Raw genomic sequence first — 57,671 nt, 5'->3', positions numbered from 1 at the left:
GTAGTCGAGCGTGTCCACGTAGAAGTACGCGGAGGTGTCCGCGGCCCGCTTCTCCGCCGCCGCGACCACCTCGTCAGCGGTGCCGCCCGCTTCCGCGGTCTCCGCGGCCGCCAGGACGGTGAAGCCGAGCGCCATCGCGACCATGCCGGTGTCCACGACGCGGACCGGGACCGGGGCCTCCTTCGCGGCGACCAGCGCCGCGTCGTAGGTGCCGGAGAAGTCGGCGGAGAGGTGGAGCGAGACGATCGCTTCCGCGCCGGAGGCGGCGGCGGCCTCGTAGGCGGCGGTGAATTCGAGGGGGCCGGGGCGGGAGGTGGTGACCGGGCGGCGGCGCTGGAGGGCGCGGGCGACGGCGGGGGCGGAGATTTCGGTGCCCTCTTCGAGGGCCTCGTCGCCGATCACCACGGTGAGGGGAACGATGGTGATCTGGTGGCGGATCAGGGCGTCACGGCCGAGGTAGGCCGTGGAGTCCGTGACGATGGCGACGTGCGGGGGCATGTCCGGGAGATTACCCGGGGTGCGCGTCGGGGCGACAGCTTGGCCCGTGGCGGGGCGCCTCATTGCCGGCGGGGCTGGTCCTCAAACGCCGGACGGGCTGGATTTGGTGGACGCCGGCGTCCACCGACCCGCACGTCCTCAAACGCCGGACGGGCTGAGAACGCCCGACACCAACCTCCACCCACCCGCACGTCCTCAAACGCCGGACGGGCTTGGATGGGGCGGACAGGCCCGGGATTCGCCGGACCGGCCGGGTTTCGTTGAAGGTCCCCCCGGAGGGGCTATTCGCCGGGGGAAGGGAGTTTGGGGGGCTGGGTCGGGGTCCAGTGGCGGAGGGCGGCGGACTCGATGGCGATCTGGTCGGTCAGGGAGGCCAGGTCGTCCGTCGTGGCGTGGTGGGCGCGGTCCTGGGCGGCCCAGCGCAGCGAGTCCGCGGAGTGGGTGACGTGGTGGACGCGGGTGGTGAGTTCCGGCAGGCGGGCGGCGATGCGGGACTTGTCGGGCTCGCGTTCGAGCAGTTTGAGCTCGCCGTCGAGGGCGCGGGCGTGGTCGTTGAGGCGGGCCAGCAGGGAGGCGGCCTCGGCGAGTGCGGCGTCCTCCGGGTGGCGTTCGCCGAGGGCCGCGAAGGTCGCGTCGATGGCGGTGCGCAGGTCGATCCGCAGTTGGGCCACGTCGCCGCCGACGCCGGGCGTGGTGTAGCGGCGGGCCTTGAGCTGGGTGTCCTCGACGACCCTGCGGGCCTGTGCGGTGCCGCGGGCCACGCGGCGCTTGAGCGCGCGGGTGGTGCGGACCGTCGCGACGGTGGCCAGCGCCAGGAAGATCAGCAGGAACAGGAGGACGACTATGCCGACGGTTTCCACGAGCGGCTCCTCCTGAGAGTCCTCAGCACGACGCGCTGCTTCCTCCACGGTAACCGCAAGGGGCAGGCCGGTGGAATCCGGTGGATCCCCCGGCCTGCCCCTTAGGGGGTGCGCCCCGGGGGGCGCACCCTCACACCACGATGTTGACCAGCTTCGGCGCGCGCACGATCACCTTGCGCACCGTCGCGCCCGCCAGCGCGGCGACGACCGCGGGGTCGGACAGTGCCAGGGTCTCCAGTTCGGCCTCGGGGATGGTCGGCGGGACCTCCAGCCGGGCCTTGACCTTGCCCTTGATCTGGACGACGCAGGTCACCGCGGGGTCCTGGGCCAGGTCGGGGTCGGCGACGGGGAAGTCGGCGTGGGTCAGCGAGGCGCCGTGGCCCAGCTTGGACCACAGTTCCTCGGCGACGTGCGGGGCCAGCGGGGCGATCAGCAGCACCAGCTGCTCGGCGACGGACCGCGGCACCGGGCGGCCGGACTTCGTCAGGTGGTTGTTCAGCTCGGTGATCTTGGCGATGGCGGTGTTGAAGCGCAGCTCCGCCATGTCGCCCGTGACGCCGTCGATGGCCTTGTGCAGGGCGCGCAGCGTCTCCTCGTCGGGCTCGGTGTCGGAGACGGTGACCTCGCCGGTGGTCTCGTCCACGACGTTGCGCCACAGCCGCTGCAGCAGCCGGTACTGGCCGACGACGGCCCGGGTGTCCCAGGGCCGGGAGACGTCCAGCGGTCCCATGGCCATCTCGTACAGCCGCAGCGTGTCGGCCCCGTACTCGGCGCAGATCTCGTCGGGGGTCACCGCGTTCTTCAGCGACTTGCCCATCTTGCCCAGCAGCCGGGAGACCTGCTCGCCCGCGTACCAGTAGGCGCCGTCCCGCTCCTCGACCTCGGCGGCGGGGACGGCGATGCGGCGTGCGTCGCGGTAGACGTACGCCTGGATCATGCCCTGGTTGTACAGCTTGTGGAACGGCTCGAAGGAGGAGACGTGGCCCAGGTCGTACAGCACCTTGTGCCAGAAGCGGGCGTACAGCAGGTGCAGGACGGCGTGCTCGGCACCGCCGACGTACAGGTCGACGCCGCCGGCGGGCTGCCCGTCGCGCGGGCCCATCCAGTACGACTCGACGTCCGGGTCGACCAGCCGCTCGCTGTTGTGGGGGTCCAGGTAGCGCAGCTCGTACCAGCAGGAGCCTGCCCAGTTGGGCATGGTGTTGGTCTCGCGGCGGTACGTGCGGGGGCCGTCGCCCAGGTCCAGCTCGACGGTGACCCAGTCGGCGTTGCGGGACAGCGGGGTCTCGGGCGAGGTGTCGGCGTCGTCCGGGTCGAAGGTGCGCGGGCTGTAGTCGTCGACCTCGGGCAGCTCGACGGGCAGCATCGAGTCGGGCAGGTCGTGCGGGACGCCGTCCTCGTCGTAGACGATCGGGAAGGGCTCGCCCCAGTAGCGCTGGCGGCTGAACAGCCAGTCGCGCAGGCGGTAGTTGACGGTGCCGGCGCCGATGCCGCGCTCGGCCAGCCAGGTGGTGACCGCGGCCTTGGCCTCGGCCACGCCCAGGCCGTCCAGGGAGATGCCGGCGCCTGCCGAGTTGACGATCCTGGCGTCGTACGAGGCGAAGGCGTCGTCCCAGGTGGCGGGGTCGGTGCCGCGGCCGTCGGTGGGTTCGACCACGCAGCGCATGGGCAGTTCGAAGGCGCGGGCGAAGGCGAAGTCGCGGGAGTCGTGGGCGGGGACGGCCATGATGGCGCCGGTGCCGTAGCCCATCAGGACGTAGTCGGCGACGAAGACCGGGACGGGGTCGCCGCTGACCGGGTTGACGGCGAAGGCGCCGGTGAAGACGCCGGTCTTGTCCTTGGCCTCCGCCTGCCTCTCGACGTCGGACTTCGAGGCGGCCTGCTTGCGGTAGGCGGCGACCGCGTCGGCGGGCGTGGCGTGGCCGCCGGTCCACACGTCGTGCGTGCCCTCGGGCCAGGCGGCGGGCACGATGGCGTCGACCAGCTCGTGCTCGGGTGCCAGCACCATGTAGGTCGCCCCGAACAGGGTGTCCTGGCGGGTGGTGAAGATGGTGATCGCGGCGTCATCGGCGGCCGGGGCGCCGGCGCGGTGCACGGGGAAGTCGACGCGGGCGCCCTCGCTGCGGCCGATCCAGTTGCGCTGCTGCAGCTTGATCGCCTCGGGCCAGTCCAGCGCGTCCAGATCGGACAGCAGCCGGTCCGCGTAGGCGGTGATCCGCATCATCCACTGCCGCAGGTTGGCCTTGAAGACGGGGAAGTTGCCGCGCTCGGAGCGGCCGTCGGCGGTGACCTCCTCGTTGGCCAGTACGGTGCCCAGGCCGGGGCACCAGTTGACCGGCGACTGGGCGGCGTACGCCAGCCGGTGGGTGCCCAGCACGTCGGACTGCTCGGCGGCGGTCAGGTCGGCCCAGGGGCGCCCGTCGGGGGTGGCGCGGGTGCCGTCGGCGAACTGTGCGACCAGGTCCGCGATCGGGCGGGCGCGGTCGGCGGCCGCGTCGTACCAGGAGTTGTAGATCTGCAGGAAGATCCACTGCGTCCAGCGGTAGTACTCGGGGTCGATGGTGGCGAAGGAGCGGCGGCGGTCGTGGCCCAGGCCCAGCCTGCGCAGCTGCGCCTGCATGGTGACCATGTTGGCCTCGGTCGAGACCCGCGGATGCGTGCCGGTCTGCACGGCGTACTGCTCGGCGGGCAGGCCGAAGGCGTCGAAGCCCAGGGTGTGCAGCACGTTGTGCCCGGTCATGCGCTGGAAGCGGGCGTAGACGTCGGTGGCGATGTAGCCCAGCGGGTGGCCTACGTGCAGTCCCGCACCCGAGGGGTACGGGAACATGTCCATGATGAACTTCTTGGGCTTCGCGGCCAGCTCGGGGTCGGAGTCCAGGTCGCCGCTGGGGTTCGCCGCGGCGAAGGTGCCGTCGGCCTCCCAGCGGTCCTGCCAGCGGCTCTCGATGTCGGCGGCCAGCTGTGCGGTGTAGCGGTGCGGCGCAGCCGTCTCGGCGGCCGGGGTGGTGTCGCTCATCGTCCTCGGTACTCCATCGATGTCATGACGGCTGCTGCGGCCCGTCTCTGCCTGTGGTCCTGCCTGCGGCACAAACAAAAAAGCCCCTCACGCAGGAGGGGTGCCGCACCGACGTGGTTCGTTGTCAGCGCGGCTCGCTAAGCAGGAGGCTCGTGGCTCGCATGCCGCCAGGTTACCGCAGCGGGTACGGCCCCCGCACCGGTGACGGTGCGGGGGCCGCGGTACTCACCCGGAGCTAGTGCGCGCGCTTGGGCGGCAGCGACGAGGTGACGTAGCCCTTGGCGGGCGTGCCCACCCCGGTGACGTCGTCGTAGCCGACCGTGGCGTGCAGCGACGCGTCAGCGCCGAGCGTCCGCAGGGACACGATGGTGCCCTCCGAGTCGTCGAACGCGTTCGCGTAGTCCACCCGGACCACGGCGAGGCCCTGGCCCTGACCCAGCGGGTGGTCGGTGACGTCGTGGTAGACCGACGTCCCGTACTTGTTGTAGATGAGCGGGTTGGCGAAGCCGATCGCGATGCCGTGCCTGGCCTCCTGGGAGAGGGCCTGGACGCCGGCGATCACCGGTGCGGCCAGCGACGTGCCGCCGATGCGGTACGTGCTGTACTGGAGCGACCCGTCCGGGTAGGACTGGGTCTGGCCGACCAGGAAGCCGGTGTTCGGGTCGGCGACCGCCGCGATGTCGGGCTGGACACGCTGCTTGACGGTGCCGCCGTTGGCGAGCGCCAGCGAGTCGGGGACCACACCGCGCTGGTAGAACGGCTGGTCGTAGAGCTTGCTGGTGCCGCCGCCCGCGCCGGAGGTGTACGGGCCGGGGAAGCCGGTCCAGGTCTTTCCGTCGGCGGACAGCGGGGCGCGCTCGGTGCCCCAGCCGGTCTCCCACTGGTACTTGTCGTTCTTGCCGACCGCCAGCGAGGTACCGCCGACGGAGGTGGCCCAGGGGGAGTTTCCGGGGGTGTCGGCCTGCTTCACACCGGTGGACGCGACATTGTCGCCCGCGTCACCGGAGGAGAAGTAGAAGCCGATGCCCTCGACAGCGCCCTGCTGGAACACCTGGTCGTAGGCCGCCGCGATGTCCGGCGTCTCGTTGGCCTCGACGTCGCCCCAGGAGTTGGAGACGATGTCGGCCAGGTGGTTGTCGACGACCTTGTTCAGCGCGTCGAGCAGGTCGTTGTCGAAGCAGGAGGCGCCGCCGACGTAGACGATGTCCGCGTCGGGGGCGACCGCGTGCACCGCCTCGACGTCGAGGGTCTCCTCGCCGTACCAGCCGCCCGCGTCGCAATCCTCTGTGCTGTTGTAGTCGGCCGGCAGGACCTGCGTGAGCTGGCCCTTCTTGTACTTCTGGCCGCCGGTGTCCTTGGCGTAGCGGGCGGCGTCCTGCGCGATGTACGGCGACGCGTAGGCGTCGGTGATGGCCACCCGCACGCCCTTGCCGGTGTACTTGCCCGCGCCGTACGCGGCACGCAGCTGGTCACCGGTGTAGCCCTGGATCGCGTACGGCGCCTTGCCGCCGTAGGCGTCCGGAAGCTTCTTGTCGGTCTTGGAGCCGTAGTACGTGGAGAACGGCCCGGCGTTCTTGAAGACCGCGTCCGGCGGCGGCAGCGCGTCGTCGTGGCTGGACTTCTTGGGTGCCGTGTCCAGGCCGGTGACGGTGAGCACCGCGCCGTCCAGGGAGGCGGGGGCGGTGGCGTTGCCGGTCGGGGCGCGGTAGGTGTGGCCCGACTTGCTGTAGTTGTGCAGCTGGGTGCCGAAGGCCTTCTCCGCCGCGGCCACGTCCCCGCTGACGGTGAGGTAGTGCAGGTTCGCACCGGTCACCTTCAGGCCCGAGGACTGCAGCCAGGCGGTGACCTCGGCCACCTGCGCCTTGGTCGCGCCGTACGCCTTCTGCGTCTGGGCGGCCGTCAGGTAGTGGCCGTAGTCCGCCGAGTTCGGGTCCGACACGGACTTCGCGTAGGCCGCGAGACCCTTGGCGTCCCGGCCGGCCAGGTAGACCCTGACGGTCACCTTGGACGAGTCGGCCGTGGCGCCCTTGTCCGCCTGGGCGGTTGCCCACTGCGGCTTGGTGCCGGACAGGAGCTGGCGTCCTGCGTTCGGGTCGGCCGACGCGGACTGGGTGCCAAGCGCGAGCGCGCTGGCGACCAGCGGCAGCGCCGCGGCAGCCGCGAGTCCCATGCGCGTCCTTCTGCGCTCAAATCTCATGTAACCCCCATGCGAAGCGAGTTGTCGCGTTAGTCGCGTTGGTCACGCGTTGCGGTGTCGCCGCTATGCGTACACGCCGTACCGCAAAGCGATACTCTTTCGCCGATCGGTCCATGTCAGGGCCATGAAAACACCAAGAGCAGGTCAAGGAACCATTCCCTCCATACGGCCTAGCCTGCCCGGCGAATCGACGCTATCAGCGGGGAAGTTGCCCCGACAGGGGGCGTGACCCCGTCCCGACCGGGCATTTCCTTTAGTCGCTTGACAGTTCGTCGGCTCCGTATCACCATTCATGTGTCACGACATACATGTCACGACACACGAATGAAGGAGAGAGGCATCCCATGAACGCGGCACGTAACGGCGGCCCCATGCGGCAGGCGGAACTGCTGCGCTACCTCGTGCTGGCCGCGCAGCGCGAGGGCAACAGGCAGCTCACCCTCAAGCTCGCCGGGATCGGCCTGACACCGGCTCAGTCCGAGGCGCTGCGCATCCTCGCCGACCACGGCCCGCTCGCCCTCACCGGCCTCGGCGACATGCTCGTCTGCGACAGCGGCACCAACCCCAGCCGGCTCGCCGACCGCCTCGTCACCGCCGGCCTCGTCGAACGCGGCAGCGCTCCCGACGACCGCCGCCGGATCACCCTCGCGCTGACCGCGGCGGGCCGCTCCGCGAACGACGAGGTGCGGCGGATCGAGGACGACTTCTACGACACCCTCGACGCCGCGGGTGAGCAGATCGACGTATCCGCCGCGATCGAACTGCTCCGGCGCGTCTGCGCCGGATCGCCCGCCGCCCGCGCACTGCAGAACCGCATCGACGCCCAGGGCGCATAGGCCCTGCCCGCCCACCACCCGAAAGGCACTCCCATGACCAGCACCGCCACCGGCACCCGTACCGTCCCCGCCACCCGCGCCCAGGTCCTCGCCCTGCTGCTCGACCCGCAGCGGCTGCCCGACTGGAATCCGGCGTTCCTGTCCATGTCCGGCCCCCGGCAGGCCGCCCTGGGCCAGGACTACGAGCTGCGGACACTGCCCAACCTGCGCGGCACCTTCCGCTACACCCTGATCGCCCAGGACCGCGTCCACATGGAGTGGACCGTCCCCGGCATGAGCGAACGGTGCGAGTGGACGCTGCACGAGACCGGCGCAGGCACCCGGGTCGGCCACGCGGTGACCAGGTCGGGACCGCTCGCCGCCGTCCTGCGCCACGCGCTGGCGACGCTGCCGGGGCTGCGCCTCGACCGGCTCGCCGAGACCGTCCCTTCGGCGACCGCCGCACTGACGGGCGTCTAGGGTCGGCCGCCTGGGCCACCGCGCTACGGAAGGACGGCCGAGCCGATGACTTTCCGCGACCTCCACCACGAAGGCGACCTGCCGCTGCTGCTGCCGAACGCCTGGGACGTCGCCTCGGCGCTCGCCTTCGCCGACGCCGGCTTCCCCGCCGTCGGCACCACGAGCTTCGGCATCGCGGCGGCGGCGGGCGAGCCGGACGGCGGGCGAGCAGGCAAGGACGGGACCCGCACGCTCGCCCGCCGGCTGTCCCGCCTCCCCGTGTACATCAGCGCCGACATCGAGGACGGCTACGCCGAGGACCCCGAGCAGGTCGCCGAATACGCCGCAGGCCTCGGAGTCGACGGCGTCAACCTGGAGGACAGCTCGGCGGGCCGGCTCGTCGACCCGGCGCTGCACGCGGCCAAGGTCGCCGCGGTCAAGCGCCGGGCACCCGGCCTCTTCGTCAACGCCAGGGTCGACACCTACTGGCTCGGCCAGGACGCCGGCGTCGACGCCTCGCTCGCCCGCGCGCTCGCCTACGTCGAGGCGGGCGCCGACGGCATCTTCTTCCCCGGCGCCACCGCACCGGACGACCTGCGCGCCCTGACCGCCCGCACCCCGGTCCCGGTCAACGTCCTGCTCGTCCCGGGCCGCACCCTCGCGGAGCTGGCCGAGCTCGGCGTCCGCAGGGTGAGCACCGGCTCGCTGCCCTACCGCGCCGCCGTCGACGCCGCCGTGGCAGTCGCCGCCGGCTTCCGCGACGGCGGCACACCGCCGCGCGCGACGCCCTACGCGACGATGCAGCGGCGGCTGGCCCGCCACCAGGACGCCAGCGCGGCCCGGGAGGGGGCCTGACCGGCCGTCAGCGGTGCTGCAGCACGTTGACGACCCGCCCGTGCGGGTCCCGTACGAAGAAGCGCCGCACACCCCACTCCTCGTCCTGCAGCGGGTGCACGATCTCCGCGCCGCTCCGCCTGACCGCCTCGTGGACCGCGTCGACGTCGTCCACCTCCACGCTCATGTCGGCGACGACCGGCGCGGTCCTGTCCGCGGCCATGAAACTCACCTGCGCCCCCGGGTTCGCGGGCGACGCGAGCGTCACGATCCACCCGAGGTCCATGGCCTCCTCGAAACCCAGCAGCCCGTAGAAGCCGCGGCTCGCCGCCACATCCTCGGACCGCACGTTGGGCACCACACGGCGAACGCTCACGACCACTCCCGATCGGTACTGTCGACGAACCCGGGCCTGCCGGCCCCGAGCCACCGGCCCACGTACCCGGTAGGCTCCGCCCATGAACTCCGGACCCCACTGACCGACGCGCCGTCCGCCCCGCGGACCACGGTCGTTCACGTCTCCTTCCGACTCCGGAGTCCCCCATGCCACGCCCCGCCAGGGGCGGCGCGTCCTATCGCGCCGTCCTCGCGCTGCCGCGCGCCCGCGCACTGTTCGCCACCGCCACACTCGCCCGGCTGTCCTACGGGCTGCTGTCCCTCCCGATGCTGCTCGCGCTGCGCGACGGCACAGGTTCCTACGCCGTCGCCGGCACCGCCGCCGGCCTGTTCGGCCTGACCTCCGCGGTCCTCGGGCCCTACAGGTCCCGGCTCGTCTCGCGGCGCCCTGCCGCGCTGCCCGTGCTGACCGCCGTCTACGGCACCCTGCTGGGCGGCCTCGCCGCCGGGGCGGCACTCGGCATGAGCGCCGGGCTCGCGGTGGCGCTCGCCGTGCTCGCCGGGGTCTTCCCGCCCCCGGTCGGCCCGCTGATGCGGACCCGCTGGAGCCTGCTGGCCGGCAGCGAAGCCCAGCGGCAGTCCGCGCTCAGCCTGGACGCCGTGACCGAGTCCACCGTCTTCGCCGTCGGGCCCGTACTCGGCGGCCTGCTCATCACCGCCACCTCCCCCGCCCTCTCCCTGGCCGCCGCCGCGGGCCTCGCGATCACCGGCTTCACCGCCTTCGCGAGCGTTCTCGGCACCTCCGCCCCCGAGCCGGCACCCGCGGGCACCGGCACCCGGCTCGGCCCGCCCGCAGCGCCGGGGTTCGCCACCCTCCTGGTGGTGGTCCTCGGCAGCGGCTGCGCGCTGGCCCTCGCCGAGGTCGGGGTCGTCGCCGCCAGGGGCGCGGCCGTCGCGGGCCCGCTGATGGCGCTCTGCGCCACCGGCGGCGCCGTCGGCGGCCTCGTCTACGGCCGCATACGCTGGCGCGCCGCCCCGCACCGGCGGCTGCTCGCCCTCGGCACCCTCGCGGCCGCCTGCTACGCCCTGCCCGCGGTCGCACCGGTGCTGGTCGCAGTCGCCCTCGGCATGCTGCTGGCGGGCAGCTGCTCCGACACCCTGCTGATCACCGCCTACCTCCAGGTCGACACGCTGATCCCGGCCGGCTCGCGCACCGAGGCGAGCGCCTGGATCAACACCGCCTACAACCTGGGCAGCGCGATGGGCTCCGCCGCCGCCGGATTCCTGATCTCCCGGTACGGCGCCGCCCCCGCCTTCCCCGCCGCGGCCGCGGTGCTGGTCGCCGCAACAGCAGCCGGCGCCCTCCTGCACGGACGCCGACCGGCCATGAGCCCGGCCGTGTGACGACGACCCCCGCGGGGGGCGCGGGTGGCGAAGCCGTGGGCGCGACGGGTCCGCGTTCTCCGGGGCCAGATCTCGCCCTCCCGCCGAGGGCCCCCCGGGTACCCCGACCCGACGACCGGCCCGCACGACCCCACAGGGGTGCGGGTGGCGGAGCCCCCGCCACGCAAGGCGAAGCCGAGCAAAAAGGAGAGAGCGGGACCTGTCCGCGTTTTTTGCGGACAGGTCCCGCTCTCTCGCTCGTGGAGATCCTGACCTCTTACTTGAACCTGACCCCCGAGGTCAACGCCCTACGAGCATCGCTGGCCCACCTGTCAGGCCCTGAAGCTCCGACGGACGAGGCAGACCTTGGGATCGGCTAACGGCCATCAGCTTGATCCTTTAGTCTGCCCTCCGCGCCGCTCTGGCACGGCTGTCGATGCCGAACGTGCCAGCAAACGAGCCGGAGTCCGGGCAGGGTGCTTGCCGTGAGCTGCCGTTGTTCCAAGAAGGCCTGGTGTGGCAACAGACAACGCCGCGCCTTGTCGGGCTATGCGGACGGGGTAGCCCAACGCAGCTTCACCAGCTCGGCCAACGGTGGAGAGGCAAGGACTTGCGTCAAGTCCTCTCGTCTGCCAGCAGTGGTCTGCCATCCTGTCGGCAGATGGCGAGACGGACTCCAAGGTGGTGCGATTTTTGATGACCAACTCGATCGCGATTGTCGAAGCTGACTCGAATAAGCGCGGCGATCTCTTCGGACGTCTGATCTGCGATGTATTTCATGCCCTAGGCTATGAGGACTTTCGCCTGAATATCCACAAAGCAGGGCGCGAACTCGACATCAAAGGCCGTCATCGCACCGAAGAGAGAGAACTAATTGCGGAATGCAAGGCAACTAATCGGCCCATCGGAGGCGCCGACCTGAACAAATTTGCAGGAGCAACCCAGGTTGAGTCAGCAAGGAGTGCCACCAAACTTTCACCATACTTTGTATCACTGGGTGGATTCACTGGATCCGCGCTTGCGCAGGAGGAAGAAGTCGGGGATCGATTCACCCTCATCAGTGGGCCTGACATCATCAGGGAGCTGATCAAAGGACGGGTTATTGTCGATAAAGCTCGGGCAGCGTCAGTGACCACGCAGTGTAAGAAACTGCCGACAGGAGCTCGCGTTACAGAAAATACAACCATCGTTGCCCACGAGAGAGGTTGGTTCTGGGCATTTTACTTTGAGTGCGACGGCGAGGCTACTCACTTTACTCTCGTTCATGCTGACGGTCACGGCGTGGCTGACTCTCTCGCCTCACGAGTCAGGGAGTCGGACAGCAATCACGAGAAAATTTTCTCCGGGCTGACCTACGCTTCCTCGGCAGGCACAGAAATCGATGCACAAAGCGAGAAAGAAGCAGTTTCAGCATATCTTGAATATGTTGTTCGCGAATTTGGCAACATCACCCTCGAAGGATTGCCAGCTGATCAAGAAATGGGCTCGCGGACGCTGCGCCTTGAGTCTCTTTACGTACCGCTACACCTCACGCCTATCACGCATCAAGCCTCCGTGTCACGTGAGACCTCCGAGGCTCAATCTGAACATCGGCCGTACAGACGGCAAGCCGAGAAAGTAGAGATTTCGAAAATACTGCGAGATGAGTCTCGTCATGTAGCTATCCTCGCATCACCAGGTAGCGGAAAAAGTACCCTTATGAAGCGGATTGCCGTCTCGTACGCGGATTCGAATCGGCGCTCTGAGGTGGCTGACGCGCTCCCGGACACAGATTTCTTCCCATTGATAGTCAGATGCAGACAACTTCGTTCCAAAGCACGCCAGCCACTGGTCCAAACGCTCGGCTCATTGATGGAGAATGCCGAAAGACCTGACCTCAGTAGCAAATTTGAGTCAGCTGTCCGCGAGCAGCTAAAAACTGGAAATGTCCTTCTTCTGGTGGATGGCTTGGACGAGATTAGCGACCCAGGCGACCGGGTTGCATTCGCCTGCCAATTGCGGACTTTTATCGGCACATATCCTATAGTCCGAGTGATTGTCACATCTCGCGAGCCGGGGTTTCGCGTCGTTGCTGGCGCCATATCCAGCGTTTGCAAGGGCTATCGAATCACAGATTTGACTATCTCAGACATTCGATCTCTGTGTACGTCGTGGCATCACCAGGTAGCTGGAGGCAATGAGGATGACATCCGTAAAACGACTTCTGCCATACTTACAAACTCCAGAGTTCGAGCGCTCGCCGTAAATCCTCTGTTGCTTACTACACTCTTGCTGGTGAAACGCTGGCTGGGTGAAATTCCATCAAAGAGGAGCGTGCTTTACTCAAAGGCAATTGAGGTCCTTCTCATGACCTGGAACACTGAAGGACATGACCCAATTGATCAAGAGGAAGCTGTCCCCCAACTCGCATATGCGGCATTCGCGCTGCTCTCGAATAAATCCCAGACTGCCTCCGCGAAACAGCTGGGTACCCTATTCAACGCTGCTCGGCAAGAAATGCCGGAGATCCTTAGTTACGCGCGCATGCCTGTCTCAAAATTTATCGATCGCGTTGAAGATCGCAGTAGCCTACTGACGCAAAGCGGGAACGTAGTCGAAGACGGTCAGGTGAGATCGCTGTACGAATTCAAACATCTCACGTTTCAAGAGTACTTGGCCGCTCTCGCAGTAGTTGAATCCTGGAATCCTGGACGAGACGAAGGGGACTCACCCCTTGACGTGCTGAGACCTTACCTAGACGACGAATCTTGGACGGAGGTAGTCCCACTCGCAACGGTTATGTCTGGCATCAAACATGCCAAGTCACTGGTGGGGTGTCTGATCTCTGATATCAAAAGTACCGCCGATGACATTCACGAGATCAGTGATGACAGTCGTGACCTTGATGTTGTGGCTGAAAGCCCACTGTACAGCAATCTACTGACTTGCATTTCTGATGGCGCTCCCATTCCCCCTTCAATGTTGCGGGAAGCCCTAGAAACACTCGTGGAACACGGCCCTCAGGAAGAGGGTGAAATCGTTCTGAGTCTGCGGAATTCGAAATTCTACGAAGAGCTCAAAGATGTCGCATGGCAAGGTTTCCTGCGCGGCGAAGTCCAGGAAGACAAATATGCGGGGACAGTCGCGGCAATCGAAACCATCGAAAAAATCGAGACCACGACCGCCGATAAATCTGTCGACCTTATGATCGAGGGCCTGGAGTCCAGTGCTGAGAGTTGTGGCGTCCGGTCAGCATTGGCCGTGATGAACCTCCTGTACGCTATGCAACCCTGGCAACTGGATAACGTACAGGAAGTGAGCGGATCGACTGCCCACTACAGTTCGTCCATTCTTTACGGGGGTGCACCTATGCCGACCCCGCGAATGGTCTCAAGTAAACTCAGGTCTCCTCTTCTAAATTTCTATAAGAGAGCCGAGAGCCGCGTCTCAATTTACTCTGCCACCTGGGCCCTAGTGTGGTCTCAAAATGTGATCGGGTGGAGCAGGAGAGATATAGCTGAATTCACGCCAAAACTAATGAAAAATTGGATGACGTCCAATAACGAAACCGTGCAAGGTTACTCGGCTTGGGCAATATCGAGAATAGCACCTGAAGGCGCAGGGCGTGCTGTGTCCCCTGCATCCATGCCAGCAGGTTTCGAGGATTTTGCAAGAGCACGCTTGAATCTCACCCTCCCGGAAACAAATACAGACACCATGGCGGCTCTCACAGTTTCCTATCTCACAGGGTCACTAGTCACACACGATCAGATTCTAGACTATCTAGAAGCGGTACTAGGCACCACCAGTGAGATAGACCAGAGTTGGCTGAAACGCCTGGAGCGCGCAATCATCGAGCCCGGACTTCCCTGGGATGGAAATCAATTCTAGTCACCATCATGCAAAACTGACCCAAGCTCACGCTCCGGTCCACACGCGTTCGAAGCTCTCCAGGTAGTTCGCGGCGAGCATGTCGGCCACCGTGAAGCGGACGTGGAAGACGGGGGCGGTGGCGGCTGGTTGGCCGTAGACGTGGGGGTTGATCAGCAGGTCATCGTCGGCGCGGTAGATCGAGTTGTACAGCGCCGTGCGGTGGAGGCGGACCTCGACGGCGGCCATCTTGGCCAGCGGGCTGAGTAGGGCAAGGGCGTTGCGGATGCGGGCCGACATGGCGTCGCCGACGCCCTCGGACTCGCCGCGTTCGGCCACCTCGGGACTCTCCGGGTCGCCGAGGAGCAGGCGGACCTTGACGCCCTCCCGTGCCCTGTCGGCGAGGGTGTGCAGGATGCCCGGGTCCTCGATCAGGAACAGCGCGCTGTACGCGAGGATGCCGATCTCCCGTTCGGCGCCTGCGAAGTGGCGGAGCCATGTCTCCCGCGGCACGGCCCAGCGGTGGGGGTAGATCGTCAGGATCTCACCGCCTGGTGGAACGCGCGGGCGTGAGTGCGCTGCGGCGGGCCACAGTTCGCCCTCGGCACGGCCGACGAGGGCGGCGAGCGCGGCGCGGTTGCGCGCGTACGGAAGACGGCCGGCGCACCACTGTTCGACAGTCTTGGGGTCGACGTCGAGTCGGGCCGCGACATCGGCGGAGTCGAGACCGGCGGACATGAGGGCGCGGCGGAGCGCGGCGTTCACGCTTCCCCCTTATTCGGGGTGTGGACGACTTCAGAGTAGCTAAGAAATCCCTAGACGTCCCTCAAGACGTGGTGTCCGCGCCGCCGTATCGCGCCGAATCTCTCGTATGAGACCCCGCGACCGCGCAATCGGCTCGGGGCATGGCCACTGTGTGAGGAGCGACGACGTGCAAGTGCCACACCACCACCCGTTCGGATGGACGGGATCTGAGCAATGACCATGGGCACACCCACAACGCAGGTCGACGAGCCCTCCGCCATCGTCCAGAAGACCTGGCCGCGCAGCGTCCGTTCGGTGACCAGAGCGCGACACCTCCTCGCCCACCAGCTCGACGCTTGGGGCTTGCCCCGCCTCGCTGACGCTGCGGAAGTGGTGGTCTCCGAGCTGGTCACGAACGCCGTCAATCACGCACGCTCGCCCCGCGGGCACCTGATCGGGACGAGCTTCGAGCGCCTTGACGGCGGCGTCCGGATTGAGGTCCACGACGCCAGCGAGCGAAAACCGGAACGCCGGAAAGCTTCGGAGGACGAGGAGTACGGCCGGGGACTGGCCCTCGTGGACGCACTCACCGGCGGCCAATGGGGCGTGAGTGTTCGCGAGGGGCCGGGCAAGGTGGTCTGGGCGGTGTGCGCTGAGGACGGGGAGAGCGGAGCGCATCAGTGACGTCCGGGGAGAAGGGTGCTCCTTCTGGCCACACCACGAAACCGGCGGGGGCGGAAGGCGGCTCGCAGTGCTCGCGCTGCGGTGCTGACCTGGTGTCGTGCGCACGATGCGGGTCGACGTCGTACTGTCCGGCTTGCACTCGACCGCGTCGGCGCAAACGCTCGCCTGTCCTACGTCAGGAACCGGCGGGAGTGACGTGGGCACGGGAGAAAGCCGGCCTGACCAAGAGGGCGCTTGCCCGGCAAGTGGGTATCTCCGAGCAGCTCATGGGAGAGATCGAGTCCGGCTGGCGCAGTGCCACACCCGCCAACCTGGCCAAGATCGCCCAGGCGCTCAAGTGCCCCGTGGTCATTCTGGAGCGCAACCCCCGTGCCACGGACACTCACAGCCTTGGTCCTGCTCAGCACGGCCCGTAGCTCTCTTGATTGGTCACACCCGATGGCTGCCGATTCCGGGTAAGGGCAGTGCATGACCTCCCCCGTACCGGCTGCGGCGCAGTCCCTCGTCGTAACGGTACGGGGTGAACTTCTCCTGCTGGGCTCATCTGCCTGCTCTCAGTACGCCGGCATGCGCGACCATGGGCAGCAACAAATCCCAGGGCCTCGACGAGCAGACCGGCGAGCATCCCGGCAGACGAACGGTGTTGGGCTGACACCCGACGAGGAAGGACGACGAGTGGGCTCGCGCGCGACGCCGTGGGGCGCGTACAAGACCATCACGGACGCCTTGCGCCGCCGCATCACCGGTGGCGAGTTCCCACCAGGCGTGCAACTTCCCAGTGAAGCGACGCTCAGGGCGGAGTACGGGGTCGCCCGCAATACGCTGCGGCGCGCACTCGCCGATCTGGAGCGCGAAGGCTTGCTCGTCACGATGCCCGGACGTGGGCGCCTCGCCTCATCCCGGGCGGACGCTGCACCCCCAGCACCGATCTTCCGGCGGATCTCGACGGATCTCCGCGCCGCGATCGAACGCGGCGAGCTGCGCCAGGGCGACATCCTCCCCAGCGAGGCCGCACTCACAGCACAGTACGAGGTCTCCCGCTGGACAGCCCGGCAGGCCCTCATCGAGCTGGAAGCCGCGGGGCTGATCGAGACGCGTCACGGCAAAGGCAGGTTCGTGAAGTGACGCGTGGCGCCGCTAGCCTCGACTCATGACATCGGTTCCCTGGTCACGACAGCTCGCGGGCGACCTGCTCGCCGAGCCGCTTCCGCGCCGCTGGGCGCACTCCCAAGGCGTCGGTCGCAAGGCCGAGTCGATCGGCCACGTCCTCGGAGCCGATGCCGACCTGCTGATCTGTGCCGCATGGCTGCACGACATCGGGTACGCCCCGTCGCTCGTCAAGACCGGGCTCCACTCCCTCGACGGCGCCCGCTACCTCCGCGACGTGGAGCAGGCCGACCCCCGCGTCTGCGCGCTGGTCGCTTACCACTCCTGCGCCCACATCGAGGCCCGCAACCGTGGTCTTGACGAAGAACTCGCCGCCGAATTCGAGCCTGTTGGCGGTCTGCTCGCCGACGCCCTGATCTACTGCGACATGACGACGACGCCGAACGGTGAGCCGGTGGACGTCGAACAGCGGCTCTCCGAGATCCTGTCGCGTTACGGACCCGGGGCCGTGGTCACCGAGTCCATCACCGAAGCGAGCCCGCACATCGTGGGTTCGGCGCGGCGTATCGAGGCTCTGCTCGTCACGTAGCGGAGCGCTGCGAGCGGATGAGCGTTCCCTGTTCGTCGCGGTTCCAGTGGCGGCCGACGCTGTCGAGGAACTCGATCTCTATCGGCTCCGGCTCCACGTATGAGCGCAGCCACTCGCGCGGCGCCGGGCGTCTTATGGTCTGGCTCGGGGGGACGAGGCCGATGAACTCGGTCTGCGACTCCTCCCCCGGCAAGGCAGGCAGCGGGAGTTCGACCTCGTATATCGGCATCTCGCTCGCGTTGTGGACGTGGAAGGCAAGCTCGCGGGAGCCGTCGTCCCGGCGGTACGCCTCGACCCAGGCGCTGACACGCGCCGCCTGGGAGCGCCGGTCCTCCTCGTCGCGGTCGGCCTCGCGGCGGTGTTCGCGGCGGAGCAGGACGAACCCGGTGCCGAAGGCGCCGACCGTGCCGATGGACGAGAAGACGTCGGCCGCCGTGCTGACCCAGTCGCTACCCAAGTTGGGGCAGCCCTTCCCCTTGGAGGTAGGCGTCGATCCGGTGGCGCATGGAGGCGTCCATCTTCAGGCCCTGGACCTCGTCGCGTGGAACCCACACGACCTCGCGGGATTCGTCGCTCGGAGTCGGTTCACCGCCGACGTACTCAGCAGCGAAGACGATCGAGAACTCCTGCCGTACCTCGTCGTTGCTCGTGTAGTGGATGAGATGGCGGGGGTCGGTATAGATGCCGACCAGTCCGATGACCCGGCAGTGGATCCCGGTCTCTTCGAGCGTCTCCCGTACGGCGGTCTGCGTGATCGATTCGCCGAGGTCCATCGCTCCGCCGGGCACAGCCCAGTTGCCGTTGTCGCTACGGCGGATCATCAGGATCCCCCCCTCGCTGTCGGTCACGACAGCGTTCGCGGACGGGACGAGGCTGTTGGCGGGTGGTGCGCTCGGGTCGTCGAAGTAGTCGATGCGGCTGGGCATGCTGGTCAGGCCTCCAGTTCCCGGGCGCGGTCCCAGACGCGTTCGAAGCTGTCCAGGTAGTTGCTGACCATGCTGCCGCCGGCGACCTTCCGCAGGTGGATCACCGGTGCGTGCGCTGCCGCGAACCCGTAGATGTGGGTGTTGACGAGGAGCTGGTCGTCCGCGCGGTAGATCGAGTTGTAGAGGATCGTGTCGTGAAGCCGGAAGTCGATCCCCTCGACTTGCCGCAGTCGCGCGTACATCACCAGGGCGTTCCGGATCTTCGCGGCCATGGCGTCGTCAAGTCCCTCGTCGGCGCCGCGCTGGGCGACGACCGGGCTCTCGGGGTCACCGAGGAGTATCCGCACGCGGACACCCGCGTCGGCCTTGGCGCGGAACACCTGATGAGTTCCCGCGTCCTCCGAGAGGAACAGACCGCTGTAGACCAGGACGCCGATCTCGCGTTCCGCCGTCTCGAACATGCGCCGCCACAGGTCGGACGGCACCGCCCAGCGGTGCGGGTAGACAGTGAGGATCTCACTCTCGGAAGCGCCGGCGACCTGGTCGGGAGACAGTGCGTCCGGCCACAAGTAGGTCTCGTCTAGGCCGAGTTGCGCGGCGACGGCGTACCGGTGCCGCCGGTAGGGCGTCCGGTTGGTCGTCACCCAGCGCTCAACGGTCTTGGGATCCACGTCGATCGCGTTCGCCAACTCGTCAAGCGTGAGACCGCGTTCCAGCAACGCGGCCCGAAGGCGCTCATTCTGCATGCATCGACCCCAAGACGTCACGAGACGGCTCCACGATAGGCGGGACGTCTCGCACACGTCCAGTCATGTAGTGATGACGTACCGCGCACCAAGCGCACTCTCAGTGAGGTCGACACCGATCCGGCGTCGAGACCACCGGCAGAGCCGCGCCGCCCGGAAATCCCAGCCTTGACACGTCGTCACTCGCTGGGCATCGTAAATCTGCACATGTTCAACATGTTCAGATTCTGGGCAGTGCGCTCCCCCGAGAAGGGAGTTGTCACCGTGACCGCAGACCCGAACCACGACGAGGAAGCCCGATGCCATTGCGGGGCCTTACTCACCGAACACAGGCACACCCGGAAGGGCGGCGCAGGGCGGTGCCGCAAGTGCCGTGCCCGCAATCGCCGGTAGCGGAGCGAGCAGGCGCGGCGGCGGATCGCCGCACGGCAGATGCGGGGTACTGAAGGTGCTGGTCACCGTCTCGGCCGCCGTCCTGCTGGGCGCTCTGGTGTGGCTCCTGTGAAGGTACGCGAACGTGCGCACCTGGCACGTGGCCGTGTGCGCCCTGTTCGGCTTCTACCTCGCGTCCTCGTCGTCCGGTCCGCACATCGCCGGCACCATGCGGGCGCTCGCGCAATCGATCTCCACGCTCCACCTGTAGAGAGGAGAAGAGCCTTGCCATCGAAGGCTGAGACGGCCGTGCCGCGCGACGCGTGGGTCATGGCCGGGATGGCCACGGCCGCAGCATCCGCGGCCGTGGCCAGCTTCACCGGACTGCGCGGGCTCGCGCTGGACACCGGGTGGCCGCCACGGCTCGCGTGGTTGCTGCCTGTCACCCTCGACGCGTACGCGATGACCTCGGCGTGTGTCTGGCTCGCCGCCACGACCCGCGCCGGGCGGCCCGGCGGTTCGCACGGGCCAACGCGGTCGGCGCGATCGGGGCGAGCATCGCCGGCAACGCGGTTTACCACGCCGTGGTGGTCGGTCTGATCACGGTCTCGTGGCCGATCGTCGTCCTCGTCGGCTCCGTCCCGGCGGCCGTCCTCGGACTCACCGCGCACCTTCACGCGGTACGGACCACGCCCGGGGAGGAGTCCGGCCCCGACGACGTGGCGGTACGCACCTCCGCCCCCGACCAGGACGGAACCGGGGACAGTCCCACCGCCCAGCGCCGTGCCGCACCTCGCCGCGGCCCGCATGGACGAAGCCATGGGCGAGGCAGCCACCATCACCGCCGACATGCACAAGCGGCTCACCGACGAGCTGAAGCGGCTCGACAAGCAGGAGGACCGCTTTCTCGACCTCGTCGGTGACGACGACTGGCCGCAGGAGAAGATCGCCGCGCGCCTCCGCGCCATCCGCGACGAGCGCACTCGGCTCGCCCGACAGCTCGACGACACCGACCGTCCCGACCTCGACACGGGCCGTGACACCCTTGCCTACCTGATCGGCCTGCTCGCCGACCCGCAGGAGCTTTATCGCCAAGCAGGCAAGCGCGCCCGCCAGGTGCTGAACCAGGCCTTCTTCCGGCGCCTCTACCTCGACGCGGACGACGACGGCCCCTACGTCGCCTCCGATGAGCTCACGGCCGCCGTCGCGCCCCTCGTCGACGTGGCCCGCCAGCCAGCTCCCGCAGCCCTGCACAACGAGAACGGCGCCACCCAGGTGGGTGACGCCGTGACGTCTGCGGACCTTCTTCGAACCGCCCTCCGTCGAGGAGGTTCGAGTAAGACCGCGGTTGTGGAGCTACGGGGAATTGAACCCCGGACCTCTTGCATGCCATGCAAGCGCTCTACCAACTGAGCTACAGCCCCGCGATGGTGCCGGGATGCCCGGCGACCTGGGGTTACTTTACACGCTGGACGGGTGGCGACGGCAAATCGTTTGCGGCGCCGCCGGGGGGCCACGGTAGGAACGGCACATGCGCCCACGACCTGGAGAAGTACTGCACTTCTCGGAAGATCCGACGATCACCTTCTTCCGTCCGCATGTCGCCGCCACCGCCCGGCAGCCCGAGGCGTACGTCTGGGCCGTGGACGGGGCGCGCGCCCCTGACTACTGGTTCCCACGGCAGTGCCCGCGGGTCATGGCGTGGGCGGTGCCCGGCGCGTCGGCGGCCGACCGGGAGCGGATCCTGGGGCCGGGCGGCGGCGATCGCGTCCACGCGATCGAGTACGGCTGGGTCGAGCGGTTCCTGGGCGTCGAACTGTTCGCGTACCGCCTTCCCGCCGCCGCCTTCCGGCCGTTCGGCGGACCGGCGCCGCACGCGTATGTGTCGACCGCGCCCGTCGAACCGCTCGGCCCCGCAGAGCCGGTCGGCGACCTCCTGGAGCTGCACGCGGACGCCGGCATCCAGTTGCGCGTCCTCGACCGCCTCCAGGTCTTCTGGGACGCGGTCAGGGCCGGCTCGCTGGGCTTCAGCGGCATCCGGCTGGGGAACGCGGCACCGGCACGCTGAGCGCGGGACACGGGGCGCGGTCCCCGGCGGAGTTAATGAAGTGTCAACAATCGGGGCCGGGTTGGCGGGTTACGGTGACAACTGCCGAGTGGACGAGAGAGGTGGAGACCGCTGTGACCACCGCGTTCGACCCCATGACGCTGGGCGGCATCCGGTTGCGCAACCGGATCGCCATGGCGCCGATGACACGCAGCCGGGCGTACGGTCCCGGGCTGAGCCCGACCGAGAGCACCGCGCTCTACTACGCCCAGCGGGCCTCGGCGGGACTGATCATCACCGAGGGCACTCAGCCGTCGGTGGTGGGGCAGGGCTATCCGGACACACCCGGGCTGCACAGCGCCGAGCAGCTGGCCGGGTGGCGGCGGGTGACGGACGCGGTGCACGCGGCGGGCGGCCGGATCTTCGTCCAGCTGATGCACACCGGGCGCATCGGCCACCGCTCGCTGCTGCCCGACGGGCTGCGGCCGGTGAGCGCGTCCGCGATACGGCCCCAGGGCAGCGTCTACACCGCTGAGGGTGCGCGCGAGTTCGAGGAGCCGCAGGAGCTGACCGAGGAGGGCATCCTGCGGACCGTCGAGGACCACGCGGCCGCCGCGCGCCTCGCGGTCGCCGCCGGTTTCGACGGGGTCGAGGTGCACGCCGCCAACGGCTATCTGGCACACCAGTTCCTGGCACCGAACTCCAACCTGCGCACCGACGGCTGGGGCGGCACCCCCGAGCGCCGGGCACGCTTCGCCGTGGAACTGGTCACCGCGGTCGCCGGCGCGATCGGCGCCGAGCGCACCGGCCTGCGCATCTCGCCGGGAAACCCGCTGGGCGACATCGACGAGCCGGACCCCGAACCGGCGTACACGGCACTGCTGCGCGCCCTGGAACCGGTCGGACCCGCCTACCTGCACATCATGGAGACCGGGGAACGCTCGCTGACCCTGGAGCTGCGCAAGCGGTTCGCGGGCGCGCTGATCCTCAACGCCAAGACCACGGGCCGGTCTTCCGGTCCCGAGGAGCTGGCCCTGATCGAGGACGGCACCGCCGACATGATCTCCTTCGGCACCCTCTTCCTCGCCAACCCCGACCTGCCCGAGCGGCTGCGCGCGGGCGGCCCGTTCAACACCGCGCACCGCCCGACGTACTACGGCGGCGATGACCGCGGCTACACCGACTACCCGGCGCTCGGCGCCCCCGGCACGCCGCCCGCCGCACCCGGCGCGTGAGCGGGCCGGGTGCCCGGCCGGGCACCCGGCACCGCGGCACGGCTCAGGCCGTCGCGCGCCGCCTGCCGAGCGCCACGGCCGTGCCCGCCAGGCAGACCGCGGTCAGGGCGACGGCGGTGACGGCGAACGCGTGGGCTGAGGGGTGGACGCCCGGCAGGTCCAGCCGGTTGAGGTAGAGGGTGCCGAGCGCGGCCACGCCGAGCAGCTGGCCGAGCTGCGTCACGGTCGCCAGCAGGCCGCTGGCATCGGCCGCGTCCTGCGGGGCGACCCCGAACAGCGCCAGGGTGAAGGTCGGGCTGAACCCGAGGCCGAGGCCGCAGCCGAGGGTCAGCAGGCAGACGTAGAGCGCCGCACCGCCGTCGCCGCCGCCGCGCAGCGCCAGACCGAGGCCGGCGAAGGAGGCGGCCGAGACCAGCAGGCCGGCGGCCGGCAGCCAGGGCCGCCAGGACAACGGCAGCCGCCGCCAGTTGAGGCCTATGCCGCCGAAGCTCACCGCGGCGACCGCGAAGGTCAGCCCGGTGCGCAGCGCGCTGAAGCCGAGCCCGGACTGGAGGTGCAGGGCGACCGCGAACAGGAAGCCCGCGTTGACCGCCATCGTCGTCATGATCACGATGACCGCCCGCAGCATGCCGGGCGCCCGCAGCACCCGCCCCGACACCAGCGGGGCGCCGCCGCGCCGGGCGAGCCGCGACTCCAGCACCATGAACAGGCAGAACAGCAGCACGCTGAGCCCCAGGCAGACCCAGCCCCACACCGGCCAGCCCTCCTCCTGCCCCAGCACCAGCGGCACGGTGAGCAGCGTGACGGCCGCGGCCAGCACGGTCAGGCCCGGCAGGTCGAGGCCGCGCCGCCGCCCGTCGGCGCCCCGCTCGTCCCTGGGCAGCACCCGCGGTGCGATCACCAGCATCACGGCGCCGATCGGCACGTTGACCAGGAAGACCGGCCGCCACCCGCTGCCGAACAGGTCGGCGCTGACCAGGATGCCGCCCAGCGACTGGCCGAGCGCGGCGCCCGACGACAGCACCGCGGAGTAGATGCTCATCGCCCGGTTCCTGGCCTCACCGCTGAAGGTGAGCTGGAGCAGGCTGAGCACCTGCGGGATCATCAGCGCGGAGCCGGTGCCCTGGGCGAAGCGGAAACCGATCAGCTCACCGGTGTTCTGGGCGAGGCCGCAGGCCAGCGAGGCGGCGGTGAAGAGCGCGAGCCCCGCGATGAACAGCCGCCGGTGGCCCAGCAGGCCGCCGAGCCGCGCCCCGGTGATCAGCAGCACCGCGTACGCGATGGTGTAGCCGGCGATGACCAGTTGCAGCGAGGCGCCCGAGGCGTGCAGGTCGGCGCGCATGGTCGGGGCGGCCACATTGACGATGAAGACGTCGAGCAGGGCCATGAACTGGCCCGTGAGGATGGTGGCCAGCAGCAGGCCCGGTTTGGGCCCCGCCCTGCCGGTCTTCGTGGCGTCCGGATCGCGGGCGGTGTCCTGGCCGCCGGTGGCGGGGTTGCGGGTGGCGGCCTGCGCGGGCGCGCCCTTCATCACGGGAGATGTCATGCGTCGAGCCTGACGGCGCGGCGGTACCGGTAACGAGAGCCCGGTGATCCTGGTACTGCCAGCACCTGGCAGCGGTCACGCCCTTTGGGGAGTATTGCCATGTGTCCCCTTCACCCGTATCGCCCAGAAGCCGGCCCGCTCCCGCCGAGCCCGAAGGGCCCGAAGGGCAGGCGGGTGCCGCACGGCGCAAGGGGGCGGCGCGGCGCACCGAGCTGGCCGCCTTCCTGCGCAGCCGCCGGGCCAGGATCACCCCCGAGGACGTCGGGATGCCGCCCGGCCTGCGCCGCCGCACCCCCGGGCTGCGCCGCGAGGAGGTCGCGCAGCTCGCCGGGGTCGGCGTCACCTGGTACACCTGGCTCGAACAGGGCCGGCCGATCAACGCCAGCGTGCAGGTGCTGGACGCGGTGGCCCGGGTGCTCCAGCTCGACGCGACCGAGCGCGCGCACCTCTACCGGCTGGCCGGCATCCCGTACGTGAGCGAGCCGGTCTCCGACGCGGAGATCGTCGGCGTCGAGACGCAGGGCATCCTGGACGCGCTCGACCCGCTGCCCTCCGCGATCTACAACGCCCGCTACGACGTCCGCGCCACGAACGCCACCTACCGCGCGCTGTGGCCCATGACCTCCGTCGTGGAGCGCTGGGAGCGCAATGTGCTCTACAAGCTGTTCACGGTGCCCGAGTGCTGCCTGACCTTCGCCAACAGGGCGGACGAACTGCCGTGGATGGTGGCCCAGTTGCGCGGGAACTACGGGCGGCACGTCGGTGACCCGGCCTGGGAGTCCTTCATCTCGCTGCTGGTCAAGGAGAGCCCGGCCTTCGCGCAGCTGTGGGCGAGCGGCGACGTGGCGGCGCCGGGCAAGCGGGTGAAGACCTTCCGGCACGAGGGGGTCGGCGTGATCAACCTGACGTCGATGTCGTTCAGCATCGACGGGATGGCCGAGCACCGCCTCGTGGTCCACACACCGGTCACCGAGGAGGACCGGCTGCGTATCGAGCAGCTCAAGCAGGTCGGCGACCCGATCGTCGGCTGCTCCTTCCACGGCCGCCCGCTGTCGGTGGTCATCGCGGAACGCGAGGCCGCCGCGGCGGCCAGGACCTGCGACTCGCACCCGTAGCGGGCGCGGCGGCCCCGGGCCACTCGAGCCCCGGGCCCGCACCGAGCGGGGCGGGCCCGAGGCGAAGCCGAGCAAGAAGGAGAGGGCGGGGCCTGTCCGCGCTTCTTGCGGACAGGCCCCGCCCTCTCATCTGTGGAGCTACGGGGAATTGAACCCCGGACCTCTTGCATGCCATGCAAGCGCTCTACCAACTGAGCTACAGCCCCGCGTCTGCCGGGTCTCCCCTGACGACGTGAAGAAGCATAGCCGGTCGGTGGACCGGAAACGAAATCGCCGTACGGGGCCGGGCCCGGGCGGCCCTCAGGCGTCGTCGCCGAGCACCGGCTCCGGCAGGGTGCCGGCATTGTGCTCGGTCAGCCGCCAGCCGCGCGCGCCCTCGCCGAGCACCGACCAGCAGCAGTTGGACAGCCCGCCCAGCGACTCCCAGGTGAGGGGGTCGAGCCCGAGCAGCCGGCCGATGGTCGTACGGATCGTGCCGCCGTGGCTGACCACGACCAGCACCCCGCCGTCGGCGAGCTCGTCCGCGGCGGCCAGCACCACGGGGGCGGCCCGGTCGGCGACCTCGGTCTCCAGCTCGCCGCCGCCCCTGCGGACCGGCTCGCCGCGTTTCCACGCGGCATACTGCTCGCCGTACTCCGCCAGGATCTCCTGGTGGGTCAGGCCCTGCCAGCGCCCGGCGTACGTCTCCTGCAGGCCCTTGTCGTAGGTGACGGGCAGACCGGTGAGCGCCGCCAGCTCGGCGGCGGTGGCGGCGGCCCTGACCAGGTCGGAGGACACGATGGCGTGGGGCGACAGAGCGGCGAGCAGCCGGGCGGCGCGGCGGGCCTGGGCGACACCGGTCTCGGTCAGCTCGATGTCGGTGTTGCCCTGGAAGCGCTGCTCCAGATTCCAGGCGGTCTGGCCGTGCCGCCACAGCACGATGCGGCGGCCCCGGCCGGCCTTGCGGCCGTCTTTGTCCCCGTTCAGCTGAGGTCCCCGTCCTCGGCCGCCGCGGCGGCGGCGTGCTCCTTGCCCTTGCCCCGGGTGGCGACCGCGTCCTCGGGCAGCGCGATCTCCGGGCAGTCCTTCCACAGCCGCTCCAGAGCGTAGAAGACCCGCTCCTCCGAGTGCTGCACGTGCACGACGATGTCGATGTAGTCGAGCAGCACCCAGCGGCCGTCCCGCTCGCCCTCGCGGCGGACCGGCTTGACGTCCAGCTCCTTGAGCAGCGTCTCCTCGATGGCGTCGACGATGGCCTTGACCTGCCGGTCGTTCGGCGCGGACGCGACCAGGAAGGCGTCGGTGATGGACAGCACGTCGCTGACGTCGTAGGCGATGATGTCGTGCGCGAGCTTGTCGGCGGCGGCCTGTGCGGCGGCGCGGGTCAGCTCGATGGAACGGTCAGTGGCGGTCACAGAAACGGCTTTCCGGTCGGGGGCTGGTCTGCTTCAAGGGTCTCACGACCCTCCGACAGCCCCCGACCGGTTTTCGATCACCTTTGCGCTGTCACTGCTTCGGCGGTGTGTAGTCCTTGCCGAGCGTCACCGCGATGTCGGCGTTGGACGGCACCTTGCCCTTCTTGACCGCGGTCGGCGGCAGGCCGAGCGTGGCGGCGACGTCCTTGGCCGCGGCGAGCCGCGCCGGGTCGGCGTAGAGCACCTGCGAGGCCGTCTTCGTCGCGGACGCCTTGCCGCCCGGGACGTAGGTGTACGTGCCGCCGTTGACGATGGCGGCCTGAGCCATCCCGGCGGTGTCCGACTTCCCGGTCGCGTCGCTGATCACGACACGCGGCTGGGTGGTGCCCGTGGACTGCTTGACGGTGCCGCCGAGCACGTCCTTGACCACGCCGTCGGTGTCCTGGCTGAGCGTGCCGTCCTTCTGCACCGGCAGCAGGGTGGTGCTGTACGCGCCGGTCTTCGCCAGGTTCGCCAGCTGCGCGAGCGACGCGCCGAGCTGCTTGTCGGTCAGCGAGGGGTCGAGGATCTGGCTGAGCGACTGCACGGTCCTGGTCGCGCCCGCGGCGTCGCTCGGCATCTTCTTGAGCACCGCCTGCAGGACCTGGCCGAAGCGGCTGAGCTGCTTGGTCTGCGGTTCGCCCGCGGCCCGGTAGGTGGCGTACGCGACGGCCGCCTGGCCGGTCAGCTCCTGCTGCTTGCCCTGCTGCACCAGCGTCCTGCCGCTGTCCTTGCCGGTGCCCTTCACCGCGGTGTCGGTGTCGATGTAGACGTCGCCGAGCGCGTCGACCAGCAGTTCGAGGTACGGGCTGTCCAGCCGCCAGCTGCCCTTGATGTCGGCGCCGAGCAGGGTGTTCAGCGAGTCCCTCGTCGGGCCGATGCCGTCGCCGACGGACTTGTCCAGGGTCGCCGCGGTGCCGTCGTCCGAGGTGACCGACAGGGAGTTCGGCAGCAGGACGGTGGTGCCGCGGCCCTTGGTGCTGTTGTCGACCAGCAGCGCGGTGTCGCTGGGGCCGCCGTCCACCGGGATCAGGTGCACCACGATGACGTCGCGCTTCTGCGGGCCGCCGGCCGCGGCCTGCGTCGCCTTGGTCTTGCCGAGCCCCGGCAGCTTGCCCGCGTGCCACAGGTAGCCGGTGCCGCCCAGCAGCGCCAGCACCAGCAGCACGACCAGGCCGGCCTTGCGGTTGCGCCCGCGCCGCTTGGCCTCCTCGCGGCGCTCGGTGCGCGACTCGGAGAACTTGAGCCAGTCGATGACCTCCTCCGACTGCTCGGACTCCTCGTCGACGAACGCGAACATCTCGGTCTGGTAGCCGGCCCGCGGGCCCGCCGCCGCACCGCCGCCGCCCGGCGGCTCCTCGGCCTGCACGGGCATCTGCCCGGTCTCGTGGACGGCGTGCTGGCCGGTGTCGTACACGGGCTGCTGACCCGTGTCATAGACCGGCTGCTGACCCGTCTCATAGACCGCATGCTGACCGGTGTCGTACACCGGCTGCTGACCCGTCTCGTACACCGGCTGCTGACCGGTCCCGTAGACCGTGTGCCGGCCGGTGTCGTAAGCCTGCTGCTGCCCGGTGTCGTAGCCGGGCTGCGGGCCGGTGTCGTAGCCCTGCGGCTGCTGCTGCTCGTAGTACGGCTGCTGCGGCTGCTGCGGGATCCAGCCCTGCTGGCCGGGCGGGGGCGGCGCGGCCTGCCGGCCGCCGTAGGCCTGGTACGGGTCCTGGTAACCGGGCTGCTGCGGTACCTGGGGGGCCTGCTGCGCCTGCTGGTGCGGGGGCTGCGGGCGGGGGTTCCCGTACTGGTCGTAGCCGTAGGACTGCTGCTGGTAGTGGGGGTCCTGCGGGTAAGGGTCCCTCTCGTCGTCGGGTCCGCCCTCGGCATATTGCCAACGGGGGTTTGCGTCGTTCACGAGGAACCCCTTCACCTGCTTCGTTTCGCGGCGCCTGCTACCCGGTAGCGTCCCGGTAGAGCGCGCGCTTGTCGATGTAGCGCACGACCCCGTCCGGAACCAAGTACCAGACCGGATCCCCCTTGGCCACCCGCTGGCGGCAGTCCGTCGAGGAGATCGCCAGCGCGGGGACCTCCACGAGCGACACCCCGCCCTCGGGGAAGCCCGGGTCCGACAGCGTATGCCCAGGACGGGTGACCCCGATGAAATGTGCGAGGGAGAACAGCTCCTCCGCGTTCCGCCAGGAGAAGATCTGCGACAGCGCGTCCGCACCGGTGATGAAGAAGAGGTCCGCCGCCGGGTGCTCCGCCCGCAGGTCGCGCAGGGTGTCGATGGTGTACGTGGTGCCCGCGCGGTCGATGTCGCTGCGGCTGACCGAGAAGGTCGGGTTGGACGCGGTGGCGATGACCGTCATCAGGTAGCGGTCCTCGGCCGGCGACACCTGCCGGTCGCTCTTCTGCCAGGGCTGCCCGGTGGGCACGAAGACCACCTCGTCGAGGTGGAAGAGGCTCGCCACCTCGCTCGCGGCCACCAGGTGCCCGTGGTGGATGGGGTCGAAGGTCCCGCCCATCACACCGATTCGGTGCTTGCTGTCGGACATGGCGCGATTCAGTCCCGGTTGAAGCGGGTGACCAGCCACAGCAGGAGCAGCAGCACGCCCAGCGCGCCGAATCCGGTCAGGTACGGGCTGAGGCTGGGGTGGTTGCCGCCTTTGTCCTCTGCGAGGGTGGTCAGGGCGGAGACTGCGAGGGGCGACATGTCAGCGGGACCCTTTGCGAAGTCGGGGACGGGCGAGAAGACTCTGGGCACATCGTACGGGCGGCCCTGCGGGAACTTCGCGCAGGCTCTGCGCGTCCAGACTATGTACCGGTGGGCTACCAGGGGGTTGGGCCAGTATGTCCGAGTCGAACGGATCGAATGACGACCGTGTGAGCACAGAGAAGCTGCCGGGACGCAACCGCAAGCGGTTCCCTGACATCTCCTCACGTGCCTACGAGCATCCCGCGGACCGGTCCGCGCTCGTGGCACTGCGCAAGCTCACCGGCTTCGACACGGTCTTCAAGGCGCTCAGCGGGCTGCTGCCCGAGCGCAGCCTGCGGCTGCTGTTCCTCTCGGACTCGGTCCGGGTCAGCGACGAGCAGTTCGCCCATCTCAACGCGATGCTGCGGGACGCCTGTCACATCCTCGACCTGGAGAAGGTCCCGTCGATGTACGTGACGATGGACCCCCAGCCGAACGCGATGTGCATCGGCATGGACGCGCCGATCATCGTCGTCACCACGGGCCTCGTCGAGCTGCTCGACGAGGAGGAGATGCGCGCGGTCGTCGGCCACGAGGTCGGCCACGCGCTGTCCGGGCACTCGGTCTACCGCACGATACTTCTCTTCCTCACCACCCTGGCGCTGCGCGTGGCCTGGATCCCGCTGGGCAATCTCGCGATCCTCGCGATCATCACCGCACTGCGCGAGTGGTTCCGCAAGTCGGAGCTGTCCGCCGACCGGGCCGGGCTGCTGGTCGGCCAGGACCTCGAGGCCTCGATGCGCGGCCTGATGAAGATCGCCGGCGGCAACCACCTGCACGAGATGAACGTGGCCGCCTTCCTCAAGCAGGCCGACGAGTACGAGGCGGCGGGCGATCTGCGCGACTCGGTGCTCAAGATCCTCAACGTGCTCCCGCGCAGCCACCCGTTCACCACGGTCCGGGCCGCCGAGCTGCGCCGCTGGGCTGCCACCCGCGAGTATCAGCGGCTGATGGACGGGCACTACCCGCGGCGGACCGCCGACAAGGACGCCTCGGTCTCCGACGCCTTCCGGGATTCGGCGAACCACTACGCCGACACGGTGAAGAAGAGCAAGGACCCGCTGATGGGTCTGATCCGCGACATCACCAACGGCGCGGGCGATGTCGGCGGCAGGCTCAGGGACCGCTTCACTGGAGCTGCGACGTCCCAGGCGACCGCGGAGCGGCCTGCGGGGTCAGCAGCGGAGTCCGACTCGACTCCGGACGACGACCAGCCGGAGAGCCCGCTGCCGTAGCCGGGGGCGCCGCCGCCCCGGTGGCGGTGGCCGTCCCGGTCGTCGCGGCCGTCCCCGTGGCGGTGGCCGCCGGTCCCGGCGGCGCGGCGCTCGGGCCGCCGGCCGGGGTGCCGGTCACACCGCTGAGCGGCGCGCACACGGCACCGGGCGGCCTGGCGTGGTCGTAGGGGTCGGCGCTGGTGACCGGGCCGGGAGCGGAGTGCCCGGCCAGTATCGGCTGGAAGTAGCTCTCCACCTCGGCCGAGCAGGCCAGCGGTCCCGCGGCGATGTCGGCCTGCACCACCTCGATGTGGTGCTGCCGCAGCTCCTCGTGGTCGAAGTGGAAGCGCAGCTGCCGCCGTACGGTGAACAGCGAGACGGGGCCGTTGGCGTCGGACGAGCTGCGGATCGCGTAGACGTAGGTGTGGTCGGCGGTGATCTCCAGCCGGTCGTCGCCGGTCTCGGACACCGCCCAGCTGCCGTCCACCCGGATGCCGTCGCCGTCGACCAGCTCCACCCGCACCGTCGGGTCGGGGTCGAAGCGCACCAGCCAGCCGGTGACCTCGTGGACCCCGTCGGGCGCCGGGTCGCTGAGGCTGTTCTCGAACTGGTCGACCTGGCTCGGGTCGAGCAGGTCGAGCACCGGGCGGACGTCGCCGCCGGTGACGGTCTGGAGCTGGAGCGCGGAGTCGTCGAGGAAGTCCACGGCCGTGTCGAAGCCTGCCCTGACCTCACTCTCGGCGTATCCGCCGATCCGGTGGATGTCCCGCGGCACCTTCAGGCCGGCGACCCCGCGCAGGTAGCCGGCCGCCGTGGTGCCGGCGAACGGGGCGGTCGGGGAGACTGCGGGCACGATGCCGCCGGGCACCAGGGGGATCACCGTGACGCGCAGCTGCTCGCCGGCTCCGGCGTCGTGGGCCTTGTAGGGGTGCCTGACGCCCATGTAGATCGCGAAGCCGAAAGCCAGCACGATGAGCATGATCAGCGCCACCGCCTGGCGGGCGAGACCGCGGGGCAGCACATGGCGGATCCTGACCGGGTGGGCGGCGTCGTCCTCCCGCTCGCGCGCCGAATACTCCTGGATCCGGGCAGCCCTCACGAACGACTCGTCGAAGACGACGGATCGGTACTCGTCCTCACCGCCTCCTGAGGCGCCCTCGGGCGTGCCCTCAGGAGGGTCTCCAGGCCCGCTCATATCACAAGGTTAGGTCCGCGGACGCGGGAATAAACTCCGCGGTACCGCTCGAGTTGACACGGGATCAGGGCACCGGGGTGCTGGCGACCGGCGGCAGGGTCTGCCGGCCGAGCTGACTGCCGCTGGACGGCGGGGGATCCGCCGGCTGCCGGGTGCCGCCGCCCGCACCGCGGTAGACCGCGGCGAAGGTGAGGGCGACCACTCCGATGCCCATGACCACGGCGAGCGCCCAGGCGACCGGACGGTGCCAGCGGGTGCTGCTGCCGCGGTAGGGGTGCCCCGCGGCGTACAACGGGTCGGAGTCGGGGAAGTCCGCGTCGTCGCCCAGGTCGGGGACGGCCGAGCGCGGGTTTCTGCGCCGCCCGGGCCAGCCGGGCGGTAGCGCGGGACCTTCGGCGACGGCCAGCATCCGTTCCCGGGCCGTGGGCTCGTGGAACAGAGCAGACCGTACGAATTCTTCGTCGAGGACTACGGAGGCGAATTCGTCATCGTCCGGCATCTGTCCAGAGTAATGCGGAAGTTGGCCCTTTGGGCAGGGGAATCCCGGTTGGCTGTGGGCCGGCTGTGCACCCGGATGGCGCAATACCGGCGGTGTCGGTGCCGCCGCAGGTCAGCGGGTGTGGCCGTCGCCGGTGACGATGTACTTGGTGGAGGTCAGCTCGGGCAGCCCCATGGGGCCGCGGGCGTGCAGCTTCTGGGTGGAGATGCCGATCTCCGCGCCGAATCCGAACTGGCCGCCGTCGGTGAAGCGGGTCGAGGCGTTCACCATCACCGCGGCCGCGTCGACCAGCCGGGTGAAGCGGCGGGCGGCGGGCTGCGAGGTGGTCACGATCGCCTCGGTGTGGCCTGAGGACCACAGCCGGATGTGCGCCACGGCCGCGTCCAGCGAGTCCACCACCCCGGCGGCGATGTCGTACGACAGGTACTCGGTCTCCCAGTCCTCCGCGGTCACCGGCACCACGGTGGCGGTGCCGCCGTCGGCGGCCAGCGCCTCGGCGGCGGCCACCACGTGGGGGTCGCCGTGCACGGTGACGCCTGCCTCGGCCAGCGCCTCCAGGGCGCGGGGCAGGAAGCGGTCGGCGATGTCGCGGTGCACCAGCAGCGTCTCCGCCGCGTTGCAGACGCTGGGCCGCTGCGCCTTGGAGTTGACCAGGATCCGCACGGCCATGTCGAGGTCGGCGTCGGCGTCGACGTAGACGTGGCAGTTGCCGGTGCCGGTCTCGATCACCGGGACGGTGGAGCCCTCGACGACGGTGCGGATCAGCGAGGCGCCGCCGCGCGGGATCAGCACGTCGACCATGCCGCGGGCGCGCATCAGCTCGTTGACCGACTCCCGGCTCTCCCCCGGCACGAGCTGGACGGCGTCGGCGGGCAGCCCCGCACCGCCGACCGCGTCGCGCAGCACGGTGACCAGGGCGGTGTTGGAGGCGTAGGCGGAGGACGAGCCGCGCAGCAGCACCGCGTTGCCCGATTTCAGGCACAGCGCGGCGGCGTCCACGGTCACGTTGGGCCTGGCCTCGTAGATGATGCCGACGACGCCCAGCGGGACCCGCACCTGCCGCAGGTCGAGGCCGTTGGGCAGGGTGGAGCCGCGCAGCACCTCGCCGACCGGGTCGGGCAGGCCCGCGACATGGCGCACGTCGGCGGCGATGGCGGCGATCCGCTCGCGGGTCAGGGTGAGCCGGTCGATGATCGCCGGGCTGGTGCCCGCCTCCTCGGCGCGGGCCACGTCCTCGGCGTTCGCGGCGACGATCTCCTGGGTGCGGACGATCAGCGCGTCGGCGATGGCCAGCAGGGCGTCGTCCTTCGCGGACCGCGGCAGCGGGGCCAGGTCCGCCGCGGCGGCCTTGGCGCGGTACGCCGCGAGCATCACGGGGGACTTCGGGAGCGGCGAGAGCAGGTCCATGGGAGCAGCGTACTGAAAGGGCGCGGACGGGCGCCGTCACCGCCCAGTCGCTGGACGGCGCCGCGTGACGCGCTCAGAACCGGACGGCGCCGCGCCAGGCGCTCAGAACCGGACTCCCCCCGTGAGGCGCTCAGAAGGGGTGCACGCCGACCGGGACGGCGGGGGCGGGCCCGTAGCCGTCGGCGAGCCGCTGGTGGTAGGTCTCCCGGTCGATGACCTCCAGGCCGACCGTCTCCCAGGGCGGCAGTCCCGAGGTCGAGCGGTGCTCGCCCCACAGCCGCAGAGCGAGGGCGGCGGCGTCGTGCAGGTCCCTGGCCTCCTCCCAGTAGCGGATCTCCGCGTGGTCGGGGGCGTAGCGGCTGGTCAGCAGGAAGGGGTGGTCATTGGCGAGCTGCTCCAGGCCGCGCCGCAGCTCGGGCAGCGGGGTGAGCGGCCCTGCGACGCTGAGCGTCACATGCCACAGCCGGGTGGCGGTCCTGTCCTGCGGCCTCCCCTGGTGCGGCACGACAGCGCTGTCCGGTGCCGCGCGGTCGACGCTGACCAGCGGGCGCTCGGACGAAGTCCTGGTGATCTGCCCTGGGCGCCCTCGTTTCACCGGCGGCCTCCCTGTGGGTTGCGTTCGCTGTCGCCACCGCGTCCGTGCGGGTGGGCGCGGGCATGGGTGGTGGCAGGGACGTACCTGCGCATCGCATCCTCATCAAAGTTGACCAGGCTCCGGCTGGCGGCGGGGGCGTTTTCCACAAGAAGCCCCCGACGAGGTCATCCCGGCAGTCCCTGCTGCCTCAGCAGCACCAGGTCGTCGCGGTGGACGACCTCCCGCTCGTAGGCGGGGCCCAGCTCGGCCGCCAGATCGCGGGTGGAGCGGCCGAGCAGGCTGGGCAGCTCGCGGGCGTCGTAGTTCACCAGTCCGCGGGCCACCGCCCGGCCCGACTCGTCGACCAGGTCGACCGGGTCGCCGGCGGCGAAGTCGCCCTCCACCCCGGTCAGTCCTGCGGGCAGCAGCGAGCTGTGCCGCTGGGTGACCGCGCGGACCGCGCCGGCGTCGAGGCGCAGGGAGCCGCGCGGGGCGGACGCGTGCGCGAGCCACAGCAGCCGGTCGGCGGAGCGCTTGCCGGTGCGGTGGAAGTGGGTGCCGGTGGGGCGGCCGGCCAGGGCGTCGGCGGCGTGCACGGCGGAGGTCAGCACGACCGGGACGCCGGCGCCGGTGGCGATGGCGGCGGCCTCGACCTTGGTGACCATCCCGCCGGTGCCCACCCCCGCCCGCCCGGCGCTGCCGATGGACACGCCGGCCAGGTCGCCCGGCCCCGTGACCTCGGCGATCAGGCTGGTGCCCGGGGTGCGCGGGTCGCCGTCGTAGAGGCCGTCGACATCGGAGAGCAGCACCAGCAGGTCGGCGCGCACCAGGTGGGCGACCAGGGCGGCGAGCCGGTCGTTGTCGCCGAAGCGGATCTCGTCGGTGGCGACGGTGTCGTTCTCGTTGACGACCGGCAGCGCGCCCATCGCCAGCAGCTGGTCCAGGGTCCGGTAGGCGTTGCGGTAGTGAGCGCGGCGGCTGATGTCGTCGGAGGTGAGCAGGACCTGGCCGACCCGGATGCCGTAGCGGGCGAAGGAGGCGGTGTAGCGGGCCATCAGCAGGCCCTGCCCGACGGAGGCCGAGGCCTGCTGCCGTGCCAGGTCGCGCGGTCGGCGGGACAGTCCGAGCGGGGCGAGCCCGGCGGCGATGGCGCCTGAGGAGACCAGCACGATCTCCCGGTCCTCGCGCGCCTTGACCAGCACGTCGACCAGGGCGTCCACCCGGTCGGCGTCCAGCCCGCCTGCGGCCGTGGTCAGCGACGAGGAGCCGACCTTGACCACCACCCTGCGGGCCTCCACCACGTCCTGCCGTGCCGCCGTCGTCACGTGGGTACGTCCGTCCGTCTCTCGTCTGTGTCGTGCGGGCCGCCGCCCGTGGCTAACCGGGGTGCCGCAGCTGCCAGCCCGCCCAGGCCGAGGTGATCATCTCGCGGATGTCGTGGGCGGCCGACCAGCCCAGTTCCTTGCTGATGGACTCGGCGGACGCGACGACCCTGGCCGGGTCGCCGGGGCGGCGCGCGACCACCTCGAGTCCGGTCCCAGTGTGGCCCGAAACCTCCTGGATGACGCGCACCATCTCGGCCACCGAGACGCCCTCGCCGCGGCCGATGTTGAGCACCAGGTGCGCCGAGGGGTCGTCGGTGAGCCGGCGGGCGGCGGCGACGTGGGCGGACGCGATGTCCGCGACATGGACGAAGTCGCGGATGCAGGTGCCGTCGGGCGTCGGGTAGTCGTCGCCGAAGACCAGCGGGGGCAGGCCGCGGTCGAGCCGGTCGAAGACCATCGGCACCAGGTTGGTGATCCCCGGGTCGCCGAGTTCGGGGGCGGCGGCTCCGGCGACGTTGAAGTAGCGCATCGAGGCGGTGGCCATGCCGTACGTCCTGCCGGCCGCCGCGACCAGCCATTCGCCGGCGAGTTTGGTCTCGCCGTAGGGGTTCATCGGCTCGCACGGGGTCCGCTCGGTCACCAGGTCCACGTCGGGCATCCCGTACACGGCCGCGGACGAGGAGAAGACGAAGGCGCGCACCTGCGCCTCCGCGGCCGCCTCCAGGACGGTCCGCAGGCCCTCGACGTTCTCCCGGTAATACCAGAGCGGGCGCTCGACGGACTCCCCGACCTGCTTCTTCGCCGCGATGTGCACGATGCCCCGCACCTCGTGCTCGCGCAGCACCCGGTCGAGCACCTCCCGGTCGAGGACGCTGCCGCGCACCAGCGGCACATCGGCCGGCAGCCGCTGCGGATCGCCGGTGCTCAGGTCGTCGAGGACGACGACGCTTTGGCCGTCGGCGACGAGCGCCCTGACGACATGTGAACCGATGTAGCCCGCACCGCCGGTAATCATCCAGGTCATTGCGGAAGTCTATCGACGGATCTCGATATCCCCTGGGCAGGGTGTCGTACCCCGGGGATACACTCCGCTGACCAGAACCGGACGCGCCTTCGATTCCGTCCGGGTTCAGGGATTCATCGCTTGAGATCCCATGGGGGGATTCGTGTCCGAAACACAGCCGGTACGGCCCAAGGGCCGCCGGCGTCTTGTCGCTGCCTGCACCGCCGGCATCCTTTCCCTCGGCGCTTTCGCGCTGGGAACCGGTGCCCAGGCCGCCGAGCCCGGCAGCCACAAGACCACAAAGCGGCCCACTGCCGCCGCGGCCCACATGCCGCACATCACCGCGCCCAAGACGGTGCGGAAGTCGAAGCTGGCGGCGGGGGCCGCGGCTCAGGCTCCGGCACCGGTGCGCTACGACATCGATGGGGACGGTGCCGCCGACCAGCTCTACCGCGGTCTCGACCGCAACTGGTACAACTCGCTGGCCACCGAGGATGTGAAGCTCGGCACGGGCCCGTCCGACATCGGCCTCGTCGACGCGGTGACGCCGGGCGACATCGACGGCGCCCCGGGCCCCGACGTCCTGGGCCTGACCGCCAGCGGCAAGCTCGAGCTGTTCAGCTCGACGAACTTCCCGAACTACGCCGGCTGGACCAGCACCGGCTGGAACGTCTACAACAAGATCGTCGCGGTCGACGACCTCACCGGTGACGGTCGCGCCGACATCGTCGCGCGCACCTACGACGGCCACCTCTACCTGTTCGCCGGCACCGGCAACGGCAATTCGCCGTTCAAGGCCCGCACCCTGATCGGCGGCGGCTGGGCCGCCTACGACCAGCTGGCCAGCCCCGGCGACATCGACGGGGACGGCATCAGCGACCTGGTCACCAGGGACCTGATCGGGAACCTGTACTTCTACAAGGCCACGGGCAACGCGGCCGCCCCCTTCGCCGCCCGCAAGGTGCTCGGCGGCGACTGGAACACCTACAACCAGGTGATCGGCCTGGGCAACAACGAGGAAGGGACCGGCTTCCTGTGGGGCCGGGCCTTCAACGGCGACCTGTACGGCTACGAGCCGAACGGCACCGGCAACTTCCAGACCCGGTACCGCGTCGGCGGCGGCTTCAACTGGTCCGACGTGATGGCCGGCATGGGAGGCGTCCCGGCCTGGGGCAAGAAGGAAATGATCGGCGTCAACTCCGCCGGCACCCTGTACGACTACATCCCCGACAACAAGGGCCTGCTCTACCCGCGGGTCGCGGTGAGCGCCACCGGCGGCTTCGCCGGCGTCACCAGCTTCGCTCTCGCCAACTCGCTCTCGGACAACGGCCGGGCAGAGCTGCTGTACGTCTACGGCGGTGCCCTGTACAACTCCGACCGCGAAGCCCTCATCACCACCGGGTGGAACGCCTACAGCCTGACCCTGGGCCCCGGCGACCTGAGCGGTGACGGCAAGGGCGACCTGCTGGCCCGCACCACCTCCGGCCAGCTGTACCTCTTCCGCGGCACCGGCAACGGCGTGAACTACGCCGGCCGCCAGCTCGTCAGCGGTGGCTGGAACACGTACAACGCCATCGTCGGCGCGGGCGACGTCAGCGGCGACGGCCGGCCGGACATCCTGGCCAGGTCGACCGACGGCTCGCTCTACGAGTTCAAGGGGACGGGCAACGCCGCCGCTCCCTTCGGGCCCCGGATCAACCTCGGTTCCGGCTGGGGCCAGTACAACAAGCTGGCCTCCGCGGGCGACACCGACGGCAACGGCCGGGCCGACCTGCTCGCGGTGAACACCAACTCGGGCACGCTCTACCGCTACAGCGCCTACGGCGACGGGCACTTCAGCGCCCGGGTGCAGGTCGGCGGCGGCTGGAACACCTACACCAAGCTGTTCTGAGCCGTACCGCGCCAACCGAGCTCCACAGCGCGAGGAAGGCGCCCGCACCCCGGACGGTGCGGGCGCCTTCCGCTGTTCGCAGACCGGCGGACGAAGCGTCACGGTGCGCGGAGGAGCGTCACGGGTGCGGCAGGCGGCTCAGCCGGCGTGCGCGCCCGCGAGCCTGGCCCTGACGCCCGCGGCGCGGCCTGCGGCGGCGACGGTGCCCGGTCCGCCGTCCAGCCCGAAGGACACCAGGACCGGGTCGCCCCGGTCCCCGCCGAACAGCGCGGGACGGCCGACCGCGAAGGCGGCCGAGGCCGCGGCCGGTTCCGCCGCGGCGGCGGGCTTGGCGTGGACACTGCCGCCCGCGTTCATCAGGATTTGCGCGGCGGGCCGCTCCCCCGGGTCGCTGAGCCGCCCGTCCCGCACCAGCAGGGCGCCGCCGGACCCGGACCGCACCGCGAGGACCGGTTCCTGCCCCGCCGCCGCCCGCTGGCCCGCCAGCAGCGCCACCGGGCCGAACCCCGCGCCGCCGAGCCGCCCGGCCGGCGTCCACCGGTCGCGGCCGCCAGCGGTGGTCAGCTTCTCCACCACCAACTCCGCGGTGTCCGGGAGCCGGTAGGCCAGCAGCAGCGAACCGTCCGCCGCGGTGACCGCGTCCGGCGCCTCCGCCGGTGCCGCGATGGCCTTCACCGGCCGGTAGCGCAGTTCGCCGCCCGGCGTGTCCTGGGCCCACTCGTGGACCGCGCCGCGGCCCGCCGCGAAGACATGGATCCTGCCCGCCGCGTCGAGTGCGGCGGCCAGCCCCTCCTGGACCTGGCCGCCGGACAGGGAGCGCCAGGGCGACCACCCGCCCGCGGTGTCGCGGACCCGGGTGCTCAGGCCCTTGGCGGCGTTGCGGACGAAGACGTGCACCCGGCCGTCGCGGCCCAGCACGGCGGTGGGCGGCCCGACCCGGCGGCCGCGTGCGGGCTCCGGCTCCGGGTTGCCCAGGCTCCGCCACGTCGGCGCGGGCACGGGACCCGCGCCGACGCCGTCCAGCACGACTATCTCCCTGGTGTTGCCCTTGCCGGTGCCCTCGAGGCCGGAGAAGCGCAGGGCGAGGACCAGGTCGCGGCCGTCGGCGCCGGTGACCACGCCGAGCGCGGGCGCCAGCGGGCCGCCGCCCAGGTCTTCGGGGGCGCTCCAGGCGCCGTCCCGGGTCCTGGTCCAGCGGGCGGCCCTGGTGCTGAGCACGCCGTAGACGGTGGTCCTGCCGTCCGCGGCGGCGACGACCCGCGGGCCCGCGGTGGGATAGCGGTAGTGGGTGCTGCGCACCCAGCCCTTGGGCGACCGCAGCGCCGCGCCCCCGCCGACGGAGTAGTCGCCGCAGCCCTGGGGGTCGCCGCAGTGCCAGGAGGGGCCGCCGCCGTAGGTGTCGATCAGCGCGGCCTTCATCCGGATGGTGTCCTGCGGCAGGTTGTGCGGCCAGCGCTGGTTGTAGTAGCCGCGGTAGGTGTCGGTGAGGAAGGCAGGCGCCCCGCCGGAGGCGGCGGCCCCGTCCACCCACTGCGCCATGGCGCTCCACGTGAAGAGGGCGACCGCGGTGTGGTCGATGTGGTCGGAGAAGCCGATCTGGTCACTGCCGCGGGGGTGCCGGGCGTCGTGCACCTGGATGTCGGGATCCGGGTCGAGGGTGCGGATCAGGGTCGGCCGGTAGGTGTCGAGGATCCGCACCAGGCTGTCGATCAGCGTCTGCCGCCGGAAGGCGCGCGAGGTGCGCACCGCGGAACCGGGCACGACCACGGTGCGGACCTCCGCGCCGGGTGTCGCCCACAGGCCCGCCATGCCGACCATGCCGTGCGGTGTCCGGGTGTGCATGTCGATGTTGAGGAACACCAGGTCCGCGCGCTTGCCGTCGTGGCCGAGCGAGTGGACCTCGGCCTGGCCGCCGCCTGGCAGGTCGAGCACGGCCCGCCGCCAGCGGGTGAAGACCGGGGCGCCGAGCATCCGCGCGTAGGCCTGGCGCAGCCCCTGCTGCCGCGCCGAGACGTACGCCGGCACGTCGTGCCGCGGCTTCGGTTGGCCCGGCGCCTGGTTCACCCCGAAGGAGCCCCCACCGGTGACGTACACCGACACGACCGGCACATCGCGCTCGATGCCGGCGACGGTGTCCGGGTTCATGAAGTAGAGGTCGTCGTCGGGATGCGCGAGCACCTGCATCACCAGCGGCTTGGCGTGTGCGCGGAAGGAGACCGTGGCGGACATCGGCAGCGGCCGGGTGGCGGAGGCGTCGGTCGGCGCGGCCGGGTGCGACCCGTGCGTGCAGCCCCCCAGCGTGACCCCCGTCAGCGCTCCGGCCATCACGCCCACGGCGGCGCGACGGGTCGGGCCCGGTCCTCCCGGGTCCAGCAAGCGATTCAACGTTCCGGCTCCGTTCACCCGTTGTGCGATCATTTCCACCGCTCGGCTCACAAGAGCGATCGGTCAAGCCATGGGTTTCAGCGGAAGCGGTGATCCATGTCACAGACTCGATTGACCCCCAGGTGAATTGCCGTGAACAGGAATAGCAACATTCGGCCAACTTGCTGATCTTTGGCATCCTTGACACGATGCGCTGGCCGACGGATGAGAACGGGAGACACGTGCGCCGTGAGTGAATCGCTCCTGCCCTACGCGGTGGGCGCGGCAAAGCGCGCCCGCACCATGGCGGTACGGGTGCGCCGCAAAGTCGAGCGGATGAACACCGTGCCCGCACTCGGTACGGGTGTCAGACCGCGGCCGGCCGTCGCGCCGGTCCACCTTTCGGTACTCGGCGGCCGCACGCTGAACCTGGCGGTCCCGGTCTCCCGGCACGCCTCGGACCCCGCCGCGGCGCGTCTGGAACTGACCCACGGCAGCCGCCGGGTCAGCGTCGACCTCGACGTGGAGCCGCAGTCGGCGGGTTCCCTGCTGCTGACCGCCACGGTGCCGCTGCGCTACGCGGAAAGCGACGACGACACGGCGCGCGGCCTGCTGCTCAGCGCCGGCGTCTGGCGCTTCTGCGTCGTCGTCACCGACGAGGGCGGTCGCGAGACCAGGGTCGACCTGTCCGCGCCGGCCTTCACCTCGGTCGACGGCCCGATGCTCCCCACCTCGCCGTCCGAGTCCAGCGGCGCCGTCTTCCGGGCGGTGCGCTCGGTGGACGGCCGCGCCATGCTCAAGGTCACGGCACCCGCCCACCAGGCGGATCTGACCGGCTTCGACCTGCGCTGGGACCGGGTGACGGTGCGCGGCCGGCTGCTGGCCGCCCGCCACCCGCACGAGCAGTACACCGCGGAGGTGGTCCGCAGGGGCACCAGCAAGTCCCTGCCGGTCGGGCTCGACTGGGACGGCGACGCCTTCACCTTCGACCTGCCGCTGCGGAACATGGCCGGCGGCTCGGGCGTCCAGCGCACCTGGGACGTCCAGCTGCGCGCGGGACGTACCAAGTTGAAGGTCGCCAAACGACTGACCCAGGTGCGCCACCCGAAGCAGGTGTTCCGGACTCCCTTCCGCATCATCTCGCTCGAGGACGGCTTCCTGATGCGCGTGCACGCCTACCTGACGCCTGCCGGAGCCCTTGCGGTGGCCTGCGCGGCTATCGGAACCAACGAGGACGCATGAAGATCACATTTCTGCTCACCTGGGGCGACGAGATGGGCGGCACAGAAATGGCCGCCTACACCCAGGCGATACATCTGTCCGCCCGGCACGACGTCGAAGTACTCAGCGTCTTCAAGACCCGGCGGGAGCCGTTCTTCGCGGCCGCGCAGCAGATAAAGAGGCGCTACCTGGTGGACAGGACCGGTGGCTACGGCCGGCCCGTGCGCCAGAGCGCGCTGGACGAGAAGGCGTGCAGGACCCTCGAGTCGCTGCCCAGCGAACTGATCAAGCCGGTCTGGGAGAACACCTTCGACCAGCTGTCCGACGTCGAGATGGCCGCCGCGCTGCCGGCCCTCGACTGCGACGTGCTGGTCACCACCACCCCGGCATTGATGGCCGCCGCCGCCGAACTGGCCCCGGCCCGCGTGGTGACCGTGCACGAGGAGCACCGCGCCTCCCAGCTGCGGGGTGTCTCGGGTGAGCCGCTGCTGGTCTACGGCCCGCGGATCGACGCGCTGGTCTCGCTGACCGAGCGCACCAACGACTGGTTCGCCGACTCGCTCGGCGACGCCGCGCCCGAGCTTGTCACCATCCCCAACGCCGTGTCCGACGGCTACCGGCCGCGCTCCGACCTGCAGAACAAGGTCATCGTGCTCGCCGCCCGTATGACCCCGGAAAAGCAGCTCGACCACGCCATCCAGGCCTTCCAGCGCATCGCGGGCGACTTCCCCGACTGGAAGCTGCGGATCTTCGGCGACGGCCCGCAGGAGGTGCGGCTGCGCCAGCTCGTCGAGGGCTTCGGCCTGCACATGCGGGTCGAACTGGTGGGCCGCTCCCAGCAGATGGAGGAGGAGTGGGCCAAGGCGGGACTGTGCCTGCTCCCGTCGCGCAACGAGGCCTTCCCGCTGGTGCTGCTGGAGATGTTCGCCGCCGGTGTGCCGGTGGTGGCCTACGACATCGTCACCGGCCCCGCGGAGATCATCAGGCACGACGTGGACGGGCTGCTGGTGCCGCCCGGCGACGTCGAGCTGCTGGCAGCGGCGATGGCCCGGCTCATCGGGGACGAGGAGACCAGGCACGCCTTCGGCAAGGCCGCCCGCGAAGGCGTCTACGAGCGCTTCAACGGCGAGCAGATCACCGCCCGCTGGGAAGAGCTGTTCACCCGCCTGGTGGCCGGGCGCGACGACCCGAAGCGCCTGGGCGGGCGCGCCGACCGCACCGCGCTGCGGGTCGCGGCCGGCGGCACCCGCAACTTCACCGTCGCCGCGCCCGTCTCGCCGCTGGCGAACTCCGCGGACGAGCAGAAGGCCCGGGAGGTGATGATCCAGGCCCAGGACCGGACGCTGGTGCGTTCCGCGGGACGGCTGGCCGAGGTCCGCGACGACATCAACGGCCCGCAGATGCTCGCGACCAACCTGGAGATCAGCGCCAAGGTCCTGGAGGACGCCGGGATCCCGTACATCCTGCTGCGCGCCGAGGGGGCGCAGCACCGGATCGCCGTGGCCGTCGAGGACCGGACCAGGGTGCTCGACGCGATGGCCACCGCGCTGCACGGCAAGCCGGTCTACGCCGAGCTGATCACCCCGCGCGGCGCCGCCCCCGGCGCGGTGCTCGCGGAACGCCTGCGGGACGTGGGCGAGGTCGCCGGGCTGCGGATGTTCAAGCCCGTGACCACCGGCAGCAGGACCCTGCGCTACGGGCCCGCCTACGGCTGCAGCGTGGAGTTCTGGGCCGTCGACGAGGAGGACGGCTGGCGCTCCACGCCGCGGGCCGCGACCCTGCTCGGCCGCCGGCTGCCGTCGCTCGCCCCGACCGCGAAGCTGCGGGTGGGCAACCGGGACTACCCGACGCTTGCGCACTTCACCAAGCAGCTCATGTGGGACGTCGACTATCCGATAGACGTCGTCTACACCTGGGTGGACGGCGACGACAGGGCCTGGCAGGAGCGCCGCAACGCGGTGCGCCGCGAGCGCGGCATGGCCGTCGCGGAGAACACCGACGCCGACAACGGCGACGTCAGGTTCCGCAACCGCGACGAGCTGCGCTACTCGCTGCGCTCGCTGGAGATGTACGCGCCCTGGGTACGCAACGTCTACCTGGTGACCGACGACCAGGTCCCGGCCTGGCTCGACACCGCCTGCCCCGACGTGAAGGTGGTCAGCCACCGGGAGATCTTCGCCGACCCGGACAGCCTGCCGACCTTCAACTCGCACGCCATCGAGAGCCAGGTCCACCGGATAGAGGGCCTGTCCGAGCACTTCCTCTACCTCAACGACGACTTCTTCATCGGCCGGCCGCTGTCGCCCGAGCTGTTCTTCCTGAGCAACGGCATAGCGAAGTTCTTCAGGTCGCCGGTCGCGGTTCCGCCGACGCCGCCCTCGGACGACGACGAGGGCTACTTCGCCGCGGCGAAGAACAACCGCAAGCTGCTGGAGGACACCTTCGGGCGGACCGCCACCCAGAGCTTCCTGCACGCGCCGCACCCGCTGCGCCGCAGCGTGCTCTCGGAGATCGCGGAGAAGTTCCCCGACGAGGTGTCGAGGACCGCGGCCAACCCCTTCCGGGGCAACACCGACCTGTCGATCACCTCGTCGCTGCACCACCACTACGGCTACCTCACCGGCCGTTCCGTGCCCGGCACGATCTCGTGCAGCTACGTCAACGCCGGCGACTACGACCACCACTCGGTGCTCGGCCGCCTGCTGGCGTCCCGCAACTACGACGTCTTCTGCATCGGGGAGTCGCCGGACGCGGAGGTGCCCGCGGAGGAGCAGGCACGGGTGATGCACGCCTTCCTCAACGCCTACTACCCGGTGAAGTCCCGCTTCGAGCGGGACTGACCACCGGGCGGGCCGTGGCCCGGTACCGGGCGGCTGCCCGGTGCCGGGCCTACTTCTTCTCGAAGGGTCCCGGCACCGGGAAGTACGCCTCGAGGAACGGCGTGATCAGGTCCTTCTGCTCCGTGACGTCCTCGCCGGTGGACACCGTGTCGTTCACGCAGAACACCGTCTTGTCGCGGCGGGCCAGCAGCCTGCCGAGCCGGGTCTCGGTCCACGGGTGGGTCAGGTCGATGTACGTGTAGGGCAGCTCAGACGGCACGGCCCGGCGGGTGGCGAACGCGTAGTAGTGGTGCAGCGAGGACGCGATGGAGATGTCGTCGATGCTGCGGAAGTGGCTGGACTCGGTGCGCCGGTACTCCTCCGCGAACTCCGCCTCGATCTCGGCGAGCACGCTGCGCCGCAGCGGGTGCGGCATGTGCTTCATCTTCTGCACCAGCACCGAGCCGTAGCGCTCCTCGATGAGCCGCCTGTTGTTCTTGCCCGCCGCCGCCACCGGCGGGTCGTCCGCGGTGCGACGGCCCAGCGGGACCAGGGCGGGCGAGGGGAAGAACTTGGTCAGGCCGTTGGCGAGGAAGAAGTCCTGCGGAGTGACCTCGTTGCCCAGCAGCACGTCGTCGTTGAAGTAGAGGAAGTGCTCGGACAGGCCTTCTATGTGGTGCAGCTGGCTCTCGATGGCGTGCGAGTTGAAGGTCGGCAGCGAGGCGGCCGAGCGGAAGATCTCCCGGTGGCTGACCACCTGGATGTCGGGGTGCGCGCTGTCCAGCCAGGACGGCGTCTGGTCGTCGGTGACCAGGAAGACCTTCCGGACCCAGGGCGCGTACATGTGCAGCGAGCGCAGCGAGTAGCGCAGCTCGTCGCGGCTGAGGTAGCGGGCCGCGTTGGCGGCCTCCTCGTGGTAGCCCTCGCCGGAGAACTCCGCGCGGCGGCGCAGCCAGGCGGGGTCGGCGCCGTCCACCCAGGTGTAGACGACGTCCACGGGGAAGCGGACCTCGCCGGTGGGGTGGATCGCGAAGTGCTCGCGGGTGGGCACCTCGTGGAGCGGGCCCGCGCCGGTGTCGCGCGGTGCCAGGTCGGTGAAGTACGCCTCGGCGGCGTGCACCGGCTCGGAGTCGGCAGGGATGTCCTCGGCGAGCTTGCCGGGCCGCGGCGCGACCAGCCGGCCGTCCTCCTCTGCCCAGAACTCGATGTCGCAGCCGTAGCGCGTACCGAGCGCCAGCCGGCCGTGCTCGTCGCTGCGGTACCAGGTCAGCCGGAAGACGCCCGCGTCGGCGACCTTGCGCCAGGCCGCGGGCTCGTATCCGGGCAGCGACTCCTCGGGCACCGGGCTGTTGCCGGAGACCGGCGTCACGTAGCCGGGCTCCTCGGCGCACAGCGCGGTCAGCGCGGCGAGCACCGCCTTGCGGTCGGCTTCCCTGACGGCGACGGCCGCGGCGGTCTCCGACCGGCCGCGTACGCAGAAGTGGTTCAGGCCGGCCGCCTCCAGGCAGTCGAGCACGGCGTCCAGGTTGGCCCGGCGGGCCGCCAGCGGGGTCACCCCCGGGATCACCAGTGCGACCTTGGGCTCCCTGCCGACGGTCAGCACCCGGCGGTCGGGGCGGTCGAGCAGGGCCTGGTGGCGCTTGCCGACCCGGGCGGCGCGGACCCGCTCGGCGGCAGCGGTGGCTCCGGCGATCCTGAGTTTCACCTGCTTGCGCAGATCCGAGTCGACGCGGGCGGCGATGGCCTTGCGGGCGCTCTCCGGCACGGCTCGTCGGTAGACCCCCAGCAGCCGGGGTGCCTCGGGATTACGCACGGCGGGCGACTCCTCATCGAACGACGGCCCCGGTGGGAGGCCGTCCGGCGGACCAAACGCAGCCATCGAGGCCGACATCCCCAGTATGCCTTGCGTTCGTCCGGCGTCCCCATGCGGTCCATTTGGGCCGGTTGCGATCACCGGGAGACCGTTCCGGTTCCCCTTGCGCGGTGAATTCTTGGCACTACCATTCGGACAGCTTGCTGAACGTTCGCCGACCTCATAGCGCACACTCACCGAAGCGCAGGACCCCCGCCTACACTGACGCTCACATATGCGGCTCGGTTTCCAGCCGCCGCACCGCGTATTTGACGCACGGCGCCGAAAGTGACCTTCATGCGACTGTCGATCGTAGTTCCCTGTTACAACGAAGAAGCCGTCATCGAGCTCTTCGATCTGCGGATCAGGGAGACCCTGGACACGCTCGCCATCGACTACGAGCTGTGTTATGTCGATGACGGCAGCAAGGACGGGACCCTCGAACGGCTTCGGGTGCTCGCCAAGAACAACCAGGGCAGCACGCGCTATGTCTCGTTCAGCCGGAACTTCGGCAAGGAGGCCGGCATGCTGGCCGGCCTGCGGGAGGCCACGGGCGACGCGGTCGTCCTCATGGACGCGGACCTCCAGCACCCGCCGGAGCTGATCGCCCGGATGCTGGAGCTCTACCACCTGGGCCACGACCAGGTGATCGCCCGGCGCACCCGCGAGGGCGACAAGAAGCTGCGCAGCGCGGTCAGCAGCCTCTACTACCGGATGATCAACAAGTGGGTGGACGTCGAGCTCACCGACGGCGTCGGCGACTTCCGGCTGCTGTCGCGCCCCGCGGTCGACGCGCTGCTGTCGATGCCGGAGTACAACCGCTTCTCCAAGGGCCTGTTCTCCTGGATCGGCTTCGACACCGTCACCTTCGACTACCGCAACGCGGCGCGCGAGGCAGGCGAGACGAAGTGGCGCTTCGGGGCGCTGATCAACTACGGCATGGACGGGCTAATCTCGTTCAACAACCGCCCGCTGCGGCTGGCGATCTACGCCGGTCTCGGGCTCGCCGGCCTCGCCGCGGTCTACGCGGCGGTGATCACCATCATGGCGATCATCCAGGGCCCCAGCGCGCCGGGTTACGTCACCCTGCTCATCGCTATCACCGGCCTCGGCGGCCTGCAGATGATGATGCTGGGGCTCATCGGCGAGTACATCGGCCGTATCTACTACGAGACGAAGCGCCGCCCGCACTTCCTGGTCAAGGAGACGAACGCGCCGCGCGCCTTCCGGGTCGGCGACCAGGCGGGGGCGCCGGCCGGCGAGGTGCGGACCGCGCAGGCCCAGCCGCGTGCCGAGCAGGACTGGTCGGAGATCCGGTGAGCTCGAGCATGCCCAGGCTCTCCCCCCAGCTGCTCCAGATCGTCCGCTTCGCGCTGGTCGGCGGGGTCAACACCGCGACCTTCTACGGTTTCTATCTGGCACTGCATCCGCTGATGCCGTATTTCGCCGCGTATTCGCTGGCGTTCGTGCTGAGCATGATCGGGTCGTTCTTCCTCAACACGTACTTCACCTATCGCACCCGCCCGACGTGGAAGAAGTTCTTTCTCTTCCCGCTGACCAACATCACGAACTACGTGGTGACCAGCATCGGCGTCTACGCGTTCGTGGAGTGGGCGGGCATGAACGACAAGATCGCCCCGCTGGTCGCCGCGGCCGCCGCGATCCCGTTCACGTACGTCCTGTCCCGCCGCATCCTGACCAAGGACACGCCGGCCGCCACGGCCTTCTGAACGACCCGGCCGGGTACAACCCCGCGACCCCGCGCGCCGCGGACCGGCACCCGCCGGTCCGCGGCGCGGTGGCTTCAGCGGACCGGCACCCGCCGGTCCACTGAAGCCGCGGCTCACTCGAAGGGGTCGAAGCCCCGGTAGGCCTCCTCGGCCTCGTCGCGCTCGGCCTGCTTGTCGCGGCGCCGGGTGACGGCCGCGCGGGGGGCGTCGAAGCGGTGGTCCTCGCCGCGGCGGCCGAGCATCTCGGCGCCGGCGGCCATGGTCGGCTCCCAGTCGAAGACGACCGCGTCGTCGTCCGCGCCGATGGCGACACCGTCGCCCGGCTTGGCGCCGGCCTTGAGGAGTTCGGCCTCGACACCGAGGCGGTTGAGGCGGTCGGCGAGGTAGCCGACGGCCTCGTCGTTGCTGAAGTCGGTCTGCCGCACCCAGCGTTCCGGCTTCTCGCCGCGCACCCGGAAGAGGTCGTCCTCCTCGGCGGTGACGGTGAAGCCGGCGTCGTCGACCGCCTGCGGGCGGATGACGACGCGGGTGGACTCCTGGGCCGGCTGGGCGGCACGCGTGTCGGCGACGATCTTGGCGAGGGCGTAGGACAGTTCCCTGAGGCCCTCGTGGGAGACCGCGGAGACCTCGAAGACCTGGTAGCCGCGGGACTCGAGGTCGGGCCTGATGATCTCGGCCAGGTCGCGCCCGTCGGGCACGTCGATCTTGTTGAGCACGACGATCCGCGGCCGGTCCTCGAGACCGGCGCCGTAGGCGCGCAGCTCCGCCTCGATGACGTCGAGGTCGGTGGCCGGGTCGCGGTCGGACTCCAGCGTCGCGGTGTCCAGCACGTGCACCAGCACCGAGCAGCGCTCGACGTGCCGCAGGAACTCCAGGCCCAGGCCGCGCCCCTCGCTGGCACCCGGGATCAGCCCTGGCACGTCCGCGATCGTGTAGACGGTGGAACCCGCGGTCACCACACCGAGGTTGGGCACCAGGGTGGTGAAGGGATAGTCCGCGATCTTCGGCTTGGCCGCCGACAGCACCGAGATCAGCGAGGACTTGCCGGCGCTGGGGTAACCCACCAGCGCCACGTCCGCGACCGTCTTGAGCTCCAGCACCACGTCCCGCGCGATGCCCGGCTCGCCGAGCAGCGCGAAGCCAGGTGCCTTGCGGCGGGCCGAGGCCAGCGCCGCGTTGCCCAGGCCGCCGCGGCCGCCCTGCCCCGCGACGTACGTGGTGCCCTGGCCGACCAGGTCGGCCAGCACGTTGCCCTGCTTGTCCATGACGACCGTGCCGTCGGGCACCGGCAGCACCAGGTCCGTGCCGTCCTTGCCCGACCGGTTGCCGCCCTCCCCCGGCTTGCCGTTGGTGGCCTTGCGGTGCGGGCTGTGGTGGTAGTCGAGCAGCGTCGTGACGTCCTGCTCGACCACCAGGACCACGTCGCCGCCGCGGCCGCCGTTGCCGCCGTCGGGGCCGCCCAGCGGCTTGAACTTCTCCCGGTGCACGGAGGCGCAGCCGTGGCCCCCGTTACCCGCGGCGACATGCAGCTCGACGCGGTCCACGAAGGTGGTCATGGCGTTTCCTCCAGATACATACGGGTCTGCGCGCATCCACGCGCAGTCATAACGCGCCGAGGGCGGCCCCCCTTCCCGTGTACCGGGAAGCGGGTCCGCCCTCGGAAAAGCCCTCAGCGTGCCCTTCAGGCAGCCGGAACGATGTTCACGACGCGGCGGCCCCGCTTCGTGCCGAACTCGACAGAACCGGCGGACAGCGCGAACAGCGTGTCGTCCTTGCCGATGCCGACGCCCGAACCGGGGTGGAAGTGCGTGCCGCGCTGGCGGACGATGATCTCACCGGCGTTGACGACCTGGCCGCCGAAGCGCTTGACGCCGAGCCGCTGAGCGTTGGAGTCGCGACCGTTCCGGGTGGACGATGCGCCCTTCTTGTGTGCCATCTCTCCTCAGTCCCTTACTTCGCAGCCGCGGCGGGGATGCCAGTGATCTTCAGCGCCGTGTACTGCTGGCGGTGACCCTGGCGACGGCGGTAACCGGTCTTGTTCTTGTAACGCAGGATGTCGATCTTCTGGCCCTTGTGGTGGTCGACGATCTCGGCCTCGACCTTGATCCCGGCCAGCACCCACGGGTCGCTGGTGACGGCTTCGCCGTCCACCACGAGCAGCGTCGAGAGCTCGACGGCGTCGCCGACCTTGCCGGTGGGAATCTTGTCGACCTCGACGATGTCGCCGACGGCCACCTTGTGCTGGCGGCCACCGCTACGCACGATCGCGTACACGCTGAACTCACTCTCTGCTCGATTCGGACCCCTGATGCCAGCCGTCCCTGTCGTGACCGGGGGGCCTCTCCCGGACTGACCGGGAGGAACGTGCTCAGGAGATGGGCGCAGAAACGCCGAAGCTCAACTTTACGTAGTGCCCTCGGCCCGGTCAAATCGCCCTGGGCGGCCCCTGAGGGCCCCCGGCCCGGCCCGACATGCGGCGGGCCGAAGGCGCGAGTCCCCGCGGCCGGTGCGGCCGCGGGGACTCGGGACGGGACTACTCCGCGGAGGTCGCGGCCTTCTTGGCCGGGGCCTTCTTCACCGCGGCCTTCTTGGTCGTCGTCTTCTTCGCCGCGGCCTTCTTCGCCGTCTTCTTGGCCGCCGCCTTCTTCGCGGGAGCCTTGCGGGCCGCCCGCTTCTTCGGCTCGGCCTCGACCTCGACCTCGACCTCCGCCGCGTCCGCGGACCCGGCCTCGACGGCCGCGGCCACCACGATCTCCGTGTCCTCACCCGTCGCGGGCGAACCCGCGGGAGCGGCCACCTTGCGGGTCGCGCGGCGCCGCGTACGGGCCGGCGGCTCGGTCGAGACCTCGGGCTCCGGCAGCGCCGCCACCGCAGCGGCCGGCGCCTCGGCGGCGACCACCACGACGGCCGTGTCGTCGCCCGTGGCGGGCGAGCCCGCAGGAGCGGTGGCCTTGCGGGTCGCGCGGCGCCGCGTGCGGGCCGGCGGCTCCGTGGAGACCTCGGGCGCCTCGGGCAGTACCGCCACCGGCTCGACGTCGGGCTCGCTCACCGGCACCACGACGAAGGCCTGCTCGGCGTCGCCGGCCGCCGCGGCGGGCGCACCCGCGGGCGCGGTCGCCTTGCGTGCGCCCCGGCGCCGGTTGCGGCCCCTGGACGAGCTCGCGGCGGCCTCCGCCTCAGCGGCGCTGCCGAACCACTCCTCCTCGGGGTCGCCGACCGCCGGGACCAGGTCGGACTCGCCGACCTCGATCGGCTCCAGCTCGGGCAGCTCCTCGGCCTCGTCGACCTCTGCCTCGGCATCGGTCTCGGCGATGTGCTCGTGGCCCTCACCGGCACCGACGCCGGCCTTGCCGCCGCGCCGCTTGCGCTTGCCGCCGCCACCGCCGGTGGTGGTCGCCTGGTCCATGTGGACGATGACGCCGCGCCCGTTGCAGTGCACGCAGGTCTCGGAGAAGGACTCCAGCAGGCCCTGGCCGACCCGCTTGCGGGTCATCTGGACCAGGCCGAGCGAGGTGACTTCCGCCACCTGGTGCTTGGTGCGGTCCCGGCCGAGGCATTCCAGCAGCCGGCGCATCACCAGGTCGCGGTTGGACTCCAGGACCATGTCGATGAAGTCGACGACCACGATGCCGCCGAGGTCCCGCAGCCGCAGCTGCCGGACGATCTCCTCGGCCGCCTCCAGGTTGTTGCGGGTGACGGTCTCCTCCAGGTTGCCGCCCTGCCCGGTGAACTTGCCGGTGTTGACGTCGACCACGACCATCGCCTCGGTCTTGTCGATCACCAGCGAACCGCCGGACGGCAGCCACACCTTGCGGTCCAGCGCCTTGAGCAGCTGCTCGTCGATGCGGTACGTCGCGAAGACGTCCACCTCCGACGTCCAGCGGGACAACCGCTCCGCCAGGTCGGGCGCCACGTGGGTGACGTAGTCGTGGATGGTGCCCCACGCCTCGTCACCGCTGACGATGACCTTGGAGAAGTCCTCGTTGAAGATGTCCCTGACCACCCGGACGGTCATGTCCGGCTCGCCGTAGAGCAGGGTCGGCGCGTTGGAGCCGCCGCCGTTCTTCGCCTTGCGCTGGATGTCGTCCCACTGCGCCTGGAGGCGCTCGACGTCGCGGCGCAGCTCGTCCTCGCTCGCGCCCTCCGCGGCGGTGCGCACGATGACACCGGCGTCCTCGGGGACGATCTTCTTCAGGATCGCCTTGAGCCGGGCGCGCTCGGTGTCGGGCAGCTTGCGGCTGATGCCGGTCATCGAGCCCTCGGGCACGTAGACCAGGTAGCGGCCGGGCAGGCTGACCTGGCTGGTGAGCCGGGCGCCCTTGTGGCCGATCGGGTCCTTGGTGACCTGGACCAGCACCGGCTGGCCCGACTTCAGCGCGGACTCGATCCGGCGCGGGCCGCCGGACAGGCCGAGCGCCTCGAAGTTGACCTCACCGGCGTAGAGCACCGCGTTGCGGCCCTTGCCGATGTCGACGAAGGCGGCCTCCATCGACGGCAGCACGTTCTGGACCTTGCCCAGGTAGACGTTGCCGACGTAGCTGGTGGCCTGCTCCTTGTTGACGTAGTGCTCGACGAGGACGTTGTCCTCCAGCACGCCGATCTGGGTGCGCTCGCCGTTCTGCCGCACCACCATGACGCGCTCGACCGCCTCGCGGCGGGCCAGGAACTCGGCCTCGGTGATGATCGGCACCCGGCGGCGGCCCTGCTCGCGGCCTTCGCGGCGGCGCTGCTTCTTGGCCTCGAGGCGGGTGGAGCCCTTGATGGACTGCACCTGGTCGGCACCGGTGCCGAGCGGTTCCTGGCTCTGCCGCGGCTCGCGGACCTTGACGACCGTACGCTCCGGGTCGTCGTCCCCGTCGTGGCCGTTCGAGTCGTCCGCGCCGGAGTCGCCACCGCGGCGACGGCGACGGCGCCGGCGACGGCTGCTGGTGCTGCCGCCCGACCCGCCCCCCTGCGGGTGGTCCTCGTCGTGCTCGTCGGCGGATTCGGCCTCGTCGCCGTCCTGCGACTCGTCCTCGTCCTCGTCCTCACCGGACGCGGTGTCGTCGTGCTCCGCGGACTCGCCGCGGCGACGGCGGCGGCCACCGCGGCGGCGGCGCCGGGACGACGGGCGGTCCTCGCCGTCGGCGTCGCCCTCGCCGTCCTCGGAGTCGCCCTCCTCGGCCTCGGCCTCGGCGCTCTCCGCGGTGTGCCGCTCGGCGCTCTCGGCACCGTGCGCGGCCTCGGGCTCGGCCTCCACCGCGGAGCCGCCCCTGCGGCGGCGGCGACGGCGCGGGCCGCCGGCCTCGTGCTCCTCGGCCTCGGGTTCGGCCTCGGGCTCCGCTTCCGTCTCCTCGGCCGCCGCGGGAGCGGCGCCGGACGCGCTGAAGACCGGCGGCTGGAAGACCGCGGTCGGCGGCTGTGCGGCGCGGCGGCGGCCGCGGGAGGGCGCTTCCTCGGTCCTCACGTCGAGCGTCACGGACTCGGCGGGGATGCCGAAGGCGTCGGCCAGTGCGGTCACCGCCTGCGCGGCGGCGGCCTCGGGCGTGGCGCCGTAGCCGCGGATCTCGTAGGCCTCGTCGACCTCGACGGCCCAGCCGTCGCCGTCGCGCAGGGCCTTGCCGGTGTACGCGCTGGAAACCGCGGCGGGGGCCGCGTCGCCCGCGGACGCCTGCTGGGGGGCGAGCGCACCAGGCTTCAGCCGCCGAGAGCCGTCGCCGCTGGGCGCGGAGAAGGTCGCGGCGGGCGCCGCCTTCTTCCGGGTCCGCCGGGCCCGCCCTGCGGGCGCGGCCTCCTCGGCGGGGGCCTCGGGGGCGCCGGTCTCCTCGGCGACCGCGGGCGCGCCGGCGGGAGCCGTCGCCTTGCGCGTCGCACGACGACGGGCACGCGACGTGGACTCCTCGGAGGCCGCGGGCTCCTCGGGAGCGGCCGCCACCTCCGCGGCAGGCGCCTCGGGCGCCTCTTCCGTCACGGCGGGCGAACCGGCGGGAGCCGTCGCCTTACGGGTCGCACGACGACGGGCACGTGCCGGGGCCGCGTCCGAGACGGCGGCCTCCTCGGCAACGGGTGCATCAGCAGCGGGCGCGGCAACGGCCGGCGCCTGCTCGGCGGCCTCGCTCACCGCAGGCGAACCCGCGGGAGCCGTCGCCTTGCGCGTCGCACGACGACGGGCACGCGGCGTGGACTCCTCGGAGGCCGCGGGCTCCTCGGCAGCAGCCGCCACCTCCGCGGCAGGCGCCTCGGGCGCCTCTTCCGTCACGGCGGGCGAACCCGCGGGAGCCGTCGCCTTGCGCGTCGCACGACGACGGGCACGCGCCGGAGCCGCGTCCGAGACGGCGGCCTCCTCGGCAACGGGTACATCAGCAGCGGGCGCGGCAACGGCCGGCGCCTGCTCGGCGGCCTCGCTCACCGCAGGCGAACCCGCGGGAGCCGTCGCCTTGCGCGTCGCACGACGACGGGCACGCACGGGAGCCTCGTCGGAAACCGCGGGCTCCTCGGCAGCAGCCGGTACATCGGCGGCGGGTGTCACGGCGTCGCCGGACTCGGGTGTTCCGGCGGGGGCCGTCGCCTTGCGCGTCGCGCGGCGGCGCGGGCGGGCAGGGGCGGCGTCCTCGGCGGGCGCGGCCTCGGCGGCGGGCTCCTCGCTGCTCGCGGCCGTCTTGCGGGTCGCGCGGCGGCGGGCGGGGGCCTCGGGGGCGTCACCCGAGTCGGGGGAAGCGGGCTCGGCGGCGGCGGCCTTGCGGGTGCGGCGCCTGGCCGGGGCGGCCTCGGGCGCGTCGCTCGCGCCTGCGGTGCCGTCCGTCTCGCCGGCCGGGGGGCCTGCGGGGCGGGACGCGGCGCGCCTGCGGCGCGGAGGTGCGGCTTCCGCGGGGGTGTCGCCTGCGGTGGACTGAGGATCGGTCTGGTCGGGCATTCGGGCAGTGCTCCCGTCATGCTCCCGGGCGCCGCGTCCGGGTGGAGGGGGCAGGCCGCTTGGATCGCGGGGGCCGCCCTCCGGGGCGCGGGCGCCGCACGGGAGCTGCTGTGTCGCTCGTCGGCCGCCCCTGTGGGGGCCGACGAAAGTCTCATGTGGTCTGCGGCGCCGGACCCGGGTGGCTCCCTGGTGCGTCGGCGACGCGTGACGACGTGGCTACGCGGAACCGGCGGGTACCGCCACGGCGTCGCGATCTGGCGCGAGCGGGTCGGTGACCGTGCCGGTGTCCTCGTCGAGCGGCCCCTGCGCCAGCCTGGTCACCGCTGCGGGGACCGGCGGCGCGAGGTCGGCCGTCGCATGGAGGCCGGACAGTACGTCGTCGGGTCGCACGGCAGGTGTCAGGTGCCGCACAACCAGCCGCAGTATCGCACAGGCGCGGTCCTGCGGCCTATCGGCACCCTGCTGCGCCGTGTCGGGGTCTCCGGACTCCTCGACGACCTCGAACCGCGTGACGGCGGCCCGGCAGTCGAAGGTACGGATTCCGTTCTTGGTGCTGCGCTGTACTTCCACGGTCTCCGCGGCGAGGAACGCCGCGACCGCCCGCCGGGCCTGCGCGGGCTCGACGCCGTCGAGCCTGAGCTGCCAGACCGACGCCTCCAGGCGGTCCACCAGGCCCGAGGTGCGGGCCTCGACCGCCTCGATGACATCGAGTCCTGCGGGCAGCGACTCGTCCAGCAGTGCCCGCAGCAGTTCCGGGTCGCGGAACTGCGCCAGGCCGATCTCCAGATACTCCGCCTCGCTGCCGACACCGGTGGGCGCGGCATTGGCGTACGACACCTTGGGGTGCGGCGTGAAGCCGGCCGAATACGCCATCGGCACCTCGGCGCGGCGCAGGGCCCGCTCGAAGGCGCGCTGGAAATCGCGGTGGCTGGTGAACCGGAGGCGGCCTCGCTTGGTGTAGCGCAAACGAATGCGCTGCACCGTCGGTGCGGGCGGCGGGCCTTCGGGCTGTCGCTTGCCCAGTGTCGTTCAGTCCCTACATGCGAATCGGGGGTGCGTCGTCCTCCAAGGTTACGCCGAGCCGCGGACCGTCGTGGCCGCACGTCCGCCCACCTGTGGACAACTCCCGCAAGCCGGCGCTCAGCGGTGCGAGCGCGGTGTGCTCCCGCCGCCGTCCCCGCGCCCCGGGTCCTTGCGCCCGAAGTCCCTGCGGGGGTCGGGCAGCGCGGTGGCGGGCCGCCCTTCCACCGGGTGCGCGCCTTCGCGGACGTCCGGGGGTTCGTACGTCACCGCCGGGCGGTACTCAAGGGGCGCCGGCCGCTCCGCGGGGGCGGCCGGCGCGCCGAACAGGGCCTGCCGTACGGTCCTGCGGGCCTCACTGACCGCCTCGCCGATCGGCCGCCAGACCGCCTGGCGGCACCAGCGCCCCGCGGCACGCAGGCCGCGCCGCGCGGGGGCCACGATCCGGCTGCGGACCCACATCGCCGGTATGACGACCGCGACCCTGAAGGTCCAGGCGACCGGGACGACGACCAGCACCCGCCACATCCACGCCAGCCCGCGGCCGACCGCCCGCGACACGTACGCCGTCATCCGCCAGGCGAAGGCCAGCGCCACCCCGATCTCCCGGGCCACCGGCACGACGACCCGGCGCCACAGGAAGCCCAGCGGCACGACCAGCAGGTAGCGCACCGCGAACACCACCGGCAGCACCACCAGGTAACGCACCACGAAGACCACCGGCACGACCACCCCGTAGCGCACCACGAAGACCACCGCGGCCCACAACCCCACCGCAGCCGGCACCACCAGCGTCCGCCACCCCCACACCAGCGGCACGACGACCAGCACCCGCCACCCCCACGCCAGCGCGCGACCCGCGCCCCGCAGCACGTAGGCCGCCGCCCGGCACACCAGGGCCAGCGCCGCGCCGAACCTCCGGCCGACCGGCACGACGACGCGGCGCCACAGGAAGCCCAGCGGCACGACCAGCAGGTAGCGCACCGCGAACACCACCGGCAGCACCACCAGGTAACGCACCACGAAGACGACCGGCACGACCACCCCGTAGCGCACCACGAAGACCACCGCGGCCCACAACCCCACCGCAGCCGGCACCACCAGCGTCCGCCACCCCCACACCAG

The 57,671-nt window shown here is 70.8% G+C and carries 48 protein-coding genes, 2 tRNA genes and 1 pseudogene (1 of these 51 cut by a window edge); 20 read left to right on the top strand and 31 right to left on the bottom strand.

Annotated features, from left to right (window positions below; translation table 11 throughout):
* From ACGFMP_RS06650 to ACGFMP_RS06635, 4 genes are all read right to left on the bottom strand, one after another.
* Positions 1-498: the 5' portion of a DegV family protein gene (locus tag ACGFMP_RS06650; protein WP_393670713.1), read on the bottom strand. Its footprint begins 348 nt before the window's first position; 498 of the gene's 846 nt are visible here — the first part of the coding sequence; it begins with the start codon at positions 496-498; its stop codon lies off the left edge, out of view.
* Positions 499-779: 281 nt separating this feature from the next.
* Positions 780-1,358, bottom strand: coding sequence for a hypothetical protein (locus ACGFMP_RS06645; RefSeq protein ID WP_393670712.1), 579 nt, complete (start codon positions 1,356-1,358; stop codon positions 780-782).
* 130 nt (positions 1,359-1,488) lie between these two features.
* Positions 1,489-4,374, bottom strand: coding sequence for a leucine--tRNA ligase (leuS, locus tag ACGFMP_RS06640; protein WP_393670711.1), 2,886 nt, complete (start codon positions 4,372-4,374; stop codon positions 1,489-1,491).
* A 235-nt stretch (positions 4,375-4,609) separates the two neighbouring features.
* Positions 4,610-6,544, bottom strand: a complete 1,935-nt coding sequence (locus ACGFMP_RS06635; RefSeq protein WP_393670709.1) for a protease pro-enzyme activation domain-containing protein — start codon at positions 6,542-6,544, stop codon at positions 4,610-4,612.
* Between the two features lie 371 nt (positions 6,545-6,915).
* Here ACGFMP_RS06635 and ACGFMP_RS06630 point away from each other — a divergent pair, with 371 nt between their 5' ends.
* From ACGFMP_RS06630 to ACGFMP_RS06620, 3 genes are read left to right on the top strand one after another with little or no spacing between them, the layout of a single operon-like run.
* Complete coding sequence (locus ACGFMP_RS06630) at positions 6,916-7,407, top strand: MarR family winged helix-turn-helix transcriptional regulator (protein ID WP_393670707.1); 492 nt, start codon at positions 6,916-6,918, stop codon at positions 7,405-7,407.
* Positions 7,408-7,440: 33 nt separating this feature from the next.
* Positions 7,441-7,866: an SRPBCC family protein gene (locus ACGFMP_RS06625; protein WP_393670706.1), complete on the top strand. Its 426-nt coding sequence runs from the start codon at positions 7,441-7,443 to the stop codon at positions 7,864-7,866.
* Between the two features lie 45 nt (positions 7,867-7,911).
* Positions 7,912-8,700 (top strand): isocitrate lyase/phosphoenolpyruvate mutase family protein, encoded by a 789-nt coding sequence (locus tag ACGFMP_RS06620; protein ID WP_393670705.1) that lies wholly within the window; start codon positions 7,912-7,914, stop codon positions 8,698-8,700.
* Between the two features lie 7 nt (positions 8,701-8,707).
* Here the strand turns inward: ACGFMP_RS06620 and ACGFMP_RS06615 are convergent, their stop codons facing one another.
* Positions 8,708-9,055 (bottom strand): VOC family protein, encoded by a 348-nt coding sequence (locus tag ACGFMP_RS06615; protein ID WP_393670704.1) that lies wholly within the window; start codon positions 9,053-9,055, stop codon positions 8,708-8,710.
* Between the two features lie 167 nt (positions 9,056-9,222).
* On the opposite strand from ACGFMP_RS06615, the gene ACGFMP_RS06610 reads away from it, so the two are divergent.
* A complete protein-coding gene (locus ACGFMP_RS06610; protein WP_393670703.1) occupies positions 9,223-10,419 on the top strand; it encodes an MFS transporter in 1,197 nt (398 codons plus the stop codon).
* Between the two features lie 675 nt (positions 10,420-11,094).
* Positions 11,095-14,268: an NACHT domain-containing protein gene (locus tag ACGFMP_RS06605; protein ID WP_393670701.1), complete on the top strand. Its 3,174-nt coding sequence runs from the start codon at positions 11,095-11,097 to the stop codon at positions 14,266-14,268.
* A 27-nt stretch (positions 14,269-14,295) separates the two neighbouring features.
* Here ACGFMP_RS06605 and ACGFMP_RS06600 read toward each other — a convergent pair whose 3' ends face one another.
* Positions 14,296-15,012, bottom strand: a complete 717-nt coding sequence (locus ACGFMP_RS06600; protein WP_393670700.1) for an XRE family transcriptional regulator — start codon at positions 15,010-15,012, stop codon at positions 14,296-14,298.
* Between the two features lie 213 nt (positions 15,013-15,225).
* On the opposite strand from ACGFMP_RS06600, the gene ACGFMP_RS06595 reads away from it, so the two are divergent.
* The 4 genes from ACGFMP_RS06595 (at position 15,226) to ACGFMP_RS06580 (ending at position 17,371) form a co-directional block, all read left to right on the top strand.
* On the top strand, positions 15,226-15,675 hold the full coding sequence (locus ACGFMP_RS06595) for an ATP-binding protein (protein WP_393670698.1): 450 nt from the start codon (positions 15,226-15,228) through the stop codon (positions 15,673-15,675).
* Positions 15,672-16,091 (top strand): helix-turn-helix domain-containing protein, encoded by a 420-nt coding sequence (locus ACGFMP_RS06590; protein ID WP_393670697.1) that lies wholly within the window; start codon positions 15,672-15,674, stop codon positions 16,089-16,091. Before ACGFMP_RS06595 ends, ACGFMP_RS06590 begins: the two co-directional genes overlap by 4 nt.
* 259 nt (positions 16,092-16,350) lie before the next feature.
* On the top strand, positions 16,351-16,800 hold the full coding sequence (locus ACGFMP_RS06585; RefSeq protein ID WP_393670695.1) for a GntR family transcriptional regulator: 450 nt from the start codon (positions 16,351-16,353) through the stop codon (positions 16,798-16,800).
* A gap of 25 nt (positions 16,801-16,825) precedes the next feature.
* The gene (locus ACGFMP_RS06580; RefSeq protein WP_393670693.1) at positions 16,826-17,371 is read left to right on the top strand and encodes an HD domain-containing protein; all 546 of its coding nucleotides are present in this window, start codon (positions 16,826-16,828) and stop codon (positions 17,369-17,371) included.
* Here the strand turns inward: ACGFMP_RS06580 and ACGFMP_RS06575 are convergent.
* From ACGFMP_RS06575 to ACGFMP_RS06565, 3 genes are read right to left on the bottom strand one after another with little or no spacing between them, the layout of a single operon-like run.
* On the bottom strand, positions 17,364-17,828 hold the full coding sequence (locus ACGFMP_RS06575) for a hypothetical protein (RefSeq protein WP_393670692.1): 465 nt from the start codon (positions 17,826-17,828) through the stop codon (positions 17,364-17,366). The genes ACGFMP_RS06580 and ACGFMP_RS06575 overlap by 8 nt on opposite strands.
* Complete coding sequence (locus ACGFMP_RS06570) at positions 17,821-18,297, bottom strand: NUDIX hydrolase (RefSeq protein ID WP_393670690.1); 477 nt, start codon at positions 18,295-18,297, stop codon at positions 17,821-17,823. The genes ACGFMP_RS06575 and ACGFMP_RS06570 overlap by 8 nt, the downstream gene beginning before the upstream one ends.
* Before the next feature lie 5 nt (positions 18,298-18,302).
* Positions 18,303-19,043 (bottom strand): helix-turn-helix domain-containing protein, encoded by a 741-nt coding sequence (locus tag ACGFMP_RS06565; RefSeq protein WP_393670689.1) that lies wholly within the window; start codon positions 19,041-19,043, stop codon positions 18,303-18,305.
* Between the two features lie 517 nt (positions 19,044-19,560).
* On the opposite strand from ACGFMP_RS06565, the gene ACGFMP_RS06560 reads away from it, so the two are divergent.
* Entirely contained in the window at positions 19,561-19,686 is a 126-nt protein-coding gene (locus ACGFMP_RS06560; RefSeq protein ID WP_393670688.1) for a hypothetical protein, read from the top strand.
* 59 nt (positions 19,687-19,745) lie between these two features.
* Positions 19,746-20,015, top strand: a complete 270-nt coding sequence (locus ACGFMP_RS06555) for a DUF2637 domain-containing protein (RefSeq protein ID WP_393671352.1) — start codon at positions 19,746-19,748, stop codon at positions 20,013-20,015.
* Positions 20,016-20,766: 751 nt separating this feature from the next.
* Here ACGFMP_RS06555 and ACGFMP_RS06550 read toward each other — a convergent pair.
* Positions 20,767-20,839: transfer RNA gene (locus tag ACGFMP_RS06550), tRNA-Ala, on the bottom strand.
* Between the two features lie 107 nt (positions 20,840-20,946).
* Here ACGFMP_RS06550 and ACGFMP_RS06545 point away from each other — a divergent pair.
* Positions 20,947-21,483 (top strand): DUF6886 family protein, encoded by a 537-nt coding sequence (locus ACGFMP_RS06545; RefSeq protein ID WP_393670687.1) that lies wholly within the window; start codon positions 20,947-20,949, stop codon positions 21,481-21,483.
* Between the two features lie 113 nt (positions 21,484-21,596).
* Positions 21,597-22,697: an alkene reductase gene (locus ACGFMP_RS06540; protein WP_393670686.1), complete on the top strand. Its 1,101-nt coding sequence runs from the start codon at positions 21,597-21,599 to the stop codon at positions 22,695-22,697.
* 43 nt (positions 22,698-22,740) lie between these two features.
* Here ACGFMP_RS06540 and ACGFMP_RS06535 read toward each other — a convergent pair whose 3' ends face one another.
* A complete protein-coding gene (locus tag ACGFMP_RS06535) occupies positions 22,741-24,243 on the bottom strand; it encodes an MFS transporter (protein ID WP_393670685.1) in 1,503 nt (500 codons plus the stop codon).
* 212 nt (positions 24,244-24,455) lie between these two features.
* Here ACGFMP_RS06535 and ACGFMP_RS06530 point away from each other — a divergent pair, with 212 nt between their 5' ends.
* Positions 24,456-25,358, top strand: coding sequence for a helix-turn-helix transcriptional regulator (locus ACGFMP_RS06530; protein ID WP_393671350.1), 903 nt, complete (start codon positions 24,456-24,458; stop codon positions 25,356-25,358).
* A 133-nt stretch (positions 25,359-25,491) separates the two neighbouring features.
* Here the strand turns inward: ACGFMP_RS06530 and ACGFMP_RS06525 are convergent.
* The 6 genes from ACGFMP_RS06525 to ACGFMP_RS06500 form a co-directional block, all read right to left on the bottom strand.
* A tRNA-Ala gene (locus ACGFMP_RS06525) sits at positions 25,492-25,564 on the bottom strand.
* Between the two features lie 94 nt (positions 25,565-25,658).
* Positions 25,659-26,324, bottom strand: a complete 666-nt coding sequence (locus tag ACGFMP_RS06520; RefSeq protein ID WP_393671349.1) for a histidine phosphatase family protein — start codon at positions 26,322-26,324, stop codon at positions 25,659-25,661.
* Positions 26,321-26,752 carry a ribosome silencing factor gene (gene rsfS / locus ACGFMP_RS06515; protein ID WP_393670684.1) on the bottom strand — a complete coding sequence of 144 codons (432 nt, stop codon included), beginning with the start codon at positions 26,750-26,752 and terminating at the stop codon, positions 26,321-26,323. Before rsfS ends, ACGFMP_RS06520 begins: the two co-directional genes overlap by 4 nt.
* Before the next feature lie 91 nt (positions 26,753-26,843).
* Positions 26,844-28,700 carry an LCP family protein gene (locus ACGFMP_RS06510; RefSeq protein WP_393670683.1) on the bottom strand — a complete coding sequence of 619 codons (1,857 nt, stop codon included), beginning with the start codon at positions 28,698-28,700 and terminating at the stop codon, positions 26,844-26,846.
* 37 nt (positions 28,701-28,737) lie between these two features.
* The gene (nadD, locus tag ACGFMP_RS06505) at positions 28,738-29,340 is read right to left on the bottom strand and encodes a nicotinate-nucleotide adenylyltransferase (RefSeq protein ID WP_393670682.1); all 603 of its coding nucleotides are present in this window, start codon (positions 29,338-29,340) and stop codon (positions 28,738-28,740) included.
* A gap of 8 nt (positions 29,341-29,348) precedes the next feature.
* Positions 29,349-29,498 (bottom strand): hypothetical protein, encoded by a 150-nt coding sequence (locus ACGFMP_RS06500; RefSeq protein ID WP_393670680.1) that lies wholly within the window; start codon positions 29,496-29,498, stop codon positions 29,349-29,351.
* A gap of 170 nt (positions 29,499-29,668) precedes the next feature.
* Between ACGFMP_RS06500 and ACGFMP_RS06495 the strand changes: the two genes are divergently transcribed.
* Positions 29,669-30,775, top strand: a complete 1,107-nt coding sequence (locus ACGFMP_RS06495) for a M48 family metallopeptidase (RefSeq protein ID WP_393670678.1) — start codon at positions 29,669-29,671, stop codon at positions 30,773-30,775.
* On the opposite strand, the gene ACGFMP_RS06490 is transcribed toward ACGFMP_RS06495, so the two are convergent.
* From ACGFMP_RS06490 to galE, 6 genes are all read right to left on the bottom strand, one after another.
* Entirely contained in the window at positions 30,669-31,949 is a 1,281-nt protein-coding gene (locus tag ACGFMP_RS06490) for a hypothetical protein (RefSeq protein WP_393670677.1), read from the bottom strand. The genes ACGFMP_RS06495 and ACGFMP_RS06490 overlap by 107 nt on opposite strands.
* A gap of 64 nt (positions 31,950-32,013) precedes the next feature.
* On the bottom strand, positions 32,014-32,448 hold the full coding sequence (locus tag ACGFMP_RS06485; protein ID WP_393670675.1) for a hypothetical protein: 435 nt from the start codon (positions 32,446-32,448) through the stop codon (positions 32,014-32,016).
* A gap of 111 nt (positions 32,449-32,559) precedes the next feature.
* Positions 32,560-33,855: a glutamate-5-semialdehyde dehydrogenase gene (locus ACGFMP_RS06480; RefSeq protein ID WP_393670673.1), complete on the bottom strand. Its 1,296-nt coding sequence runs from the start codon at positions 33,853-33,855 to the stop codon at positions 32,560-32,562.
* A gap of 130 nt (positions 33,856-33,985) precedes the next feature.
* Positions 33,986-34,450: a hypothetical protein gene (locus tag ACGFMP_RS06475; protein WP_393670671.1), complete on the bottom strand. Its 465-nt coding sequence runs from the start codon at positions 34,448-34,450 to the stop codon at positions 33,986-33,988.
* Positions 34,451-34,614: 164 nt separating this feature from the next.
* On the bottom strand, positions 34,615-35,709 hold the full coding sequence (gene proB / locus ACGFMP_RS06470; RefSeq protein ID WP_393671348.1) for a glutamate 5-kinase: 1,095 nt from the start codon (positions 35,707-35,709) through the stop codon (positions 34,615-34,617).
* A gap of 97 nt (positions 35,710-35,806) precedes the next feature.
* On the bottom strand, positions 35,807-36,778 hold the full coding sequence (galE, locus tag ACGFMP_RS06465; protein ID WP_393670669.1) for a UDP-glucose 4-epimerase GalE: 972 nt from the start codon (positions 36,776-36,778) through the stop codon (positions 35,807-35,809).
* Positions 36,779-36,920: 142 nt separating this feature from the next.
* Between galE and ACGFMP_RS06460 the strand changes: the two genes are divergently transcribed.
* Positions 36,921-38,648, top strand: a complete 1,728-nt coding sequence (locus tag ACGFMP_RS06460; RefSeq protein WP_393670668.1) for an FG-GAP repeat domain-containing protein — start codon at positions 36,921-36,923, stop codon at positions 38,646-38,648.
* 138 nt (positions 38,649-38,786) lie between these two features.
* Here ACGFMP_RS06460 and ACGFMP_RS06455 read toward each other — a convergent pair whose 3' ends face one another.
* Positions 38,787-40,973 carry a PIG-L family deacetylase gene (locus ACGFMP_RS06455; RefSeq protein WP_393670667.1) on the bottom strand — a complete coding sequence of 729 codons (2,187 nt, stop codon included), beginning with the start codon at positions 40,971-40,973 and terminating at the stop codon, positions 38,787-38,789.
* A gap of 288 nt (positions 40,974-41,261) precedes the next feature.
* On the opposite strand from ACGFMP_RS06455, the gene ACGFMP_RS06450 reads away from it, so the two are divergent.
* Positions 41,262-42,254: a hypothetical protein gene (locus ACGFMP_RS06450; RefSeq protein ID WP_393670666.1), complete on the top strand. Its 993-nt coding sequence runs from the start codon at positions 41,262-41,264 to the stop codon at positions 42,252-42,254.
* Positions 42,251-45,073 (top strand): stealth conserved region 3 domain-containing protein, encoded by a 2,823-nt coding sequence (locus ACGFMP_RS06445; RefSeq protein ID WP_393670665.1) that lies wholly within the window; start codon positions 42,251-42,253, stop codon positions 45,071-45,073. Before ACGFMP_RS06450 ends, ACGFMP_RS06445 begins: the two co-directional genes overlap by 4 nt.
* A 49-nt stretch (positions 45,074-45,122) precedes the next feature.
* Here the strand turns inward: ACGFMP_RS06445 and ACGFMP_RS06440 are convergent, their stop codons facing one another.
* The gene (locus ACGFMP_RS06440) at positions 45,123-46,865 is read right to left on the bottom strand and encodes a stealth family protein (RefSeq protein ID WP_393670663.1); all 1,743 of its coding nucleotides are present in this window, start codon (positions 46,863-46,865) and stop codon (positions 45,123-45,125) included.
* Positions 46,866-47,201: 336 nt separating this feature from the next.
* On the opposite strand from ACGFMP_RS06440, the gene ACGFMP_RS06435 reads away from it, so the two are divergent.
* Positions 47,202-48,224 (top strand): glycosyltransferase family 2 protein, encoded by a 1,023-nt coding sequence (locus tag ACGFMP_RS06435; RefSeq protein ID WP_393670661.1) that lies wholly within the window; start codon positions 47,202-47,204, stop codon positions 48,222-48,224.
* An 8-nt stretch (positions 48,225-48,232) separates the two neighbouring features.
* On the top strand, positions 48,233-48,634 hold the full coding sequence (locus ACGFMP_RS06430) for a GtrA family protein (RefSeq protein WP_393670659.1): 402 nt from the start codon (positions 48,233-48,235) through the stop codon (positions 48,632-48,634).
* 113 nt (positions 48,635-48,747) lie between these two features.
* On the opposite strand, the gene obgE is transcribed toward ACGFMP_RS06430, so the two are convergent.
* The 6 genes and pseudogenes from obgE to ACGFMP_RS06400 all read right to left on the bottom strand — a co-directional run.
* Positions 48,748-50,190: a GTPase ObgE gene (gene obgE / locus ACGFMP_RS06425; RefSeq protein ID WP_393670658.1), complete on the bottom strand. Its 1,443-nt coding sequence runs from the start codon at positions 50,188-50,190 to the stop codon at positions 48,748-48,750.
* A 125-nt stretch (positions 50,191-50,315) separates the two neighbouring features.
* Positions 50,316-50,570, bottom strand: a complete 255-nt coding sequence (gene rpmA, locus ACGFMP_RS06420; protein WP_393670656.1) for a 50S ribosomal protein L27 — start codon at positions 50,568-50,570, stop codon at positions 50,316-50,318.
* A 14-nt stretch (positions 50,571-50,584) separates the two neighbouring features.
* The gene (rplU, locus tag ACGFMP_RS06415) at positions 50,585-50,908 is read right to left on the bottom strand and encodes a 50S ribosomal protein L21 (RefSeq protein WP_033172875.1); all 324 of its coding nucleotides are present in this window, start codon (positions 50,906-50,908) and stop codon (positions 50,585-50,587) included.
* A 259-nt stretch (positions 50,909-51,167) separates the two neighbouring features.
* Entirely contained in the window at positions 51,168-55,526 is a 4,359-nt protein-coding gene (locus tag ACGFMP_RS06410; RefSeq protein ID WP_393670655.1) for a ribonuclease E/G, read from the bottom strand.
* 216 nt (positions 55,527-55,742) lie between these two features.
* Entirely contained in the window at positions 55,743-56,507 is a 765-nt protein-coding gene (locus ACGFMP_RS06405; RefSeq protein WP_393670653.1) for a TIGR03936 family radical SAM-associated protein, read from the bottom strand.
* Between the two features lie 159 nt (positions 56,508-56,666).
* Positions 56,667-57,671 (bottom strand): annotated as a pseudogene (locus tag ACGFMP_RS06400) (hypothetical protein); the annotation flags it as partial.

The sequence above is a fragment of the Streptomyces sp. NPDC049040 genome (assembly GCF_043197715.1).
In the GTDB taxonomy this organism is placed as follows: Bacteria; Actinomycetota; Actinomycetes; order Streptomycetales; family Streptomycetaceae; genus Actinacidiphila.
Note: the sequence above shows the minus strand (reverse complement) of the source record. Positions and strands in the feature narration are given on the sequence as shown.

Coding starts and splice junctions, on each gene's coding strand:
- ACGFMP_RS06490 (WP_393670677.1), bottom strand. CDS start 31,949: ATGAGCGGGCCTGGAGACCCTCCTGAGGGCACGCCCGAGGGCGCCTCA.
- ACGFMP_RS06570 (WP_393670690.1), bottom strand. CDS start 18,297: ATGCCCAGCCGCATCGACTACTTCGACGACCCGAGCGCACCACCCGCC.
- ACGFMP_RS06485 (WP_393670675.1), bottom strand. CDS start 32,448: ATGCCGGACGATGACGAATTCGCCTCCGTAGTCCTCGACGAAGAATTC.
- ACGFMP_RS06430 (WP_393670659.1), top strand. CDS start 48,233: ATGCCCAGGCTCTCCCCCCAGCTGCTCCAGATCGTCCGCTTCGCGCTG.
- rpmA (WP_393670656.1), bottom strand. CDS start 50,570: ATGGCACACAAGAAGGGCGCATCGTCCACCCGGAACGGTCGCGACTCC.
- ACGFMP_RS06455 (WP_393670667.1), bottom strand. CDS start 40,973: ATGGCCGGAGCGCTGACGGGGGTCACGCTGGGGGGCTGCACGCACGGG.
- ACGFMP_RS06500 (WP_393670680.1), bottom strand. CDS start 29,498: ATGTCGCCCCTCGCAGTCTCCGCCCTGACCACCCTCGCAGAGGACAAA.
- ACGFMP_RS06535 (WP_393670685.1), bottom strand. CDS start 24,243: ATGACATCTCCCGTGATGAAGGGCGCGCCCGCGCAGGCCGCCACCCGC.
- ACGFMP_RS06435 (WP_393670661.1), top strand. CDS start 47,202: ATGCGACTGTCGATCGTAGTTCCCTGTTACAACGAAGAAGCCGTCATC.
- ACGFMP_RS06625 (WP_393670706.1), top strand. CDS start 7,441: ATGACCAGCACCGCCACCGGCACCCGTACCGTCCCCGCCACCCGCGCC.
- ACGFMP_RS06580 (WP_393670693.1), top strand. CDS start 16,826: ATGACATCGGTTCCCTGGTCACGACAGCTCGCGGGCGACCTGCTCGCC.
- ACGFMP_RS06635 (WP_393670709.1), bottom strand. CDS start 6,544: ATGGGACTCGCGGCTGCCGCGGCGCTGCCGCTGGTCGCCAGCGCGCTC.
- obgE (WP_393670658.1), bottom strand. CDS start 50,190: ATGACCACCTTCGTGGACCGCGTCGAGCTGCATGTCGCCGCGGGTAAC.
- ACGFMP_RS06595 (WP_393670698.1), top strand. CDS start 15,226: ATGACCATGGGCACACCCACAACGCAGGTCGACGAGCCCTCCGCCATC.
- ACGFMP_RS06620 (WP_393670705.1), top strand. CDS start 7,912: ATGACTTTCCGCGACCTCCACCACGAAGGCGACCTGCCGCTGCTGCTG.
- ACGFMP_RS06410 (WP_393670655.1), bottom strand. CDS start 55,526: ATGCCCGACCAGACCGATCCTCAGTCCACCGCAGGCGACACCCCCGCG.
- ACGFMP_RS06555 (WP_393671352.1), top strand. CDS start 19,746: ATGGCCGGGATGGCCACGGCCGCAGCATCCGCGGCCGTGGCCAGCTTC.
- ACGFMP_RS06610 (WP_393670703.1), top strand. CDS start 9,223: ATGCCACGCCCCGCCAGGGGCGGCGCGTCCTATCGCGCCGTCCTCGCG.
- nadD (WP_393670682.1), bottom strand. CDS start 29,340: ATGTCCGACAGCAAGCACCGAATCGGTGTGATGGGCGGGACCTTCGAC.
- ACGFMP_RS06445 (WP_393670665.1), top strand. CDS start 42,251: ATGAAGATCACATTTCTGCTCACCTGGGGCGACGAGATGGGCGGCACA.
- ACGFMP_RS06630 (WP_393670707.1), top strand. CDS start 6,916: ATGAACGCGGCACGTAACGGCGGCCCCATGCGGCAGGCGGAACTGCTG.
- ACGFMP_RS06605 (WP_393670701.1), top strand. CDS start 11,095: ATGACCAACTCGATCGCGATTGTCGAAGCTGACTCGAATAAGCGCGGC.
- leuS (WP_393670711.1), bottom strand. CDS start 4,374: ATGAGCGACACCACCCCGGCCGCCGAGACGGCTGCGCCGCACCGCTAC.
- ACGFMP_RS06545 (WP_393670687.1), top strand. CDS start 20,947: ATGCGCCCACGACCTGGAGAAGTACTGCACTTCTCGGAAGATCCGACG.
- ACGFMP_RS06480 (WP_393670673.1), bottom strand. CDS start 33,855: ATGGACCTGCTCTCGCCGCTCCCGAAGTCCCCCGTGATGCTCGCGGCG.
- ACGFMP_RS06565 (WP_393670689.1), bottom strand. CDS start 19,043: ATGCAGAATGAGCGCCTTCGGGCCGCGTTGCTGGAACGCGGTCTCACG.
- galE (WP_393670669.1), bottom strand. CDS start 36,778: ATGACCTGGATGATTACCGGCGGTGCGGGCTACATCGGTTCACATGTC.